The 57,671-nt window shown below is 39.4% G+C and carries 51 protein-coding genes (2 of these 51 running past the window's edge); 30 read left to right on the top strand and 21 right to left on the bottom strand.

The window, feature by feature from the left end:
• From WAE64_RS06760 to WAE64_RS06735, 6 genes are all read right to left on the bottom strand, one after another.
• Positions 1-839: the 5' portion of a nicotinate phosphoribosyltransferase gene (locus WAE64_RS06760; protein ID WP_340235490.1), read on the bottom strand. Its footprint begins 616 nt before the window's first position; 839 of the gene's 1,455 nt are visible here — the first part of the coding sequence; its start codon is at positions 837-839; the stop codon falls past the left edge of the window.
• Positions 840-856: 17 nt separating this feature from the next.
• Positions 857-1,591 (bottom strand): metallophosphoesterase, encoded by a 735-nt coding sequence (locus WAE64_RS06755; protein ID WP_340235489.1) that lies wholly within the window; start codon positions 1,589-1,591, stop codon positions 857-859.
• 128 nt (positions 1,592-1,719) lie between these two features.
• On the bottom strand, positions 1,720-2,235 hold the full coding sequence (locus WAE64_RS06750; RefSeq protein ID WP_340235488.1) for an O-acetyl-ADP-ribose deacetylase: 516 nt from the start codon (positions 2,233-2,235) through the stop codon (positions 1,720-1,722).
• Entirely contained in the window at positions 2,235-2,645 is a 411-nt protein-coding gene (locus WAE64_RS06745) for a hypothetical protein (protein ID WP_340235487.1), read from the bottom strand. Before WAE64_RS06745 ends, WAE64_RS06750 begins: the two co-directional genes overlap by 1 nt.
• Positions 2,646-2,675: 30 nt before the next feature.
• Positions 2,676-3,539, bottom strand: coding sequence for a ribose-phosphate diphosphokinase (gene prs, locus WAE64_RS06740; RefSeq protein ID WP_340235486.1), 864 nt, complete (start codon positions 3,537-3,539; stop codon positions 2,676-2,678).
• A gap of 68 nt (positions 3,540-3,607) precedes the next feature.
• Positions 3,608-4,309 carry an NUDIX hydrolase gene (locus WAE64_RS06735; RefSeq protein ID WP_340235485.1) on the bottom strand — a complete coding sequence of 234 codons (702 nt, stop codon included), beginning with the start codon at positions 4,307-4,309 and terminating at the stop codon, positions 3,608-3,610.
• Positions 4,310-4,512: 203 nt separating this feature from the next.
• Between WAE64_RS06735 and WAE64_RS06730 the strand changes: the two genes are divergently transcribed.
• From WAE64_RS06730 to WAE64_RS06720, 3 genes are all read left to right on the top strand, one after another.
• Positions 4,513-5,586 (top strand): branched-chain amino acid aminotransferase, encoded by a 1,074-nt coding sequence (locus WAE64_RS06730; protein WP_379976667.1) that lies wholly within the window; start codon positions 4,513-4,515, stop codon positions 5,584-5,586.
• Positions 5,587-5,631: 45 nt separating this feature from the next.
• Positions 5,632-6,033: a nuclear transport factor 2 family protein gene (locus WAE64_RS06725; RefSeq protein WP_340235483.1), complete on the top strand. Its 402-nt coding sequence runs from the start codon at positions 5,632-5,634 to the stop codon at positions 6,031-6,033.
• 224 nt (positions 6,034-6,257) lie between these two features.
• Positions 6,258-6,725, top strand: coding sequence for a MarR family winged helix-turn-helix transcriptional regulator (locus tag WAE64_RS06720; RefSeq protein ID WP_340235482.1), 468 nt, complete (start codon positions 6,258-6,260; stop codon positions 6,723-6,725).
• A 22-nt stretch (positions 6,726-6,747) separates the two neighbouring features.
• Here the strand turns inward: WAE64_RS06720 and WAE64_RS06715 are convergent, their stop codons facing one another.
• Together WAE64_RS06715 and WAE64_RS06710 are read right to left on the bottom strand one after the other, a co-directional pair.
• Positions 6,748-10,149 carry a DUF559 domain-containing protein gene (locus tag WAE64_RS06715; RefSeq protein ID WP_340235481.1) on the bottom strand — a complete coding sequence of 1,134 codons (3,402 nt, stop codon included), beginning with the start codon at positions 10,147-10,149 and terminating at the stop codon, positions 6,748-6,750.
• Positions 10,150-10,281: 132 nt separating this feature from the next.
• Positions 10,282-12,852, bottom strand: a complete 2,571-nt coding sequence (locus tag WAE64_RS06710; protein ID WP_340235480.1) for a T9SS type A sorting domain-containing protein — start codon at positions 12,850-12,852, stop codon at positions 10,282-10,284.
• 152 nt (positions 12,853-13,004) lie between these two features.
• Here WAE64_RS06710 and WAE64_RS06705 point away from each other — a divergent pair, with 152 nt between their 5' ends.
• From WAE64_RS06705 to WAE64_RS06690, 4 genes are all read left to right on the top strand, one after another.
• Positions 13,005-13,667 (top strand): HAD family hydrolase, encoded by a 663-nt coding sequence (locus WAE64_RS06705; RefSeq protein ID WP_340235479.1) that lies wholly within the window; start codon positions 13,005-13,007, stop codon positions 13,665-13,667.
• 94 nt (positions 13,668-13,761) lie between these two features.
• The gene (locus WAE64_RS06700; protein ID WP_340235478.1) at positions 13,762-14,919 is read left to right on the top strand and encodes an MFS transporter; all 1,158 of its coding nucleotides are present in this window, start codon (positions 13,762-13,764) and stop codon (positions 14,917-14,919) included.
• A 230-nt stretch (positions 14,920-15,149) separates the two neighbouring features.
• Positions 15,150-16,214: a hypothetical protein gene (locus tag WAE64_RS06695; RefSeq protein WP_340235477.1), complete on the top strand. Its 1,065-nt coding sequence runs from the start codon at positions 15,150-15,152 to the stop codon at positions 16,212-16,214.
• Positions 16,215-16,401: 187 nt separating this feature from the next.
• On the top strand, positions 16,402-17,085 hold the full coding sequence (locus tag WAE64_RS06690; RefSeq protein WP_340235476.1) for a head GIN domain-containing protein: 684 nt from the start codon (positions 16,402-16,404) through the stop codon (positions 17,083-17,085).
• A gap of 57 nt (positions 17,086-17,142) precedes the next feature.
• Here the strand turns inward: WAE64_RS06690 and WAE64_RS06685 are convergent, their stop codons facing one another.
• The gene (locus WAE64_RS06685; RefSeq protein WP_340235475.1) at positions 17,143-18,933 is read right to left on the bottom strand and encodes an acyl-CoA dehydrogenase; all 1,791 of its coding nucleotides are present in this window, start codon (positions 18,931-18,933) and stop codon (positions 17,143-17,145) included.
• Between the two features lie 43 nt (positions 18,934-18,976).
• Complete coding sequence (locus tag WAE64_RS06680) at positions 18,977-19,285, bottom strand: SCP2 sterol-binding domain-containing protein (RefSeq protein ID WP_340235474.1); 309 nt, start codon at positions 19,283-19,285, stop codon at positions 18,977-18,979.
• Positions 19,286-19,560: 275 nt separating this feature from the next.
• Between WAE64_RS06680 and WAE64_RS06675 the strand changes: the two genes are divergently transcribed.
• The 12 genes from WAE64_RS06675 to WAE64_RS06620 all read left to right on the top strand — a co-directional run bounded on the left by WAE64_RS06675 (position 19,561) and on the right by WAE64_RS06620 (position 31,663).
• Positions 19,561-20,163, top strand: a complete 603-nt coding sequence (locus WAE64_RS06675; RefSeq protein WP_340235473.1) for an RNA polymerase sigma factor — start codon at positions 19,561-19,563, stop codon at positions 20,161-20,163.
• A 104-nt stretch (positions 20,164-20,267) separates the two neighbouring features.
• Positions 20,268-20,462 carry a hypothetical protein gene (locus tag WAE64_RS06670; protein WP_340235472.1) on the top strand — a complete coding sequence of 65 codons (195 nt, stop codon included), beginning with the start codon at positions 20,268-20,270 and terminating at the stop codon, positions 20,460-20,462.
• Positions 20,463-20,476: 14 nt separating this feature from the next.
• Entirely contained in the window at positions 20,477-21,307 is an 831-nt protein-coding gene (locus WAE64_RS06665; RefSeq protein WP_340235471.1) for a mechanosensitive ion channel family protein, read from the top strand.
• Positions 21,308-21,524: 217 nt separating this feature from the next.
• A complete protein-coding gene (locus WAE64_RS06660; protein WP_340235470.1) occupies positions 21,525-22,469 on the top strand; it encodes a DUF3078 domain-containing protein in 945 nt (314 codons plus the stop codon).
• A 31-nt stretch (positions 22,470-22,500) separates the two neighbouring features.
• A complete protein-coding gene (mscL, locus tag WAE64_RS06655) occupies positions 22,501-22,827 on the top strand; it encodes a large conductance mechanosensitive channel protein MscL (RefSeq protein ID WP_340235469.1) in 327 nt (108 codons plus the stop codon).
• A gap of 307 nt (positions 22,828-23,134) precedes the next feature.
• A complete protein-coding gene (locus tag WAE64_RS06650; protein WP_340235468.1) occupies positions 23,135-24,313 on the top strand; it encodes an FtsW/RodA/SpoVE family cell cycle protein in 1,179 nt (392 codons plus the stop codon).
• A 42-nt stretch (positions 24,314-24,355) separates the two neighbouring features.
• Entirely contained in the window at positions 24,356-25,456 is a 1,101-nt protein-coding gene (murG, locus tag WAE64_RS06645; RefSeq protein WP_340235467.1) for an undecaprenyldiphospho-muramoylpentapeptide beta-N-acetylglucosaminyltransferase, read from the top strand.
• A gap of 17 nt (positions 25,457-25,473) precedes the next feature.
• The gene (locus WAE64_RS06640; RefSeq protein ID WP_340235466.1) at positions 25,474-26,250 is read left to right on the top strand and encodes a GNAT family N-acetyltransferase; all 777 of its coding nucleotides are present in this window, start codon (positions 25,474-25,476) and stop codon (positions 26,248-26,250) included.
• Positions 26,251-26,374: 124 nt separating this feature from the next.
• Entirely contained in the window at positions 26,375-27,142 is a 768-nt protein-coding gene (locus WAE64_RS06635; RefSeq protein WP_340235465.1) for a cell division protein FtsQ/DivIB, read from the top strand.
• Between the two features lie 78 nt (positions 27,143-27,220).
• Complete coding sequence (ftsA, locus tag WAE64_RS06630; protein ID WP_340235464.1) at positions 27,221-28,636, top strand: cell division protein FtsA; 1,416 nt, start codon at positions 27,221-27,223, stop codon at positions 28,634-28,636.
• 283 nt (positions 28,637-28,919) lie between these two features.
• Positions 28,920-30,254, top strand: a complete 1,335-nt coding sequence (ftsZ, locus tag WAE64_RS06625) for a cell division protein FtsZ (RefSeq protein ID WP_340235463.1) — start codon at positions 28,920-28,922, stop codon at positions 30,252-30,254.
• Between the two features lie 125 nt (positions 30,255-30,379).
• Positions 30,380-31,663, top strand: coding sequence for a M16 family metallopeptidase (locus WAE64_RS06620; protein ID WP_340235462.1), 1,284 nt, complete (start codon positions 30,380-30,382; stop codon positions 31,661-31,663).
• Between the two features lie 78 nt (positions 31,664-31,741).
• Here WAE64_RS06620 and WAE64_RS06615 read toward each other — a convergent pair whose 3' ends face one another.
• Complete coding sequence (locus tag WAE64_RS06615) at positions 31,742-32,743, bottom strand: SMP-30/gluconolactonase/LRE family protein (RefSeq protein WP_379976570.1); 1,002 nt, start codon at positions 32,741-32,743, stop codon at positions 31,742-31,744.
• A 216-nt stretch (positions 32,744-32,959) separates the two neighbouring features.
• On the opposite strand from WAE64_RS06615, the gene WAE64_RS06610 reads away from it, so the two are divergent.
• The 5 genes from WAE64_RS06610 (at position 32,960) to atpG (ending at position 39,126) form a co-directional block, all read left to right on the top strand.
• Entirely contained in the window at positions 32,960-34,204 is a 1,245-nt protein-coding gene (locus WAE64_RS06610) for a PQQ-dependent sugar dehydrogenase (RefSeq protein WP_340235461.1), read from the top strand.
• Positions 34,205-34,284: 80 nt separating this feature from the next.
• Positions 34,285-36,156: an asparagine synthase-related protein gene (locus tag WAE64_RS06605; protein ID WP_340235460.1), complete on the top strand. Its 1,872-nt coding sequence runs from the start codon at positions 34,285-34,287 to the stop codon at positions 36,154-36,156.
• A 38-nt stretch (positions 36,157-36,194) separates the two neighbouring features.
• Positions 36,195-36,350: a hypothetical protein gene (locus WAE64_RS06600; RefSeq protein WP_340235459.1), complete on the top strand. Its 156-nt coding sequence runs from the start codon at positions 36,195-36,197 to the stop codon at positions 36,348-36,350.
• Between the two features lie 258 nt (positions 36,351-36,608).
• Positions 36,609-38,186, top strand: a complete 1,578-nt coding sequence (atpA, locus tag WAE64_RS06595; RefSeq protein ID WP_340235458.1) for a F0F1 ATP synthase subunit alpha — start codon at positions 36,609-36,611, stop codon at positions 38,184-38,186.
• A gap of 55 nt (positions 38,187-38,241) precedes the next feature.
• Positions 38,242-39,126, top strand: coding sequence for an ATP synthase F1 subunit gamma (gene atpG / locus WAE64_RS06590; RefSeq protein ID WP_340235457.1), 885 nt, complete (start codon positions 38,242-38,244; stop codon positions 39,124-39,126).
• A gap of 74 nt (positions 39,127-39,200) precedes the next feature.
• Here atpG and WAE64_RS06585 read toward each other — a convergent pair whose 3' ends face one another.
• The 3 genes from WAE64_RS06585 to WAE64_RS06575 all read right to left on the bottom strand — a co-directional run bounded on the left by WAE64_RS06585 (position 39,201) and on the right by WAE64_RS06575 (position 42,100).
• Positions 39,201-39,986 (bottom strand): hypothetical protein, encoded by a 786-nt coding sequence (locus tag WAE64_RS06585; RefSeq protein WP_340235456.1) that lies wholly within the window; start codon positions 39,984-39,986, stop codon positions 39,201-39,203.
• A gap of 137 nt (positions 39,987-40,123) precedes the next feature.
• Positions 40,124-41,041 (bottom strand): hypothetical protein, encoded by a 918-nt coding sequence (locus tag WAE64_RS06580; protein WP_340235455.1) that lies wholly within the window; start codon positions 41,039-41,041, stop codon positions 40,124-40,126.
• A gap of 153 nt (positions 41,042-41,194) precedes the next feature.
• Complete coding sequence (locus tag WAE64_RS06575) at positions 41,195-42,100, bottom strand: DMT family transporter (RefSeq protein ID WP_340235454.1); 906 nt, start codon at positions 42,098-42,100, stop codon at positions 41,195-41,197.
• Between the two features lie 259 nt (positions 42,101-42,359).
• Between WAE64_RS06575 and WAE64_RS06570 the strand changes: the two genes are divergently transcribed.
• Positions 42,360-44,144 (top strand): glycosyltransferase family protein, encoded by a 1,785-nt coding sequence (locus tag WAE64_RS06570; RefSeq protein WP_379976665.1) that lies wholly within the window; start codon positions 42,360-42,362, stop codon positions 44,142-44,144.
• A gap of 63 nt (positions 44,145-44,207) precedes the next feature.
• On the opposite strand, the gene WAE64_RS06565 is transcribed toward WAE64_RS06570, so the two are convergent.
• From WAE64_RS06565 to WAE64_RS06555, 3 genes are read right to left on the bottom strand one after another with little or no spacing between them, the layout of a single operon-like run.
• Complete coding sequence (locus WAE64_RS06565; RefSeq protein WP_340235452.1) at positions 44,208-45,398, bottom strand: redoxin domain-containing protein; 1,191 nt, start codon at positions 45,396-45,398, stop codon at positions 44,208-44,210.
• Positions 45,399-45,442: 44 nt separating this feature from the next.
• Positions 45,443-46,888, bottom strand: coding sequence for an Asp-tRNA(Asn)/Glu-tRNA(Gln) amidotransferase subunit GatB (gene gatB, locus WAE64_RS06560; protein ID WP_340235451.1), 1,446 nt, complete (start codon positions 46,886-46,888; stop codon positions 45,443-45,445).
• Between the two features lie 11 nt (positions 46,889-46,899).
• Positions 46,900-47,679: a hypothetical protein gene (locus WAE64_RS06555; RefSeq protein WP_340235450.1), complete on the bottom strand. Its 780-nt coding sequence runs from the start codon at positions 47,677-47,679 to the stop codon at positions 46,900-46,902.
• Between the two features lie 223 nt (positions 47,680-47,902).
• Between WAE64_RS06555 and WAE64_RS06550 the strand changes: the two genes are divergently transcribed.
• The 4 genes from WAE64_RS06550 to WAE64_RS06535 all read left to right on the top strand — a co-directional run bounded on the left by WAE64_RS06550 (position 47,903) and on the right by WAE64_RS06535 (position 52,717).
• Positions 47,903-49,375 (top strand): TolC family protein, encoded by a 1,473-nt coding sequence (locus WAE64_RS06550; protein WP_340235449.1) that lies wholly within the window; start codon positions 47,903-47,905, stop codon positions 49,373-49,375.
• Between the two features lie 68 nt (positions 49,376-49,443).
• On the top strand, positions 49,444-50,841 hold the full coding sequence (locus tag WAE64_RS06545; protein ID WP_340235448.1) for an efflux RND transporter periplasmic adaptor subunit: 1,398 nt from the start codon (positions 49,444-49,446) through the stop codon (positions 50,839-50,841).
• Positions 50,842-50,962: 121 nt separating this feature from the next.
• A complete protein-coding gene (locus tag WAE64_RS06540) occupies positions 50,963-51,949 on the top strand; it encodes an NAD(P)H-dependent glycerol-3-phosphate dehydrogenase (protein ID WP_340235447.1) in 987 nt (328 codons plus the stop codon).
• Positions 51,950-52,081: 132 nt separating this feature from the next.
• Positions 52,082-52,717: a carbonic anhydrase gene (locus tag WAE64_RS06535; protein ID WP_340235446.1), complete on the top strand. Its 636-nt coding sequence runs from the start codon at positions 52,082-52,084 to the stop codon at positions 52,715-52,717.
• Positions 52,718-52,757: 40 nt separating this feature from the next.
• On the opposite strand, the gene WAE64_RS06530 is transcribed toward WAE64_RS06535, so the two are convergent.
• The 3 genes from WAE64_RS06530 to WAE64_RS06520 form a co-directional block, all read right to left on the bottom strand.
• Positions 52,758-52,946: a hypothetical protein gene (locus WAE64_RS06530; protein ID WP_340235445.1), complete on the bottom strand. Its 189-nt coding sequence runs from the start codon at positions 52,944-52,946 to the stop codon at positions 52,758-52,760.
• A gap of 104 nt (positions 52,947-53,050) precedes the next feature.
• A complete protein-coding gene (locus tag WAE64_RS06525; protein ID WP_340235444.1) occupies positions 53,051-53,440 on the bottom strand; it encodes an HIT family protein in 390 nt (129 codons plus the stop codon).
• An 81-nt stretch (positions 53,441-53,521) separates the two neighbouring features.
• Positions 53,522-54,424 (bottom strand): TIGR01777 family oxidoreductase, encoded by a 903-nt coding sequence (locus WAE64_RS06520; RefSeq protein WP_340235443.1) that lies wholly within the window; start codon positions 54,422-54,424, stop codon positions 53,522-53,524.
• Between the two features lie 179 nt (positions 54,425-54,603).
• Between WAE64_RS06520 and WAE64_RS06515 the strand changes: the two genes are divergently transcribed.
• Positions 54,604-55,485 carry a DMT family transporter gene (locus WAE64_RS06515; RefSeq protein ID WP_340235442.1) on the top strand — a complete coding sequence of 294 codons (882 nt, stop codon included), beginning with the start codon at positions 54,604-54,606 and terminating at the stop codon, positions 55,483-55,485.
• A gap of 2 nt (positions 55,486-55,487) precedes the next feature.
• On the opposite strand, the gene WAE64_RS06510 is transcribed toward WAE64_RS06515, so the two are convergent.
• Positions 55,488-57,671: the 3' portion of an outer membrane beta-barrel protein gene (locus WAE64_RS06510; protein ID WP_340235441.1), read on the bottom strand. 210 nt of this gene lie beyond the right edge of the window; 2,184 of the gene's 2,394 nt are visible here — the last part of the coding sequence; its start codon lies beyond the right edge, outside the window; its stop codon occupies positions 55,488-55,490.

Genomic DNA, 57,671 nt, shown 5'->3' with positions numbered 1-57,671 from the left:
ACTTTCCACAAATCCCAGGTGTCAGACACGATTGAAACAATACCTTTCGGATATACTTCTGTAATCAGGCGTTTAAAGGTTCCAAATTCTCCTTCATTAGTGCCCATGCACATCACAGAGTGCTCGGTTGCTGCTACAGAACCACCCACAAGTTCGGTGTCTGAATTGGCATTGTAATAGGTTTCCAGAAAATTGATTGTCGGAATTGTATCCGTTCCGGTAAAACTCAATAAATGCGCTGCACCCGAGGTAACGCTGGCTTCAATGCCTCCCATGCCTCGCATTGAGAAATCATGCGCTTGCCAATCAACAAACTCAGAGACTGATGAGGTTTCTGCAGCATATTTATCTAAAATAGTGCGGTATTGTTTAGCTATGGTAGCAGATGTACAAGGTACCCAAACTGATGTTGAAAGCAGGGTTTCAAAGTAGTTTGTGAGCCAGAAAAACTCCGGTTTGGTGTTGTACATCGTAAACATAGGCACTCTTATAGGCACGCTTACGCCCTCAGGCAAAGCCTTAAAAACCATAGGAATATAACCTAAATCATGCAAATCTTCAATATGCTTTGTGCCTACCTGGTTTTCGCCCAGATAATTGTTGATAAAACGTGCATATTGTTTCACAACAACCTCTTTGGGTTGATTGAAAAAATGCTGAGTGAAATCTTCAATGATATATTTTTTAAGAAAATATTGCAGCCCAAAAAATACTACTTCGTTGATATTTTCGATTCTGCTTTTTCTGGGAGTCCAGTTTGAATAAACTAAAGTAGTACCTGTAGGGTACTGTCGGCGATGGTCTACTTTATAACCATCGGTTAATAATAAAGGATTCATGGCTTTTGTAATTTAATTTATCTATTTCTACCTTTTTCGTTCGGATACAAACTCACCAAAGTGTCACTTTGCCAGAACTCTTTGGTATCAATATCCATTATTGTAAGGCTGCCTGTAAAGGCAGCACCGGTGTCTACATTCCATACATTGCAGCCATTCATCGGGATTGTAACATCATAATTAAGGGTAGGGGTATGGCCTATGAAGATTTCTTTGAACAACAATAACCTTTTCGGATAGAGCTTTGAATCTTTCGTGATGTGTTTATGCATCGTCAAAGCCATTTCCCAAAGTGTTCTGTCCCACTTGAAATTAGATTGGTGAAATTCCTGTGCAGGGCCATGCATAGAGGTGAAACCTGCATGAACAAAGAGCCTGTTTTGCTCATCTACATAATAGAGTCTCATTCGTTCGAAGAAATTCAGATGTAGTGCATGCTCAGCATCGTTTAATGATTCATAGCTTTTTAGGGTTGACTGCCCACCATGAAACAGCCAGGTTTTATCTAAAATATGCTCTTTTAACCAATCTTCACACCACAAGTCGTGGTTCCCTTTTATGAAGATACAAGTCTGTTTTTGCTCTAATTCAATAAGAAACTGAATTACCTGCGCCGATTCGCCCCAACCATCAACATAATCACCTAGAAAAATAAGCGTGTCTTGTGCTGTGACTTCTGCTCGTGCCAGTACTTGTTTCAATGCCTTTAAGCCTCCGTGAATATCGCCTATAACTAAGGTTCTGGGTTTCATAAGTTCTTCTCTCGTTGTCAATTCAATTTTAAAACTAATGCAGTAATTGAAAGATGCTAATAACTATGGCGGAAAAAGTGAGCGTTTTTTTATTAGCTGGCTTAGATGCCCAAATAGAACGCTATTATTTAAATTAACTTTTCATATATCTCATAATTCTCTTCATCAAAACAGATAAAACTTACTTCTTGAATAGTCTTGTTTTCTATTTCGAGAAAAGCTTGTACTGTCTGAATGGCTATTTCGGCTGCTTCCTCTTTCGGAAAATGATAAATTCCTGTACTGATATTGGGGAAAGCAATGGTAGCTACATTCAGTTCATTGGCTATTTTTAGTGAATTATGATAGCAATTGCTTAATAGTTCTCTTTCTTTTTTCTTTCCTCCGTTCCAGATAGGCCCAACAGTATGAATCACGTATCGGCAAGGTAATAAGCCACCGGAAGTGTATACTGCTTCTCCCGTTTTACAACCTCCTTGTCGGTTTCTGATTGCAATACATTCTTCTAAAATCTTTGGACCTCCTTTTCTATGAATTGCTCCATCGACACCGCCGCCACCTAATAGAGACGAGTTAGCCGCATTCACGATAGCATCTGTATCTGATACAGTAATATCACCTTTGATTAATTTTATTGTTGCCATTATTGTATACGATTTGCTACTACTCTAGTTGCTTCATCAGTCTTTGAAGCATCAAATTGTTTACTCACAAAAACTTTTATGATTTCTATATCCCCAATTATTTGATTATTAAAGGCTTCTAATTCTTCTGAAGGCACCCATAGCTCTTCATGTATTTTGGCACCGACATTCTGAACAGGATATTGTTGTAAATATGCTGTTGGTAAAGAGAAGGCTGTTACAATGCCACAATAACCCGAAAACTCATCGTTAGTATTCCATTCTAAAGCTATTTGCTCGGCGTATGCCTGATTCAAGACGGGATAAAAAATAGGTTGCCAAGTTAAACGAGGCGGGAATTTTTTGTACCCACTATCAATAATCAGTTGTAGCTCTTTTAGTCCTATGGGTCTGTATAATGTGGTTTTCATTGTTTTTTAAATTATACTTTGAGCTTATTATTATTGTGCGTTGCGTTTTTCTTCCCAATATAAAGCTCTAAATGCAATCTGCTCAACACCTTCTCCTTCAATATCCTTCACTGAATCAGTAGTGAATATCTTTGTAAAATGTGGCGTCAGATTTGCCAATCCTTTGCTAAATATCCCGTGACTGACTGCTAAGTAGAGCTTTCCTGCATTTTTCTTTTTCAACTCTTCTGCCAATCCTATAAAAGTTGCTCCACCGTCGCAGATGTCGTCTACTATCAGGCAATCTTTACCTTCTAAATCATCAGTATAAACTTTAAAGCCTGATAATTTTCCGGTTTTTACATCTCTGCTTTTAGCGCATTCTACAACCTCAACACCACCCAGATATTCAGAAACTTTATAGATTTTCTTTAAAGCACCTCCATCCGGTGAAATTAGCAAGGTATCGTTTCCGATGTTTTCTATTACCTTTTTGATAAAAGCATGGTTTGGTATTACCTCGCAGTTATTCAACACAGCTGGCGTAACCTCCGAATGTGGGTCAAAAACGCTTACTTTACTTAATTGCAAAGCATTAATAATATCGGCATATACTTTTACGCTTAGGGACTCGCCGGCAACCATTACTCTGTCTTGTCGAGCTGCCGGAAAATAGGGAATAAAAGCGTTGATTTCTTTTACACCCATGCGTTTGAGCGCATCAACTGCTACACACAAAAGCCCTAAATCGTTGAATGAGTTTAAGCGGTGGCTAATTGTTACGGGCTCTACAGTATCAAAATCAGGACGTATTTTGATGTGTGGTTCTCCGCCTGAAAAAGTGAACGCTTCAAACTTAATGCTCTCAGATTCTGGGAACGGATTAAAGTTTGTATCTAAATTAAGTGTTTTCATGGATTTGTGTAATTTTTACGCAAATATAAATACAATAAAATTTCAGTTCAAAATATTTTGTGTAAAATTTACGCAAATTTTATTTCAAAATGAAAACCTTCGTCTAAAAGCTGGTTATATTGGTCTTTATTAAACTTGAATAGGCGGGCAGGTCGGCCGCTTCCTGTGCTAGCCGATAGCGTGTTTGTTTCTTCTACTATGCCGAGGCTGAGTATTTTCTTTCTGAAATTCCGTCGGTCAATGTCTTGTTCTAAGATAACCGTATAGAGACTTTCGAGGTCAGAGAATGGAAACTCATCAGCTAGTAAATCGAAGCCGATTGGTTGGTAAGCAAGTTTATTTTTGAGCCGCTGGTGTGCTACTTTTATAATCTCGTTGTGGTCGTAGCCTAGTTTGGGTATGCGGTCAATGGCAAACCATTGTGCTTCTTCGGCATCGGTATCGTTCTGATGCACCAGCGCAAAATTGTTAGGGTTTACCAATGCAAAATAAGCTACTGATATAACCCTGAAACGTGGGTCTCGGTGAACATCGTCGCCAAAAGTGTAGAGTTGCTCCAGATAATTTACTTTTATGCCTGCTTCTTCCTGTAATTCACGAGTTACGGCTTCCTTCAGCGATTCTTCTTTTAGCACGAAACCACCCGGCAAAACCCAAGTGCCTTTCATCTGCCCAAACTTCTGCTTTACCAGCAGCACATAAAGGGTGTTTTGCTGATAACCAAAAACAATTGCATCGACGGCTACTTTAATTTCATTTGTTTCAGACATACTCACGGAGTCAATATTTACGCAAAAGTAGCGAAAATAGCAAATATCAGTATGGAAATAGCCTGTTTTTTGAACCAGAGGCATTGACGAAATTAAAAAACTTGTCTTAACAACTATTTTTGCATTTTTCCTTGACAATGTGGTATATTATTTGTTGTTTCGCAAATAAAAAAAGTTATTTGAGTTTATATTAATTATAGTTTATCATGACAGAGACATTGAACTTCGACGTTACGACGGTTACTGAAAGCAGAATTAGTCAGTTTGACCCTAATAATATTGTATTTGGCTCACTCTTTACAGACCACATGCTCGTGGCTGATTACATTGATGGGCAATGGCAAACGCCTAAAATATTGCCATTTGGTGAGATTAGCTATAACCCGGCCCTAGCTGTATTGCATTATGGACAGGCAATTTTTGAAGGAATGAAAGCTTTCAAAAACGATAACGACGAGGTGTTGATGTTCCGTCCACAAGAAAACTGGAAACGCTTTAATATTTCGGCCGAACGTATGTGTATGGCACAAATACCGGAGGAAATCTTTATTGGTGGCCTTGAAGAATTGTTGCGTTTAGATGCTGCTTGGGTGCCAAAAGGAGAAGATAATTCGTTGTATCTACGTCCATTCATGTTCTCGAGCGATGTGTATTTGGGAGTTCGCCCATCACAAAACTACCGCTTCATGATTATCATGAGCCCTGCTGGTAAATATTACTCTACACCTCCGAAAGTGAAAGTAGAAACAGAATATATCCGTGCGGCTGCGGGTGGTGTTGGTTATGCAAAATGTGCAGGTAACTATGCGGCATCGTTGTATCCGGCTAAATTGGCGCAAGAGCAAGGTTATACACAATTGTTGTGGACAGATGCCCTTGAACACAAATATTTTGAAGAATCGGGTACCATGAACGTAATGTTTATAATAGATGGTAAGTTGGTTACCCCTGCTGTAAGCAGCACTATCTTGAAAGGTATCACCCGTGACTCGTTGATACAATTGGCGAAATCGCTAGGCTTGGAGGTTGAAGAAAGAAAAGTATCGGTAGAAGAAGTAATAGCAGGTATCAGCAGCGGAAGCGTTACTGAGGTATTTGGAGCCGGAACAGCCGTAGTAGTTTCGCCGTTTGCTGCCATTGGTTATAACGGAGAAGATTATGTATTACCAGAAATTACTGAAGAATCTGTTTCATCGAAATTGAAAAAGGCTTTGAATGATGTTCGTACAGGTAAAGTTGACGATACATTCGGCTGGGTTTGGAAAGTAAACGCTTAATGTAATTTAGAGAAAATTCAGGTTAGTAGTATTTTGCAAAATTTTATGGAAGAACAACATCCAAATATTAAGCTAATCGGAGCTTTTTTTTCAGCATATGCTGAAAAAAATTATGATAAAATAGGTGAAGTCCTTGATGAAAATATAAAATGGCATATTCCTGGAACACATCCATTAAGTGGAACAAAAGTGGGAATTGAATCGGTTTTAGAATATTTTCAACAATTAGGGAAAGGGCTATTTAAGGCAGAACCGATAGTTATGGGTGTGAATGAAAATTTTGTAATCGACTGTCATAGAAATTGGAGTAATCTTGAAAATGAAGAGAATCTGAATAATATGTATTGTCTTTTGTGGAAAATTGAAAATGGTAAAATTGTCGAAGTACATAATTTTCCTGAAAATCAGCAAATAGTTGATTCATTTTTCTCAAAATTGTATAGTTAATAATGTTTTAATGAATTGAGTATAAAACAACCTCGAAACCAGACATTTTTCTGATTTTTCGGGGTTGTTTGCATATCTACAGACTTATATATAATCCGTTTTCTTTCAATGAGATAAGCCTCTATAAGATCAGCCTCATGTTATTCTCAAAATAATTTTTGCAACAGTATGCCTGCATACTGATTTTTTTCTACATTTGTGGTTACCCGAAGCAAAAAATATAAATGAGGAAGGAAAAAACAATAGATTTTTACATAAAATGGGCTTGGCATGCTATTTCACGTATGTACAATGCCTATGCAAGCCAATATGATATTACGATGGCCATTGGCTATGTATTGCTAAACATTGATTCAGAGAAAGGGACACCTGCCACAAAAATAGGCCCTTCGATAGGTATGGAACCCCGAAGCCTGACCCGTATGCTGAAAACGCTGGAAGAAAAAGGCTGGATTTACCGTGAGACCGATGCCGACGATAAACGCTTTGTAAAGGTGTATCTGACAGAAGAAGGCAAAAAGAAAAGAAACTTTGCCCGGGAAGGTGTAATTATATTCAATAAAAAGATTCAAGAGACAATACCTGCCGAAAAACTAGCTGTTTTTTTTGAGGTAATCAAAGAAATAAATAGCATGGTAGATGAAGAGAACAGCAAAGTAAAAGAGAATATTATATTTGAAATAATGCCATAAAAATAAAACTCTGACCTTCTGGTCAGAGTTTTATTTTTTCTTTCAGAAAATCTGCAGTATAATTATTTTCTATTTTTACCATTTCTTCGGGTGTTCCTTCAAATGTCAGATACCCGCCTTTTTCGCCACCCTCAGGGCCCAAATCAATAATCCAGTCGGCCGATTTAATAACTTCCATGTTGTGCTCAATAATAATCACCGAGTCACCCTGGTCAACTAAAGCGTTGATGGCTTTCAGTAACTTCTTGATGTCGTGGAAATGCAAACCTGTTGTCGGTTCGTCAAATACAAACAAGGTTTTTCCTTTATCTGCATTGCCTTTGCTCAAAAAGAAGGCCAGCTTAACCCGCTGTGCTTCTCCACCCGATAGCGTACTTGACGATTGACCCAAACCAATATAGCCCAAGCCTACATCTTGCAGCGGTTGCAGTTTTTCGGCCAGTTTAGGGTCGCTTGCTCTAAAGAAATCCAAGGCTTCATCGACCGTCATGGCAAGAATATCAGAAATATCCTTCTCATTATATTTTACTTCCAGAATTTCTTGCTTGAAGCGTTTTCCATGACAACTTTCGCATTTCAGACGCACATCGGCCATAAATTGCATCTCGATGGTTTGCTCACCTTCACCCTGACACGCCTCACAACGCCCACCGTCAACATTGAATGAGAAAAAGGCTGGTTTATAATCACGTGCTTTTGAGAGAGGCTGGTCGGCCATCATCTGTCTGATGTAATCATAAGCCTTGATATAGGTAACCGGATTAGAACGTGATGATTTACCGATAGGGTTCTGGTCAACCATTTCTACCTGAGTAATTCTATCTAGTGAGCCTGTTAAATCGGTGTATTTCCCTGCCTCTTCGCTGTATTCGCCTTTCAGTCGGGCTATGGCGGGGAATAAGATTTTTCGTACCAATGTCGATTTCCCCGAGCCACTCACGCCTGTTACAACCGTAAGCGTTCCTATCGGGAATTTTACGTCTAATTCTTTCAGGTTATTTTCTCTAGCACCTTTTATTTCAATAAAGTCGGTAGGTTTTCTTCTTTGAGCAGGCACTACTATCTGGTCTTCGCCCGTAAGGAAGCGGATGGTGTGGCTAATAACCCCACCCCGACCCTCCCCAACAGTGGGGAGGGAGTTAGCGGTAGAAATGTCTTCTTTTATAGAGACTGTCTCAAAATCAGGAATTTCTTTTAGTTTCTTTTTGATTTCCTCTATTACAGTTTGTGTGTTTTCAAGCACTTCTTTATTTGAAAACCTTACTACCGTAAATCCACTAGTATTTAAGAATTTTGTTCTGGCTTTGTCATATTCTTCAAAGTTTTCATGTATATCGCCATCTACTTCAATAACCAGATTCTTTTCAAGACACACAAAATCCGCAATGAATGTTTCTATAGTATGTTGTCGTCTGAATTTATAACCTAGTTTTTCTTTTCTTAGATTTTCCCAAAGCAGTTTTTCTGCTTCTGTCTGGTTTTTGCGATTTTCTTTGGCGAAATTTTTAAGAATTTCCCAGTCTTTAGGATTGGTATGATAATAAGGCTCTGCATAAATATGGCTGCCTCTGTTGACTGCCTCACCATCAGATTTAATAAAAGTAACTGCGTCAGCAGTATTAACTCCCTCCCCACTGTTGGGGAGGGTTAGGGGTGGGGTTACTTTTTCTTTCAACCGCTTAATATCCTCCCAATTACCCTGAAAAATCAGATTGCCGCCTTGTGTTCCGGCATCGGGGCCGATGTCAACAATTTCGTCGGCAGCCATCATTACTTCTTCTTCATGCTCTACAACTACTACGCTATTGCCTAAATCTCTTAACGATTCTAATACACCAACCAGTAAACGGGTATCTCTTGGGTGTAAACCAATACTTGGTTCATCAAGAATGTACATAGAGCCAACCAAGGCACTGCCCAGCGAAGTGGCCAGTTTGATTCGCTGAAACTCTCCGCCCGATAAGCTGGACGTAAGTCGGTTTAAAGTAAGGTAGCCTAAACCAACACGCTCCATAAAATCGAGGCGACTTTTAATTTCAATCAAAATTCTTTTAGACACACCATGCTGATAGTCAGGTAGCTCCAGTTTTTTGAAAAACTGTACTACATCAGAAATTGGCATCAGCACTATATCTGTAATAGAAACTCCGCCGATTTTTACATAGGCTGCATCTTTGCGCAAACGAGAACCCCGACAATCAGGGCAATCGGTGCGGCCTCTGTAGCGAGAAAGCATTACTCTATACTGAACCTTATGTACCTGGCTTTCAATATCAGCAAAGAATGCATTTAAACCTTGAAAATATGAGTTGCCCGTCCAGAGCAAATCTTTTTGCTCTTGTGTCAGGTCTCTGTAAGCTCTATGAATCGGGAAGTCGAAGCGGATACCGTTTCTAAGCAAAGGCGCTACCCATTCGCTCATGCGTTCGGTTCTCCAAGGGGCAATGGCACCTTCAAAAATCGAAAGGTTTTTGTCTGGAATTACCAAATCTGGGTCTATGCCGAGTATCTTGCCAAAACCTTCACAGCGTTTACATGCACCATAAGGGTTGTTGAATGTAAAAAGGTTTACGCTAGGCTCTTCAAAACTTAGCCCGTCTAATTCAAATTTATCAGAGAAAGTACGTTTTTCTTTACCTATTACATCTATAATACATTCGCCTTCTCCTTCAAAAAAAGCTGTTTGAACCGAATCTGAAAAACGGAATTGGGTATCTTCATCGTCATGTTTTACAGTATTCCTGTCAATCAGAATTTCTATTTTATGCTTTTGCTCATCAATTTCCAACTCACCCTCAAGTATCTCTTCAATCTGTTTTATTTCTCCATCAACCAACACACGGGTATAGCCCTTGTGTAGTAGCAGGTCGAGCTCTTTCTTAATGTTTCGGTCTTCTTTAATTTTTAATGGTGTAAGCACCATTACTCTTGTGCCTTCTTCGTGCCAGAGTATAAAATTAACTACGTCTGTAACCGTATCTTTTTTTACTTCCCGGCCCGTAACTGGCGAGTAGGTGATACCGATGCGAGCAAATAAGAGTTTGAGGTAATCGTATATTTCGGTAGTAGTACCAACCGTTGAGCGAGGGTTTTTAGTAGCTACTTTTTGTTCGATGGCAATAGCTGGCGATACCCCCTTGATGTATTCAACATCAGGCTTCTCCATACGGCCTAAAAACTGGCGGGCATACGAACTAAGACTCTCTACATACATACGTTGCCCCTCTGCAAAAAGTGTATCAAAAGCTAATGACGATTTCCCACTGCCTGATAAGCCCGTAACAACTACTAATTTGTTTCGTGGAATAGCAACATCAACATTTTTTAGGTTATTTACTTTGGCTCCTTTAATGATAATGAATTGCTTGGGGTCAAGCCCATCCACATCAGGATATTTTATAAAACTACTTGAAGAATTTTCCATGCAGAAAAAGCCTGTTCTTCTGTAGAAGAGTGCAGGAATTGATAATTGGATTTATATAAATATCGTAATCAAAACTATATAAACGAGGCAAAACCTCATCTATTGTAACCAAATATTGGCCGATATAGTTCTTTATTTCTGAGTAATAATTATCCGGTCGGTTTTCTCAAAATCGGCGTGTTTTATTTTTACTATATAGCTGCCATTCTGCATTTTTCTTATGTCAATTCCCTTACGCTCGGTTGTGTCATCCATCTTATGCACATAAATCAATTTGCCGGAATAATTGTAGAAACTCAGTTCTATGTTTTTCAGGTTTGCTTTGGTTTCAAGGTATAAGAAATCGTATGCAGGATTCGGGTAAAGCGTAACTTCGTCTTCAACTAATTTTAAAGATAAAGCAAAAGATTTTGAAGGGGCCGACTCACAGGTAATTGTCTGATTATTACCCAATTGGTAAGTTCTAAGCACAGAAACCTGATAGTTGCCATCATCTTGTATTTTGAGAGATGGTACTCTGCTTGTAGTAAATTTGTTGTTTTCTTTTATCCATTGAAATTGCTCCGATTCGCCGATATTTACATTTAATGCACGCAAGGTGTAAATGCCAAGTCTGTCTATATCAGGCGATGGCGGTGTTTGTTTGATGCTTGTTTTCTGAATGTCTGACTCCCGAACACAGCCAAAAGACGTAATGGCTTTGACGCTAAAAGTATAATCTCCAACCGAATCAACCGAAATTTCACGTACAGTGCTGTTATTATTCCAGAGAATGCTTTCGTTGGTATCGGTACTAAGTTTAATCGAAACACCTTTGCAGACCACAGTATCGGGCGATACGACAATTCGGGGTTTAACAGGGAGCGGGTTGATTCTTACGCCTACACTATCAGACACCTCATTACAGCCAAAAGAATTTGTTGCGGTTACGCTGAAATTATATACCCCAACCGAATCTATTACAAATGCATTGTTGGTGATATTATTTGTCCAGAGCAAGGTTTCATCACTATCAACACTTAGCCTGATAGTTGTCCCCTCACAAACCGATGCATTAGGCGAAATAGCAATTTGTGGTTTAACAGGAGCAGGTTTTATATTCACCGCAACAGTATCAGAAATAGCCGAGGCACAACCAAACTGATTATAGCCTGTTACAGTATATTGTCCGCTGTTGTCAGCCGCTATCTGTGGCGAATCAGCACCAGTGCTCCAACGAAAATTGTTAAACTCAGGCCCCGTAGCTGTAAGATTAATGCTTGTTTGCTTGTTTACACAAAACTCTAAATCTCCCTGATAAGTAATTTGCGGTTTTTCGACCGGATACATAAAGTTTGTGTTAACACTAGGCACCAGTAATTGATTACCTTGATAATCTCGTACATTAACCGAATACGTACCCTTATCGACCGTTATCTGATTGCCCGATTCTCCGTTCGACCACCGATAAGCAGCCAGATAATCGGGTAAAGTAAGTGTAGCCTGATTATTGGGGTTACAGGCAACGTTTATATCAACAATAAAGCGAGATAATACGGGGCGGGAATTCCGGAAAAAATTGTCGTCTAAATAGGCATCCCAATTTGCAGCCAATACACTAAGCCCATAGCTTCCCGGTACATTTTTAAAATGCACTTGGTCGGGTCTTGGTATTTGTAAGTCGTCGGTATAAGGGCCCGGAAAAACATTATTACCGGGGCGGTCGATAACCCTATTTTGCCCTCCTATAATCTGCGGGTTTGATGGCTGCTGATAGGTAAGAGAGGTACGGGCAACCACCCAACTTAAATCTCCGCTGAACTGGCTACGGGTAATATCAATTAATGTCTGCAGATTGGAAGAATATTCTTCAGCCGAAAGCCTGTAAGGATAGTTATCTGTTTCTCCCTGTAGCCACAGTAGGGAGCGCACTCCAAGTAGTGCTCCATAATAGTGTAAGGTATTGCGCAGATTGGTGTAGGGTAAGCCTTTGGGCATTACTTGACCAAATATATTGGTTGTAGGTATGCCTTGGGCACTTTCACGCCAGTTAATTACCGAAACGCTTAATTCGCCGGCATTAAAAAACATGATGGGTACATTCAGTTTTTTAGCTAATCTATCACCCAATTCGCCATAGCACCAAGCTGTATTTCCGGCAGGGGCTATGTCAACTTCAGCTTCTAAATGAACAAAATTGAGATTTTTAGGTAGCGGATCTAAAACAGCCTTATTGCTGAAATTAATAGCATTTACTCTGTCATCAGTTGCTCTCAAAACATTGTTGCCAGGTAGTTCTGATAGGGGAAGACCCGACGCATTCGATTGCCCCAAGGCTATAAAAACTTCACCAATACCCACTCGGTCGACAGTAATGGTTTGGAGTACATTATTATCTTTTATTGCTCGTAACTCCATTGTGTACCAGCCACCAAAACCTGTGAGCCTACCCGAAAAATAGCCTGCCCTGGGATTATCTTGTATAGTTGTCCAGTCAACGGCTACACCTTGACCTTCTGAAACGGGTATCAACCTCGCCTCGATTTTATCGACAGGTTGAGAGTAATTACCTAAAATATTAATGAAGCCTATATTATCGTTGTTTCGTTGAAATACGATTCTATTGGTGGGAAATGAAAGAGAAATCTGTGCAAAAGAGTGTATTGTAAAGAGAAAGCCACAAAAAGTTAAAAGGTGTTTTCTTTTAACAACTTTTAGAGTCATAAAAAGCATGGTCAATAGTTTTAGCAGGTTGAATGCAAAAATAAGATTTTTGCCCGACATATTGTCAATCGGGTATCATTAATAGTAAATAAATGAGTAGTAAACACGAGGTAAATGCCCTAATTTTGCAAAAAATAATGAATTATTAAGTATTGGAAACATCGTTCGCAGTAATTTTTGATATGGATGGTGTCATTTGTGACACTAACCCTCACCACTCGCTTGCCTGGAAGGCTTTTCTGAAAAAGTTTGAGATTGACGCTACCGAAGAGGAGTTCATTGCTCACATGTATGGCAAAAGCAATAGTTATATTCTGAAATATTTTCTTAAAAGAGACGTGATAGGGGAAGAGTTTGCTTCGATGGAATTTGAAAAAGAAGCGCTTTTCAGACAATTGTATGAGCCGGAAGTAGTACCTATTGATGGCCTGTTGGCATTTATTGATGATTTAAAAGCCAATGGCGTAAAAACCGGAATTGCTACCTCTGCTCCTGTCGAAAACCTTGAGTTGATTTTAAGCAAACTGCCATTGGCCGATAAAATGCAATCATTATTATCAAGTGCCGATGTGATTCATCATAAGCCCAACCCCGAAGTATATCTGAAATCAGCGGCCAATTTAGGCATCCAGCCTGAGAATTGTATCATATTTGAAGATTCTCACGCAGGCGTGTCGGCCGGAAAAGCAGCAGGTGCAAAAGTAGTAGGGGTTTTGAGTACCTATAAAATAGAAGAACTCCCTGTCTGTAACGATTACATCAGAGATTACAAAGAGATGACCTATCAACGGGTAAAAGCCCTGGTAGAGGCATAAGCCTAATTGCCCAAAAATTATTTTACCAAAAGAGTGTATTATTAGTAGGCATACAAGTATTGTATATAGTATGTCTATTTGTTAGGTTTATTGTATGTTTAAGCACTTATCCACTTTTTTCTTTCATCGTCAGAGTTTAGCTGTAGCAATGGTTTTTACAGCTATGGGTATATTATTTGGTAGCTGGGCTACACTTATTCCGTTTATTAAGCAAAAATATGCATTAGACGACGCCCAACTAGGTTTGTTGCTGCTCTTTATGCCTCTAGGCTCGGCCGGTATGAACCCGTTTACGACTATCCTGATTAAGCGCTTTGGTATGCGCAACACTACCCTTGCCGGGCTGGTTTTTATGGCAGTAGTATATGCCATGCCCGTAAGTTTAGACTACCTGCCTTTGGTAGCTTTTAGCTTGTTTTTGGTGGGGCTTAGTATTTCTACTACCAATGTGGCCATGAATACCTGTGTTACAAGCCTTGAACATCAGTATGGAATTAACATCATGTCGACCTGCCACGGTATGTTTAGTGCGGGGCTTATGTTGGGGTCTATTCTGGCTAGTTTTACACAAGGCATGAAAATCGCTCCGGCGTATCATATGTGGTTGTTGGCCTTTAGCTTTATTTGTCTGGCTTTTTTCATCAGGCCGACGGTCATGAGTATCCATGAAGAAAAAATAGAGGATGGTGGTGGAGCAAAATTCGTGTTCCCAAAAGGTGCTTTGCTGTTAATGATATTGATAAGCCTTTGTACCAATATCACCGAAGGAACAATGGCCGACTGGACGGCGGTGTACATGAGAGACGTAGTACAAACCCAAGACTATTTTATTGGCTGGGGCTTGGCCGGATACTCGCTTTGTATGTCGGTGGGGCGCTTTGCAGGCGATGCTCTGATTCCTCGTTATGGTGGAAATTCTGTTTTAAAAATAGGAGGAGTTATAGCCGCTTGCGGTATTGTTATCGCAATACTTTTGCCTTACACAGCTACGGCAATTATAGGTTTTGCTATGGTAGGAGCAGGGGTATCATGCGGAGCACCAATTTTGTATGGCAGCTCGGCACGTGTGCCCGGCATGGCAAAAGGGGCTGGTTTAGCCACCATGAATACCTTTAGCATGGCTGGTTTTCTGGCCGGTCCGGTTATGATAGGCTTTGTATCTAAAAGCATAAGCTTACCATTTGCCTTTGGTTTAATAGCAATTTTAGCCTTTGTATGGGTGTTTTTGGTGAATAAAGTGAAGTTATATTAAGAAATACCTGTTTTTTTAAGGTTTGCCAAACTTAATGGAATGATATTTGTTTGGTAATTACAAGAGCAAAAGATAATCAGATAATCGATTGCCCGGAATACACACAAACGTCAACCTGCTTCATTTTGTATAATTACCATTAAATAAAATTTAGAGAAAAAGTTTTTTGTTCTAGTTTACACTCATTAATTTTATAATCGGAAAACAGAAAATATTAAAGCAGGATTTATATGAAAAAAATTATCTACTCTCTTGGTGTATGCCTTGTTGCCACTCAACTGCAAGCACAGGTATTTAACGGCACTGACTTCTACGTGAGTGAAGGAGCTGTTGTGAGTTTCAATACAGATGTAGTAAATGAAGGGAAACTTACAAACAACGGTAAAATACACTTCCAAAAGAATTTCGAAAACCTTAGCTCTGTAAAATCATCAGGTGTTGTTGTTTTTGATGGTAGCGCACCTCAAGTATTAAGAAGCTCAAAAGAGCTGGCTTTGGGTCAATTGTTCTTAGATAATGACTTGAAATTAGAAACTTCACTCCGTATCGACGAGTCGCTTTCTTTCCGCAGAGGTGTTATTGAGTCGTCGTCGCAAAACCCATTAGTATTTGGCGAAAACGGTAAATATAATGGTGCTTCAGACTTCTCACATGTAAAAGGTGTAGTAACTAAAGAAGGAACCGAGTCTTTCGAATTTCCACTTGGCGATGGTACTAATTTCCGCTCGTTCAGGGTAGCAAGAAGCAACGAAAGCCAAAAACTTACAGCTTCTTACTCATTCAGAAGCCCATTAAACGTTTCAGAACAAGTTTCAGAAGGTGTTGATGCACTTAACCAAAGCGAGTTCTGGTCGTTAAGATCAGAGTTGGCAAGAGGTGCTGCGCAGGTTTCTGTAAATGGTTCATCAGACCTAGACGGAATCGCTTTCTTAGATAAAGGTACTTGGTCAATGACCGAAGACGCTAATCTTTCGGCAGCAACAAACCTTAAAGATGGTACGCTTTTCACTTTAGCAAGAAGCCGTAACATTCAAGCAAACATTGGTGTATATCCAAACCCAACAGAAGGTGAGTTCTTCTTGAAACTTGCAGGTATGAACGAAAACGAAATGATTACTGTAGATATCACTAATCAGGACGGTTCTAAAATTATGCACAAAGAAGGTTTTGTAAGAGACCTACGCAAAGCATATACATTGCCTGAAAACCTACCTGCTACTGAGTTAACAGTTAGAGTAGTTAGAGAAGGTTCTTCTAAAAAAGCTTTATACCAAAAAATGATTTTGAATAAATAATCATTATTTGACAATATACAATCTTTCAGAACAGCCACCTTTTTAAAAGGTGGCTGTTCTGTTTTGGTGTGTATGTTATACAGGTGCAGAAGGATAAAAATATTTTACGAGAAATAATTGAGCCTGTATGCAACGTTTTTAAATTTTTATCATCTTATATTTAATTACAAAATAACTGTACAAAATCATGAAAAAACTATTCATTTTACTTACCCTTTTATCTACAGCAGTTTTTGCACAAGAATCTAAACGCTCATTCGATGTATCTAATTTCGAAAAATTAGATATGGGCAGTGCGTTTGTTATTACAGTTACCAAAGCCAATACTTATAAAGTAGAAGCCGCAGGCCGTGAACAAGACGTGAAAGATTTGGTTGTGAAGGTATCGAACGGTAAATTAAGCATTGGGTATCCGAATAACTGGGGTGGCTGGAAAAACCGTAAAGAAGTATATATCACCGTTACAATGCCCAAATTAGTAGGTGTTGATTTTTCAGGCGCAAGTAAATCTAAAGTTTCTGGTTTTTCGAGCGAGAGATTCAGCATCAATTTATCAGGGGCATCTCAGGGTAATTTCGATATAGATGCAAAAGAATTGGCACTAGATTGCTCTGGTGCATCAGGAATCACAATTACTGGCGACGGGAAAAGTCTGAATGCAGATGTATCGGGTGCATCGAGCGTAAACGCTTTTGATTTTAAAGTAGATGTAGCCAATGTTGATGCATCAGGTGCTAGCGGTGCAAAAGTATATGTAACAAGCAAAATTGTAGCCGAAGCCAGTGGCGCAAGTAATGTTCGTTATAAAGGTGGTGCTACTTCGGTGGTAGCCAATACCTCAGGCGCAGGTTCGGTGAAATCAGCTAATTGATAGTATTACAAGATATTGATATAACAGAAGAGGGGAGTTTTAGCTCCCCTCTCTTGTTTACATTACAAACTCTTTGTCGGTCATTATTGTCAATACTTCTGTATCTGTCAATCGGGTTGCTAATCCCTGCGTTTTAGGTAATTCATAATGGAAGAAATACTTCATGGTATGAATTTTACTCTCGTAGAAATCAGCATCATTGTTTGCTGCCTGTAATTTTTCTTGTGCTACAACAGCTTGTTTCAGCCATTGCCATGCTACTACATTCAGGCTGAATAATTCCATATAAAGCGTAGCATCAGACAAGAATCGCTCCACGTCTCCGGTACCTGCAATGCCAAGCAGATGCATGGTTACTTCTTGTAAACGTTGGCTACTATCTTTCAGTAATAAGGCATATTTTTTCAAGGCCTCATATTCTGTTGCTTGTTTAATGGTTTTACCAACTTGCTCCGCAAGCAATTTCATGGCTTTTCCACCACCTAATGTAACTTTTCGGCCTAGTAAATCCTGCGATTGGATTCCCGTAGTACCTTCATAGATTGGCGTAATGCGTATATCTCTGTAATACTGCTCAACCGGAAAATCTTCTGTAAAACCATAACCACCAAAGCACTGAACTGCATCGTTGATTGATTTTACGCCATACTCGCAAGGAAAAGTCTTGGCAATTGGCGTAAGCAATTCTACCAGCAAATGCGCATTCTCTTTTTCTTCGGGGTCATCGCTTGCCTCTGCTAAATCAAAATACTTAGAGGTTTCAAGCAACAAAGACAAACTCCCCTCAACTACTGATTTCTGAAACAAAAGCATTCGTTTCACATCAGGGTGCTGAATAATAGGGATTTGTGGCGTTTCCAGTGCACTTTTGGCGTTTAATCTACGGCTTTGCGGGCGTTCTTTGGCATATTCTAAGGCGGCATAATAAGCTGCCGACGTGATAGAAACCCCAGTAAGGCCAACGCCAATGCGGGCTTCGTTCATCATCTGGAACATGTAAGATAAGCCCTTGTTAGGTTCGCCAACCAGATAACCCACGCAATCATCATTTTTATCACCAAAGCCCAAGTGCATGGCAGGTACGCCTTTTTGCCCCAGCTTATGGTAAATACCCATTGACGTAACATCATTATCAGTACCATCGAGCCTGTATTTAGGTACTACAAATAAGGAAATACCTTTAGTACCTTTAGGCGCACCTTTGATACGGGCTAAAAACAGATGGATAACGTTATCGGTTGCATCGTGGTCGCCGGCTGAAATAAATACTTTCTGGCCTCTTATTTTATAAGTACCATCTTCCTGAGGCTCGGCCGAAGAGGTAATATCAGAAAGTGAACTTCCGGCTTGTGGTTCAGTAAGGCACATAGTGCCCTGCCATTTGCCCGAAATCATGTTTTCGATATATGCTTTCTTTAGGTCGTCTGAACCAAAGTTGGCAATCAGCCTTGCACCGCCTGATGTTAAACCAATATACATCATACCGTTATTGGCCGACATCAATATATAGCCTACTGCACTTGTAATACTCACAGGTATTTGAGCACCTCCGTTTTCATAATCAAAATCGGCACCAATAATGCCTGACTCACCAACTGCTTTCAGGTAGTTTTTGATAGATGGGTGAACCTTCACCTTGCCATCTTTTAATTCCGGTTGGTTTTTGTCGACATCTTTCACAAAAGGAAACATCAGGTTTTCGGCAATCTGAATAGCCGTATCGATAGTCATATCGAATGTTTCTTTGTTATGGTCAGCGAAATAGCTATGCTGTGTCAGTGATTCTACATCATGCACTTCATAGAGTAGAAAATTCACATTTCTTTTACTGAAAAAATTCTTTGCCATAATACTATTCCTGAATTATAGGGTTGAATAATAGCACCGGGGTTTACATTAACCCTAGCATTTTGGCGTATTTCATCATAGCGGCCGGGTTCGAAAGTTTCAGTTTACCCATCATCATGGCCATCATAGGGTTCATATCGCCTGTTGCAATCTTTACAAAATCATCGTCACTGGCTTTAATCACACATTCGGCATCACCTACCAAGCCTTCTTTCAATTCTGCTTTGCCGTCGGCTACTTGCATAGTGTAAGCACTAGCACCAAAATCAAAATGTAGTATAGTATTTACATCGTCAATTTCTGTTTCAGAAAGTTTTGCGGCGGTATTTTCTAGATATTCTTTTGCAGACATAGTTTTATTAAGATTTATGAAAATAAATGAAAGGCAATTATAAGAAAAATAAGATTAATATTATGCAAGCATACTAATTTTTTGTAAAAAATTTGCCATTCTTATTAAAAAAATAAATATTTGCTATTAAAATACTACGTATTTCGTAAAACTTTTATAAATTATTTTAAAAGCGAAGTAGTCTAGAAGAAAGAAAGATTTTTGCGTGCATACATAAACCCAGAATTAAAAAATCCTTACCGTTTAGTTACTTTTCCCTAATCATACTGTCAAAATTGAAAAACAAGGCTTTTAAAGTAGTTGCAGATGAAGAGTTGGTTCGTTTGTATGTAGAAACCCAACGCAACGTTTATTTTGAAGAACTTTATGATCGCTATGTCGATAAGGTATACCGCAAGTGCTTGTCTTTTGTAAAGAACGAAGCTCAGGCAGAAGACTTTACGCACGATATTTTCTTGCGGGTTGTCTTAAAAGTCGGAAGTTTCAAAGAACACGCTAAGTTTTCGACCTGGTTATACTCTATCACGTATAATTATTGTATGGATCAGGTACGGCAGGTAAAAAAACAAGCAGAGGTTGCCTTCGATGAAAACTTTGACCTGGAAGATGATACAGAAGATTTGGAGTTGGTAGAAATGCAGACACAGGGTCTTAAAAAAGCTTTACAGAAGATTGACCCCGACGAGAAAGCCATCTTGTTGATGAAGTATCAGGATAATTTTAGTATCAAGGAGATTTCGGAAACCTTTAAAATAACCGAGAGTGCAGTAAAAATGCGCCTGATGCGTACAAAAGAAAAATTAAAGAAGATATATACCGAGAATATTATTTTCTTCCTTATTATAATAATTAAAGTTATCTGGTTCTGGCGGAAGTAGTTCAGAAACTGATGCTTTTATTCTAAGATATTTAACTGTTGAAAGATATAATTAGAAAGGAGATTCCTGAAATGTTGAATACGATTTTCTAAAAGATATTTGTTATGACCGACGATACATTTCAGGACTTTGAAGATGACGCTCAGGCCCCCGCACACCTGAAAGGGATGATTACGGCGGAGATTGATGTTATTCGTGATATAATGCAAGTAGTACAAATGTTTTTGGGTGAATCGATGGTCTCGGGGGTTGTACTCTTACAAGAACTTGAGCTTAAAGAAAAAAAAGAAGAAAATTGAAATTTTGAAAGTATATGGATAGAAGAGTACCTAGTTTTGTGGAGACCCTTATGGAGACTTTTAATAGCCTTATTAAAAGTTTTATGGGTTTTATATATAATCTGATTGGCGCATTAGCCATACTCATAATCGGATGGTTGGTTGCAAAGGCAGTGGCCGCTATTACAAAAAGAATGCTCCAACAGGTAGGTGCAGATAAAGTCGGAGAAAAACTCAATCAGATTGAGCCAATCAGAAGCATGAAACTAGAGATAAAGATCAGCTCAATTATCTCTAAGATTCTTTACTATTTCATACTGATTTTTATTTTGCGTCCGGCAGCAGATACACTAGGTGTGCCTGCAATATCAGACATGGTGAAACTATTAGTTGAGTTTATTCCTAAAATGATTTCGGCAGGTATTATGTTATTTGTGGGTATCTGGCTGGCCGATACGCTCCGTAATTTTGTAGTATCGCTCTGTAAATCGTTCAACATTGCCGCCGGAAAACTAATAGGTACGGCCGTGTTTTTCTTTTTGCTTATCATCTTCGTAATTCAGTCGGTAGCCCAGGTGGGCATCAATACCAGCTTGCTCGAATCAAGTTTTAATCTTTTTATTGGCGGAATCATTTTTGCCTTTGCTATTGGCTATGGTTTTGCCTCTAAAGAAATATTGCTTAATATTATATCTTCGTTTTACAGCAAAAACAAGTATAGAGAAGGGCAGGTAGTTGAAATAGACGGTGTAAAAGGCGAAATTATTGCAATGGATAATACATCTATCACACTACAAACCGAAGAATCGAGAACTGTGTTTCCATTGCAAGTGCTTCAATCGAAGAAAATTGTAATTTTTGAGTAATACAACATCAATTGAGTTTTGTTGAATAATTGGCTGATTGCGGGCCTTTACTCATACTCATTACCGATATTCTGTTATGCTGATGATATGTCTTTAGCATAACAGAATGCTTCTTAAATAATCAAACTGACATTAAAACCTGAACTGCACTAATCATAATTATTATGCTTAGTTACATTTCGTTTTTACCAAGCATGTCTAACCCAAACACAATCCAATGAGAAAATTACTTATCAGCGTAGCAATTACTTTATCGGCTACAAGCTTGTGGGCACAAAAAAGCGATACACTTAGTTTAAAGAATGCCAAAACGCTTGACGATTCTTTAAAAATAGGCTTCTGGAAACCTCGTAATACACAACTTGGAATCAATTTCAGTCAGGCAGCTTTTAACAACTGGCAAGGTGGTGGCGTAAACAACTGGTCGATAGGAGCTTTGTTTAACAACAGAGCCGAATTTTACAAAAACAAAGGGTCTTTTATAAGCAATGTTCAGTTTCAGCTTGGGAGTATTAATAATAAAGGCCAAAAATCTGCTAAAAGTATAGACCGATTATTTCTGGAAGCTAAATATGCGCATAAGATAAACCCTAGAATAAACTGGTTTGCCGGAGTTAATTTCTTAACACAATTTGCACCCGGAGTAGTTTACCAAGATGAAGGCCTACCTACGCAGCGCAAGCGCACAATCTCAAGCTTTTTTGCACCGGGGTATCTGGCCGAAGGATTAGGTATTGAGTACAAACCTGTTTCATATTTTGTGTTACAACTAGGCGGTGCTACCTTACGCCAGACCTTCGTGTTGAACGATAAAGTTTTTACCGATTTTACAGAATATAACCAGCAAGACGATGCCTACGGTATAGCCAAAGGCAAAAAAGTATTGTTCGAAACGGGTTTTCAGTTGGTAGGTGCTTTTGATAAAGATATTGCCAAAAATGTAAACCTGAAATGCCGTTATCAGGGTTTTCTGGCTTACACGCCAAAAAGAGTGGCGCCTGATAAAAACGCTATCGACCATAACATTAACCTGATTGCCACTGCAAAAGTGAATAAATACCTGAACATGAACTTTACATTTTTAGGCGTTTATGACCGTGACCAGATTGATAAATTTCAGTTCAGCCAGGGTTTTGCCGCAGGATTTTTGCTTACACTATAAATTTTATCACCCTTTAAATGCCTGAAAATCAATGTTAAAAGAATTCAGAACCTTTATTGCGAAAGGCAATGTCCTTGACCTGGCCATTGGTGTGGTCATTGGTGCCGCATTTGGTAAAATCACTACCTCTTTGGTAGAAGACATTATCATGCCTGTTGTTAATGTTTTTACAGGTGGCGGAATCACCGGCGGTATTATATTGAAAGAAGCTACCGTTGATGCTGCAGGTAAAGCCGTGCCTGCTATTGCAATTAACTATGGTAATTTTCTGAGTGTAGTGCTCAATTTCTTTATTATTGCCTGGATTCTCTTTTTAATTGTGAAAGGAGCTAACAAGTTGAAGCTGACAGAGAATTAAGCAGCTAAGCGTATATTTTAAACCTCTTGCATATATCATAAACGTGCAAGAGGTTTTTTTGTCGGTACAAAAGAAAAGGAGGTAGGGCTAGCCAAACAAAATTTGGTCTGCTTAAGAAAAACGCAAAAAACCGTTTAATAAAATCGCCAATAAACCCAGAATAAATTTTATGGTTTTTCTTTTTCTTTCAATCATAAATAATTTACATTTGTTTTTATGTTTAATTTAGGGCATATAAATGCCTGACGTTAACACATAACGTGCTTATATCCTATAATCTTTTTGCGGTTTACCGCTACAATAAGTCATGGAAACGTGGTTAAAAGACAAACTGCGTGGCGACTGGCAAATCTGGTTTATTATCGCCGTGCTTTCATTATTCAGTATACTGGTAGTTTATAGTGCCAGTTCTGCGCTCGCTTACAAAAGAGCCGGTGGTAACACCGAAAGCTACCTTCTCTCACATACTGTTCACTTATTACTAGGGTTGGGAGTAATCTGGTGTATGCATCGCATTAATTATACTAATTTCGCAGGTATTTCAAGACTTTTACTTTGGGTTACGCCTGTTATTTTGTTATATACCTATTTTTTTGGTACAACTGTTGGAGGCACTAAACGCTGGATAAATATCTTTGGTATATCGTTTCAGTCTTCCGATTTGGTGCGTTTGGTACTTATCACCAATCTGGCAGCTATGTTGGCTCGCAGACAAAATGTAGAATATAACCCCAAAACATTAGCAGGGCTTATATTCTGGTGTGGTTTGCTTTGTGGTATGTTGGCAGTAACCAATTTCTCTACGGCTATTATTCTGGGGCTCACCTGTTTTATTATTATGTGGGTTGGGCGTGTGCCTGCCCGCTATCTGTTTCGTATGGCAGGTTTTGTGGTAGGAGCAATCGTAATAGTACTCGGTATTAGTATTTTTCTTTATACAAAAGGTGTTGATTTTGGCCGTGGGCAAGTAGTGCTTGAGCGTATAGAGGCTTTTGCTAAAGTTGACCTCAACAGAGATAAAGTAGTTGGTAACCCCGATAGAGATGATAGTTACCAGAGAGACCAGGCCATGATAGCCATCGCCCGTGGTGGCACTATCGGTATTGGGCCGGGTAAAAGCTTTCAGCGCAATTATCTGCCAGAAGCTTTCTCTGACTATATCTATGCCATTATTGTAGAAGAATATGGCATGATAGGGGCAATTCTGGTGATGTTTATGTACCTTTGGTTACTCTACCGAGGCTTAAAAAATGTAGAGAATACCAATAGGGCATTCGGAGGGTTGCTCTGTGTAGGGCTTACCTTTAGTATTGTTTTTCAGGCGTTTGTCCATATGTTTATCAATGTAGGTTTAGGGCCTGTAACAGGGCAAACTCTGCCATTGATGAGTATGGGAGGAACCTCCATCTTGTTTACCTCAGTAGCCATTGGCATTGTGCTGAGTGTAACCAAAGGAGAGCACGACGAAGGCAAGGTAATAGCTTAATTAAAAACAGGTCAAATAAAGTATTTTTTCTATAATATCTGAATGAGTAAAGGCGCTAAAATAATTATTTCGGGTGGAGGAACAGGAGGGCATATTTACCCTGCTGTGGCTATTGCTAATGAACTAAAAGTTAAAGACCCAAGTATAGAGATTTTATTTGTTGGTGCCGAAGGGAAAATGGAAATGGAAAAAGTACCGAAAGCAGGCTATAAAATTATAGGTTTGCCTATTGCAGGTATCAACCGTTCTAATATGTTGGCCAATATAGGGCTACCTTTTAAGCTTATCAGAAGTCTCTGGAAAACCTATAGTGTTATTAAAAGCTTTAAGCCCGATGTGGCCATTGGTGTTGGCGGTTATGCCAGTGGGCCTACGCTCATTATGGCTAATTTTCTGAAAGTGCCTACGCTGATTCAGGAGCAGAACTCATTTGCAGGAGTTACCAATAAAAATCTGGCCAAGAAGGCTCGCAAAATATGCGTGGCGTATCCGGGAATGGAGCGTTTTTTTCCGGCAGATAAAATTGTTCTTACCGGTAATCCGGTAAGAAAAGATATACTCGAAACATCGTCTAAGCGTGAGCAGGCATTGAAGCATTTCGGGTTGAGCGATGACCGCAAAATCTTGTTGATTATTGGCGGAAGTCAAGGTGCCAGAACGATTAATGAGTCAATAAGAGCAGGCTTGAATGATTTGATTTCAAACGATTTACAGATTATCTGGCAAACAGGTAAATTGTTTATTGAGCAGGCAAAGGCGGCAATAGATGCCTTGCAGACAAATCGGGTATATGTATCAGACTTTATCTATGAAATGGATTTGGCCTATGCCGCTGCCGATTTGGTGGTTTCAAGAGCAGGAGCTTTGTCAGTGTCAGAGTTATGTCTGGCTGCCAAGCCTTCTATTTTGGTGCCTTTTCCGGCTGCTGCCGAAGACCACCAAACACAGAATGCTCTGAGTCTGGTTAATGAAAATGCCGCATGGCTCGTAAAAGACGCCGAAGCCAGAGAAAAACTCGTTGACAAGGCAATTGAGTTGGCTGATAACCAGCAAACAATGAACGAGCTAAGCAAAAACATAAAAACGCTTGGTAAACCAAATGCAGGCCGAGAAATTGCCGAAGAAGTTTTACGTTTAATATAGTACACCTGACACCCTTTATGAAGATTTTCTTTTCTGAAAACAGAGTTGATTATTCAAATTATACCTTCGATTATGCGATTTACTGTTTAAAAGAATCGCAAGAAGAATTGCCGGAAATTTACGCAAAGGGTTTTTTACCCTACACAGGCGATTTGGGCATAGAGGGCGATATTTTTTATCTGGCCAGAAGTTTAAGAGTAGACCTTGAGAATTTTGATGATACCTCTGAAAACAGAAGAGTGAATCGTTTGGTTGAGCCCTTGAAAATTGAACTGGAGGTGATCAGAAAAGAAGATTTTGATTTGAACGACCCGGCCTTTGTAGATTTTTGCCAAGGATATATTTCGCAGCGCATCGGCGACGACAATATGAGTATGGAGCGTTGGCAATATATTCTGTCAAGAGAAATAGGAACTCATATTTTTCGTTTTTCATCAGAGGGTAAATTTTTAGGATTTATCCTTACAGCTTTAGACAAAGATATATTACACTATTGGTTTGCGTTCTTTGATACCGAATATATGCGTACGCACTCGCTGGGCAAGTGGATGATGTGGCGGGCTATACGCTGGGCAAAAGACAACGGCTTGCAATACGTGTACTTGGGTACAGCCTATAAACCGGGTGCATTATACAAAATCAGAGACCATAAAGGACTAGCATACTTTAATGGTTATGAATGGAGCAAAGATGTAGAGAAATTGAAAGAACTTTGCAAAACAGATTTAGAGCCTAAAGCAGCCGACCACTTTAAGTTACTGGCTGACAAAAACGCATTTTTGAAGAAACTTTAGATATTGAGCAATTGAGTGAATGAGCGATTTAGTGGTTGAGTGATTGTTTTAGCATAAACTCGGTATTACAATCACTCATTCACTAAATCACACAATCACTCAATAAAAAATACGTGTTACTTGAATGGAAAAGAATTTTAATTTTAAGAAAATCGGTAAGTGGATCATGGCAGGAAGTGCCCTGATAGCGGTTGTCGTGCTTATTGTTTTTTCGAGTAATACTTTTTCGACCGACCGTTGCAAAAAAATTGAGATAAAAATAAAAAATGCCAACGAACAGTTTTTTATAGACAAAGAAGAAATTGAAAAACTTGCCACTAAACAGGGACGAGACCAACTCACAGGGCGCTTGTTTGAAAAAATAGATTTGCGTGAAATTGAAAAAAGAGTACTGAAGAACAAACAAATTAAGACCTGTCAGGTTTTCAGAGGTATAGAGGGGAATCTTAATATAGACATCGAACAGCACATACCTGTAGCCCGAATTCTGATGTCTGACGGCCGAGATGACGTATATGTTGATAGCGAAGGGTACTTTTTTCCACTATCTGAAAGATATTCCGCAAGAATTGTATTGCTTTCGGGCGAATATTTCCGAAATTTGCCGAGTTTAAAGCAAAAACGTCAGGAAAAATTATTAAATTTCATCAATTTAATAAACAACGATAATTTCCTGCGAGCTCAGTTTACTCAACTGGATATTAACCCGGCGGGAAATATCACAATTGTTCCTCTTTTAGGGAAGCATACAGTTGAGTTTGGAGCACCCGAAAATATTCAGAATCGATTGAGTCGCTTAAAAATATTTTATAGGCAAATATTACCTGTGCAGGGTTGGGATACATTTACTCATGTGAGTGTAAAATATGATGGTCAGGTAGTTTGCAAATAAAACAGAGGTTGGCATTTATAAATTTATGAAACCCTCCATAAATAAATAGTCAGGATAAATGCCCTAAAAACTAAGGAAATGAGTAAAGGCGTAATAGTAGGTATTGACATTGGCAGCACAAAAATTTGTGCCGTTGCTGGCATAATGGACGAGGTCGGGAAGGTGAAAATTCTTGACATCGTGGAAGAGCCTACCCAGAGAGGTCGGGTATCTAATGGTACCGTAGTTAATTTAGAGTTTACGGCCAAAGACATTGACCGTATTCTGAATATACTTTCTGATAAGGCCGACATCAACATCCATAATGTGATTGTCAATATTTCAGGTGAGAATGTAGAGGGGAAAGCGCATCAGAGTTTTCTGACCAGAGACGATAGCCGTAGCACTATCCGCAAAGAAGAGATAGAAAGATTAGCTGTTGACATCCGTAAATCGTTTCGTCCAACGGCAGGGAATATTATTATTCACACTTTCCCGCAAGAGTTTATTGTTGACAGGGCACATGTGCCCGATAACCCGGTAGGTCGTTTTGGTATTACACTAGGTGGTAATTTCTTTTTGATTTCGACACCTAACGACCCACACCTGGCTTTGCGCCGAACCATTGAAAGCGTAGGCGTAAAGGTACAGCACAACCACAGATTTGTGCCGCTTAAGATTGTTCATACTTTGTTTACGCCACTGGCTGATGCCATGGCGGTGTTGAGCGAAGTAGATAAGAAGCTAGGTGTTGCCGTTGTAAATATCGGTGGCGATACTACCGAAATAGCCATTTTTCAGGAAAGTGGCTTGCGCCATATTTCGGTGATTCCGTTTGCTGGTAAAAGCATTACCAACGATCTGGTGAAGGCGTTTCAGATATTACCTGATAATGCCGAAAAACTGAAACTGATTATGGGAGCCATTCCACCTGATGAAGTCGGCAAAAACGACATCATCAAGATTCCGGGAGTAGATGGCTTGCCTGACAAGGAGATTGTAGCACAAAACGTAAGTATCATTATAGAAGAACGCATGAAAGAGATTGCCTCTATGGTGATGGCCGAAATCATGCATTCGGGCTATGATGGGCAGTTGATAAGCGGTGTTGTGCTAACTGGCGGTACGGCCAATATTGCCATGATAAAAGAAGTATTTACCAAAGTAACCAACGGTATGAATATCCGTTTAGGTAATACTGTCAGAAACATTGGCGAAACAGCCGTGAGCAAAATCGTTGACCTTAAATACTCAACAGTAGTAGGGCTTGTTTTATCAGGCTTTTTACCACTTGATGAGCGTGTACCTGAAGAGGTAATCTGGGGTGAAGTGCCTGAAAGCCAGGTGTCAATAGGTAACTATAACAACGGCTTTGATACTCCGAATAGCAAAATTAACGGCAAGAAAGAAGAGCCACCGCAAGAAGAAGAGCCAAATAGTGGCGGGATATTCGGCTGGTTTAAAAAGAAAGTCGGGAAAATTGATATGGGAGATGATAAAGGTTATACAAATTAAAAGAGTATATTTAGATTCTGTAATTCTGACCAAAAAGTAAAATTTTAAAACATACTCACAAGATGCGTGCTAAGAGAGTATATATTTATCTAAACAATTTTACGTTTTTTTAAGTATATATTATAAAATAAGTGAATAAACGTATTTGCTGCTAAACGATAATGCCAAACCTTATAAGAAGAGCCATGTTCCTCACAGGAGTAATACATTGCGTTTACCCCAGATATTTTTGTTGACTGCAAAAACAAAAATGCTTTCCTAATCTACATAAATTCATACTGAAATGTCTCCAGAACCAGAATTCGAAATTGTTTCGAGCAAAAACAAATTTAAAAACATCATCAAGGTAATTGGTGTTGGTGGTGCAGGTTGTAATGCTGTAAAGCATATGCATCATTTGGGTGTTCGCGATATTGGTTTAGTTATTTGTAATACCGACCAGCAAGCTTTGGAGTCTGCACCGACAGATATCCGCCGTTTGCAGATAGGTATTGAACTAACCAAGGGTTTAGGTGCAGGAACAGAAGCAAGCATGGGTAAAAAAGCCGCCGAAGAAAGCGAAAAAGCGATTCGGGAAGTGCTTAAAGAACCTACCGAAATGGTGTTTATTACGGCAGGTATGGGTGGTGGTACCGGTACAGGTGCTGCGCCGGTAATTGCACGCATAGCCAAAGAAATGGAACGCTTAACGGTAGCAGTAGTAACCGACCCTTTTACGTTTGAAGGAGAAGACAAGATTCTTCAGGCAAGAGCGGGTATTGAAGAGTTAAAAAAATATAGCGATACTGTACTCATTATCAAGAACGAGCGTCTTGAATTACAGTATGGTGATATGGATATCGATGAGGCGTATGCCAAAGCTGACGATGTATTGGCCAATGGTGTAAAGAGTATAGCCGAGCTTATTACACGTCCTGGAATTATCAACCTTGACTTTGCCGATGTAAAGAAGGTATTAGGCAATGCCGGACAAGCCGTAATGGGTACAGCCGAGGCCGAGGGCGACAAAAGAGCAGAAGATGCTATCAGAGCGGCACTTTCGTCTCCTCTGTTAGAAAGTAATGGTATTAGCGGTGCACAACGTGTATTGGTAAGTATTGCGTATAGCCCTGAGCATAAAATCAAGTTATCAGACCAAACATTGGTCACTAAGTTTATTGAAAGCCAGATTCAGGCTAAAGCCCGATTGTTTAAACACGGCTTTGCCGTTGACGAGCACCTGGGCAAAAAAGTAAGGGTTACTATTGTTGCAGCAGGCTTTGACCTATTGCCCGAGCATGAAGAAGTAAAAGAGGCTGAGTTTGAGGTGCTTGAAGAAACTGCTGAAACAGCAGTGAGAGGCGAAAAAGAAACGGCAAAGAAAGAGCAAGTACAACATTCTAAGCAAACACAGCAAGTTGCCATGGCGCCTGAGCCTGCAAAGAAAGACGATACTGACCAAATCAAAACCATGATTCAGCGGTTTATGAGAGAGGGCTACAGAAATCCGGCTTTAAACAGCCCTGCTTATGCCCGTAATGGTGTTGAGCTACAAGATATCCGAAAATTAAAGCAAGGTGGAAAAGTATTGGAATACGAATTGGATTATTTGCTTAATATGATGGAATCTGCCCGCTAGTTTTTTTGTTCTAAGTAGATAAAACATCTGTTGAAGTAAAATGAATAATGAACTTTTATAGAATTGTTCATTATTCATTTTACTTTTTCTGTATAATATATATTAGATTTTAATTAAACCTATCTATGACATTAGACCGCACAATAGCACCTCCATCGCAAATAATAGAGCAGGTAAGTATACCAAAAGCAGAAGAAGTATTGCTTGGCAACCAAGTACCCGTGTATATGGTTAAGGCAGGAGAGCAGCCGGTAGTGCGTTTAGAACTGATTTTTGAGGCAGGTAGCCGCTACGAAAACCATGTTGGCGAATCTTATTTTACCTCAAAAATGCTTTCGGAAGGAACTTCAAACTATTCAGCTACGCAAATCAGTGAGCAATTCGACCAGTACGGTGCTTTTTTAGAGATTAGCCAATCGGTTGAGCGATTAGGTATAACTGTTCACGGGCTTACCAAACATCTGCCAAAACTGCTGCCTTTATTACAGGAAATGATTGCCGATTCGGTAATTCCTGAAAACGAATTGCAGGTTCAGAAGAATATTACTTCACAAAACCTCAAAATCAGCTTAGAGAAAAGTTCGTATGTAGCGGGGCAGATTTTCAGAGAGCAGATTTATGGCACAGACCACCCTTACGGAAAAACCTTAACATTGGCCCTAATTGAAAACATTAGCCGAGATGCTGTAAAAGACTTTTATGAGAAGAATGTAAAAGGGAAAACTTTCAGGGTTTTTATTTCAGGTCAGTTTGGTGATACTGAGATACAGGCACTCAATCAACATTTGGGACAAACACCATTAGAAACTCCTGCACACGATAGTATTGTTGATAATGCTGATGAAATAAAGCGTCCTGAGAGTGTATTGCTTGAGCGTTTAGATAACGTACAATCATCAATTCGCTTAGGTAAAAGGTTATTTGGCCGTACACATCCCGATTTCTTCAAGTTTATTGTTACCAATACTATTTTTGGTGGATACTTCGGCAGCCGTCTCATGAAAAATATCCGTGAAGAGAAAGGCTTTACTTACGGTATTTCGTCAGGCTTGATTCCCCAGCGTTATGGTGGGTATCTGGTAATGGGTACCGATGTAAAAAAAGAATTTACCCAACAAACGCTTGATGAAATAGTTAAGGAAATAAGAAGACTACAAACTGAACCTGTGGACGAAGATGAAATGGAAACAGCCAAAAACTACATGATTGGTTCTTTGGTAGGTTCGTTGAATACGCCTTTTGAAGTAGCTGACCGCCAAAAAATTATACTTTTAGATGAATTACCTGCTGATTTTTATGATAATTACATTCAGAAAATCAGGGCAATTACGCCAATAGATGTAATCGAAATGGCTAACACCTACTTTAAACCCGAAGATTTGTGTGAGGTAGTTGTAGGTGGTAAATAATATAATTTTACTACAAAAGACCCTTTCCTGAATAAAAAGAAAGGGTCTTTTTATATTTTATGATTCATAGAAACAGCACTAAAATCCTACACCAACAGTTTTGGTCTGGATCCGTAACAGGTACATATCTGCCGTAATGTAGAGCGTTGAGCCATCATTACCCCACGCACAATTAGCCGTAGGCACGCCTGTTTCTATTCTTCCTAATAATTTACCTGCTGGCGTGAGTATCAATATTCCTCCTGGGCCTGTAGTAAAAATGTTTCCTTTTTTATCAATTTTCAATCCATCAGGCAAGCCTTGCAGACCTTCTTTTACCATTGGCGTGGCATCGAACAGAATTTTGCCTTTGCCTACTTTACCATCTGCCAGCACCGGATACGACATAATATAGGCCTTGTCAGGGTCTGACTGCGCCACATACAGCGTTTTTTCATCAGGCGAAAACGCTAAACCGTTTGGGCGGCTCAAGTCTTTTACAATCAAGGTTACGGTGCCATTTGTGGCTCTGCGATAAACCCCAAAGAGTTCGGTTTCTCTGGTAGGGTCTTGGTCTTTTTTCATTAAGCCATAAGGCGGGTCGGTAAAATAATAATCACCGTTCGACTTCTGTACTATATCATTGGGGCTATTGAAACGCTTGCCTGCATAATTATCGGCAAGGGTTCGTTTGCCACCAACTGTGAGAGGCATTACCGAAATACGGCGGTCGCCATGTTCGCACGAAACAAGCATGCCATCTTTGTTTATTATCAAACCATTACTGCCGGGTTCGTCGCTATATACCCCAATACCTGTATAGCCCGAGGGTTTCAGAAAAGGCTTTGTGTCTTCGCCTTCTTTCCAGCGGTAAACAGTATTGGCGGGTACATCAGAAAACAACAGATAGTTGCCGTCTTTTACCCACGCAGGGCCTTCTGCCCAGTCGTATCCTTCGCTCAGAATTTCAATTTTAGCATCTTTATCTATCAGATTATCAAGGGCGGCATCAAGGCGATTTACCTTGCCAAGGGTCTTTTGTTGGGCTGTTGCAGTATAGCTCATAGTAATTATAAAGGCGAATAATAATGATGTTTTCATAAATAGGCTTTTAATAGGTTGAGTAGCGAAATTAAAGCAATTTTTATGAAAATCACATATACAAGAGTATAGAAAGCAAATAATTATACCCGATAAAAGATATTTCAGAAGTCTTTGCCAACGAATCATTCAAAACTCTTTATACTTTCTTTATCTTTGCTAGCAAGTGGCGTAAGCTGCTTCTCTATTTTCAACCATAATTTATAAATACTACTCATGCGAACATTTCCTCAGATGCGCTACCTGCTTCTTGCTTTAGTGGGTGTGCCTCTAGTTTCTGCTTACAATTATGACGAGACTCCCGCTGCTGCCATTAAAGTTCCGGCCGGATTCACAACCACTATTATCGGCACCGACCTCGGAGCTACCAGACACATTGCCGTAAATAGCAAAGGTGGCGTTTATGCTAAATTATCGAAGCTAAAAGACGGTAAAGGCTTGGTTTATCTTTATGATTCTGATGGTGACGGTAAAATAGACGCACAGAAAAACCTGCTAGACTACAAAGGGACCGGAATCGTGATTAAAGGCAATACACTTTATTCATCGTCGAACACAGGGGTATATCGTTACCAACTTGATGCCAATGGCGAGATTGCAAACATTGATAATCCTGAACTGATAGTAACCGGACTGGTTGCCAAAGGACGTGACGAGTCAAAATCTATTACGCTCGATAACAACGACAATATCTATGTAACAGTAGGCTCGTATGACGAAGTCTGTAAAGAAAAAGGAACCAACAAAGGTATTTCGCCTTGTGCTTTGCTTGATTCGGTAGGGGGTGTGTGGCGCTTTAAAACCAATAAACTAAGCCAATCGTACGCTGAAGGCTCACGGTATTCAACCGGATTGAAAAATATTGTAGGAATGGATTGGAACACAAAATCGAACAAGTTATTTGTGATGATGCATGGCCGAGGTCAGTTTCATGAATCTTTCCCTAATTTGTATACGCCAGAGCAGAGTACTAAATTACCTGCTGAAACCATGTACGAACTGCACGAGGGTGCAGATGCAGGCTGGCCTTATGTGTACTACGACCATTTTCAGAAAAAGAAAATTCTATGCCCTGAATACGGTGGAGATGGCAAAAAAACAGGTGGCGAAAAAGCCATTAATCCTGCGGCGGCATTCCCTGCTCACTTAGGGCCAAATGGATTGTTGTTTTACACAGGTACTATGTTTCCGGCTAAATACCGCAATGGTGCTTTCATTGCTTTCCACGGGCAATCGCCTGAGTTGAAGAAAGGTTATATGGTGGCTTTTGTGCCTTTTAAAAACGGTAAACCATCAGGCAACTGGGAGATTTTTGCTGATAATTTCGCAGGAATTGACCTGGCAAAACCAACTGGTCCGGTGCAACATCGCCCTTGTGGCTTAGCTCAAGGCCCTGATGGCTCGCTCTACGTTTCTGACGATTTGGGCGGCACAATCTACAAGATTAGCTATCAAAAATAAAAGTTTCGATCTCATAGAGATTTACAACTCTTAAGTCTCTATGAGATTTTTTTATTTAATTCTCGACAATTCAAGCATTAATGAGCGCTATTTTTGGCATTATTTATACTTCTGAGGCAAAGCCGGATACTGATTCTAAAGCACTGCAGGCTATACTACGCCACCGTGCAACAGATGGGGCTAAAGTTTATGAAGATACCCACGTTGTAATTGGCAATTTTCAGTTAATTACCTCTGTTTATCAGCGAAATGAGTCATTTCTATTTGAGAAATATAATTGTATAATTACTTCTGACAGCCGTCTGGATAATAGAAATGACCTTATTAATCGGTTGCTATTGAATAACAAAAAAGAATACATAGGAGATTCCGAGTTAATATTAGAAGCGTATAAAAAATGGGATAATCTATGCACCGATTATCTGGAAGGTGAATTTGCTTTTGTTATCTGGAACAAAGAAACCAGAAAATTGTTTGCGGCAACCGATCATATTGGATTTCGCTCTTTCTATTACTATTCTTCAGCAGATACTTTTATTTTTTCGAGTGAAATAAAAGGTATTCTTGCTTTAAAGAAAAAACCTCATAACCTTAATAAAGGTGTATTAATAGATTTTCTAAAAAACAACTTTGATGGCTCAACTTTTGATACGGATATTTACCAATTAAAAGGAGCTTCACAATTATCGTATAAAAATAAATATGGTTCTAAGCCTATTGTTACTCAATACTGGACCTTGAAAAAACAAGGTAAATATCAATTCATAAAAGATGCTGATTGGGCAGAATGCTTAACAGATTTACTTATACAATCAGTAAGAAACAGGCTGCATACTGATAAACCGGTTGGCTTGGCTCTTAGTGGGGGTCTTGACTCTTCTTTTCTTGCAGGTATATTAGCCAAAGAGCTTGCCAGAAAAAACCAACCGTTGTATACTTTTTCGCATGTTGTGGCTGAAAAGTATAAGGGGTCTATTGCCGACGAAAGATATTATATAGAATTGACTGGTAAAAAATATCCAAATATTGTTCAGGAATTTGTGCAGTTGCCCGAAGAGATTGGCCCATTTGATGACTTAGAAGATACTTGCGAGCGAACAGAAGCACTGTGTTATCCCTTTATTTATGTTGATAAAGCCTTGTACTCTGCCGCCCAAAAGTACGGTACAGGACTTTTTTTTACAGGCTTTGGAGGTGATTTTGCTATTTCAAATAAGGGATCAGGTATGATTTATGAGATGCTGAGAGAGCGTCAATATCAAAAAGCATGGGATTATTTTTTAGTTCTTAAAAAATATGATAAGCTATCACTTTTAACGGCTATCAGTCAATTGATTATTGAACCTGCTATTCCAGATCGCTTTTATATGCTGTTCAGAAAGTATCTCAGACCAGATTCGATAAGACTAAACGATACTCTGCTTACCGCTACCAATAAAAAAAGAATATTCGGAGTTGGAGGGGCCGTAAAGAACCGTTTTGCACGCATTATTGATGGTGGTATTATTGGAGGGTTATTGTTTAATACACAAAAAAAATTAAGTGCTTCCTATGGTTTAGAATGTACTGTTCCAATGCTTGATAAAAGTATTTGCGAGTTTTTTATGGACACCCCTCCTGAACAGTTTCTTCTGAATAACAGCAAAAGAAGCCTTATGCGAAGGGCAATGCAAGATTTTGTGCCACAGGAAATTCAATGGCGTAAAGATAAGTCGGCATTTTCACCAAATTTTACAGAAAAATTCATAGAGTCAAAGACATATATCACTCATGTTTTAACGGACGATTCCTATAGAAATGCCCGAAAATATATTAACGTAACTGCTTTAAAATCTGATTGTGATAGACTATTTTTGGGACAGGGTAATTCATCAGAACATAGGGAAGCCGCTTTTGTTATTATGTTGATTACATTTTTATCCTGGCTCGAAAACAAAAACTATGCTATCTAACATTTAAGTATTGTATTAACTTTTAATCTTTTTCAGTTATGGAAAACAACTTTAGTATTGACACAATCTCTGTAGACTTGCCAAATGAAAAAAAAGTTTGGTCAACTCCTGAATTAGTTATTTTGTCTGATGATATCATTAAAGGTTCCGCTTCTCCAGGTGATGACGGCCTTGGAATATTCACTGCTTCTTAAGGATTAGCTTCTTTAATAAGCACGCATTATCCAAAAAGTCTTTAATTTTTGGATAATGCGTATATCTAAATCTAATTGAATGGGCAAGTATTTTTTTGTCCATTTTTTTGCGCCTTTCTAAAAATAGTCCTACTTTTTCATATCTTTTTTTGCTAAAATATCGGAATTATGAAAAATGTATCGTACTTTTGCACCCGAAAAATCAAGGTATAAAGCCCGTTTTTCAAATCTACATTTAAAAACTCATCAAAATATAATATGGCATCAGTCAGACCAGATGAAGTTTCGGCTATTCTACGTGAACAACTAGCAGGTTCAAAAACCGAAGCGGAACTCGAAGAAGTAGGTACTGTGCTACAAATCGGCGACGGTGTAGCACGTATATATGGATTATCAAAAGTACAGGCCGGTGAATTGCTGGCTTTTGAAAACGGCTTAAAAGCACTTGCCCTGAACCTTGAAGAAGACAACGTAGGTGCGGTACTTTTAGGAGATTCAACAGGTATCAAAGAAGGTGCAACCGTAAAACGTACTGGCGAAATCGCTTCTGTGAAAGTAGGTGATGGTATTGTAGGGCGTGTTGTAAACACACTAGCAGAGCCAATCGATGGTAATGGCCCGATTCAAGGCGAAACTTTTGAAATGCCTGTAGAACGTAAAGCGCCGGGGGTTATCTTCCGTCAGCCTGTAACAGAGCCACTTCAAACAGGTATCAAAGCTATTGATGCCATGATTCCGATTGGTCGTGGACAACGTGAGTTAGTAATCGGTGACCGTCAAACCGGAAAAACTGCGGTTTGTATTGACGCCATTATTAACCAAAAAGAATTTTACGATAAAGGCGAGCCTGTATTCTGTATTTATGTAGCTTGTGGTCAGAAAGCCTCTACCATCAAAGCTGTTGAGCAAACATTGCGTAAATACGGTGCTATGGATTATACAGTAATCGTAGCAGCAGGTGCATCAGACCCATCTCCGATGCAGTTCTTTGCGCCATTTACAGGTGCTGCCATTGGTGAGTACTTCCGTGATACTGGTCGTCCGGCATTGGTTGTTTATGATGACTTGTCGAAACAAGCGGTTGCTTACCGTGAGGTATCATTGTTACTTCGTCGTCCTCCAGGACGTGAGGCTTACCCAGGAGACGTATTCTATCTACATAGCCGTTTGTTGGAGCGTGCCGCTAAAATTACTGCCAATGACGAGATTGCGCAAAACATGAATGACCTACCTCCTTCATTGAAAGGAAAAGTAAAAGGTGGTGGTTCATTAACAGCCCTTCCGATCATTGAAACACAAGCGGGTGACGTTTCGGCTTATATCCCGACTAACGTAATCTCGATTACTGATGGTCAGATTTTCCTTGAGTCAAACCTATTCAACGCAGGTATCCGTCCGGCTATCAACGTAGGTATCTCGGTATCACGCGTGGGTGGTAATGCTCAGATTAAATCAATGAAAAAAGTAGCTGGTACTTTGAAACTAGACCAGGCGCAGTTCCGTGAGTTGGAAGCTTTCGCTAAGTTTGGTTCAGACCTTGATGCCGCTACTAAATTAACTATCGAGCGTGGTCGTCGTAACCAGGAGATTCTGAAACAAGCGCAGTTCTCTCCATCGCCGGTTGCTGAGCAGGTAGCTATTATCTATGCTTCAATTAATGGTGTGTTAGACAAAGTTCCGGTAAACAGAGTAAAAGAATACGAATCGGAATTTGTAACATTATTGAATGCGCAACACCCAGATGCATTGAAAAGCCTTGCCGCTGGTAAATTAGATGATGCAGTAACTGACACCATCAAGAAAATTGGCAAAGAGTTATCTCAAAAATATGCTTAATACTATAGAATGAAGAGCGTGTAACAACGCTCTTCATTCTTAATTTTATAGAAAAATGCCTTCATTAAAAGAAGTTAGAAATAGAATTGTCTCGGTAAACTCAACGACACAGATCACAAAAGCCATGAAAATGGTATCTGCGGCGAAGTTGCGTAGAGCACAAGACGCTATTCTTCAGATGCGTCCGTATGCTACCAAACTAAATGAGCTTATTGCTACCGTATCGGCAAATACTGAAGTAGGTGCTAACAGCCCTTATACAAGTGTGCGCTCGGTAGAGAAAGTTCTGGTAGTAGTGGTTACATCAGACCGTGGACTTTGCGGTGCGTTCAATTCAAATATCATTAAAGCGGCTGTAGCTGCAATTAATGAGAAGTACCCTTCGCAGGCAGCTAAAGGCAATGTAGAGATATTGGCATTAGGAAAGAAAGGTGGAGAGGCTCTACAACGCCGTAATTTCAAAGTAAACGATACTTACATGGGTATTTTTCAGAATCTGAACTTTGCTCATGCTCGTTCGGCTGCTGAAACAATCATGACTGCCTTTACTGAAGGTAAATACGATGTAGTTGAATTAGTTTACAACGAGTTTAAAAACGTTGCAACGCAGATTCTTCGTGTTGACCAGATGTTACCGTTGGTAGATAAGAAAAGCGATTCTTCAAAAGCCAGCAAAATTGATTACATTTTTGAACCTTCGGAAGAGGAGATTGTATTGGAGTTGATACCGAAAGCCATCAAAATGCAATTGTTTAAAGCTGTATTGGAATCAAACGCTTCTGAACATGGTGCTCGTATGACAGCCATGGACAAAGCAACCGACAATGCTAACGAATTGCTTCGTTCATTGAAAATTGAGTACAACCGTAGTCGTCAGGCTGCAATTACCAAAGAGATTTTGGAGATTGTAGGTGGCGCCGAAGCTTTGAAAGGAAACTAATCTCTGAGATAGTTTATAAAGAAAATGGTGAGTCGTTAGGCTCACCATTTTTATTTTATAGCTAGGCTATCTTGTTAGTTTTCTGTTACGGTCATTACCCCCAAAGTTTCAAAGAGTTTTTGCCAGTAGTGTGTTACTGTCGGGTTATTTTCTTTCGTTGAACTCGTAGGCTCAAAAGGCAGAATCATCGAAATTTCAGGATTATTCAATGTGTAGTTTTTCAACTTTTCGGCATCGGCTTGTGCCCATTCTTCTGCCTGAGCATCATCTTTAGGTGGGCGTATCTGAAAATCTCTTCCATTTTTTACACTTTCAACCATATCGCTCAGGTAATAAACCTTTGTGTCGCCTGGCATTTCTGTCAATCGGGCAATTACCGGAATACTCGCTGTGATATTGGTTTCAAGGTTAGAGGCATTGTCGTTCTGCGTTTGAAGGCGGTTTAATGCTTGTTTAATAACGAAGTTTCTTTCTTTACGGATCGATAAATCGTAATTGGTTTTAATAGCCTCCAAATCGGTAGCATTTACGCCTTCAGTGTCTTCCATTTCGGTACGGCAACTTAGCGAGAGTGTACGAGCCTTTGAGGTATTTTCATGAATATAATAGATTTCGAAGGTATCGCCTGCTTTTCTGAAATTCTGCTCTATAATAGAGGTAAGCGCTTGTTGGTACTTTTGTGCAACAAAAGGTTTTTGCACATCAACGCTAGCGGTTTTATCAATAAAAATCAAAGTATGAATACTCGGACTATTGGCTTGGGTATCAGTTTTTTTGTTTTCTTTGTCTCCGCACGACGTAAAAACCAAAGAAAGAAAAAAGGAAGTAGCTATTAAAAAAACAAAATTGCTCTTTTTCATTAAAATTGAGTTATGTTCTTAGATATGAACCAAATACAGAACCTTCAACGTAAAATCCGAAACAAAATTATATAATATAGCTTCGCCACGCAAAGGTATTTCTTTGGCCTGAAAAACAACATTTAAATATACTCAAATCAGAACTTCAAATTTAGCTTTTTTCTATAAATGGTATCAGCAGGCATATTATTCTGCCAATAAGGATTTCGAATGGTAGCCTTCAGTACAGCTCTTGAAGTAAGTAATTTCTTCTGGTCGTAGTAGCTCTCTTCCCAACCAACAATTGTATGCGGAAAATTCTTCTCAAAAATGATTCTCAGGCTTCTTTTACTTTCTATATAATTTACCTTGTAGTCAAACAAAGAGTCGCCTCTGAAAGTAGAATCTCCTTTGTAGGGCTCTAGTGTAACATCGGCAATGGCAGGGGCTGCTTTTTGGCGTCTTAAACGCAACGAACCAAGGCTCGGTATCAGAATTACCTTGCCAACGGGTAGTTCTTTGCACGGCACCAAACGAATGCGTGTCCAGAGTTCATCTTCCATAACGGCTTTATCGATATGATAATCGTCTTCTATTTCTTCTTCAAAATAAGATTTCCCCAATACCTGATAACCATTCTGGCGGAAATTCAATTGTAGGAATGTTTGCCCACTCCAATCCTGATTGGTATTAGAAACCTTTAAGGTAGACGGAAAGTCTTGTGCTTGCACTGGTGTAAAAACGGAAGTATAAATAGAAAAATCATGCACACCTGTAACAAAGCGTTTGATGAAGTTGAGTTTCAACACTTTTATAGCCTTATCCTTAGCATCTGACTCCAGTTTTACATGTTTATCTTTGCGGAAGTCTTCAGTATTGAAAACCATAATCGCTTCCCCCTCATTCAGGTGGCCAAATTGGGCTTGTTGTAAACTATAGCTGCTGATTTCGGCGTTTTGGGTATTCCAGTATTTTTTGAAGTTCTCGTCGTCACAAAGTTGTAATTGTCGGTTGGTATTTTTGTTGTTGCAAGAAGTCAGAATTACGACTCCTAAAAGGAAGTACACGTATTTCATAAATATCGGTTTCGTAAAATAACGTTCAAATTTAGTCAATAAAATCTCTTTGATGAATTAAATCTCATATTTGAGAAGTAATTGAGGTAAAAAGGCCATCATTCCGGTACAAATAAGCATATCTTAACTGCGTATCGGATGAGCAGCCTTGTATTATTTTTTGCTTTTCCAGCTTACCAGAAATACTCCTGTTAATACCAAAATCGTGCCTACTATTTGTTCTGCCCAAATAGGTTCATGCAAAAATAAGCTTGCCAGCACAATAGTGAAAATAGGCCCGATACTTGCAATGATTGAAGCGTTTCCGGAGCCCACCCGCTTGATACCCTCTGAAAACATGAAGGTTGGCAGAACAGTAGAAAAAATGGCCATTGCTAAAGCAATAACGTAAACTTGAGCCGGAAATTGAAAAATATCTAATCTATTAAAGAAAAAAGAATGGATAAGCGTTGGCACCAATGCCGATAGCATAGCCCACGAAGTAAAACGGGTAGTACCTATTTTGGAAACGAGTTTATCGCTACCAACCAGATAAAACGAATAAGTAAAACCACTCAGAATAACCAGAAAAGCCCCTAGAGCAATATTTTTTTGCTGATGCGCCTCAAAATGTCTTAAAAATGCCACAAATATCCCTGCATAGGTTATCAAAAGTGCCAGCCATTGTAAGCGGCTTACTTTTTTCTTTACCAAGAATGCATTGATTAACAAAACAAAAGTTGGATAGATGAATAACAAGATGCGCTCAAGGTTGGCTGAGATGTACTCAAGCCCCAGAAAATTGACGTAGGCCGATACATAATAGCCTATAAAACCAATAAAAGCTACTTGTAGCCATACTTTGCCCGAGATAACCGGAGTAGCATCTTCTTTTAATCTTTTGCGAAAAATAATAAACAGATAAAAAGGGGCAGAAAACAAGAATCTTAGCGATAAGAGAGAAATGGAATCAATGCCGTATTGAAAAGCAGACTTAATAAAAATACCTTTTAAGGCAAAACCAAAAGCCGCTCCAAATACCAGAAATGCCCCAACCAAGTACTTTGTGCGGTCTGTCATAAAAAATAACTTACCTTATGGTTTTCAAAAAGGTAAAAATGATAGCTTTGTTTTTATTTTTTACATTGCACCTCGGCTTTTAGTTCACGAATATTTGAAAAGTTAAATTTTTCATTGTTATTGTTAAAAATTATTGCATAATTCACTCATTCGGAATAGATTAAATTAATTAACCCACATGGTAACGTCCAAAAAACTTAGAAAAGAATCAGAAGAAACTGTTAGTATTCAACCCCGTGAGCAAAAAAAGCCTTTATTGATGGAAATAGCTTGGGAAGTATGTAACCAAGTTGGTGGAATTTATACGGTTATCCGTTCTAAGGTGCCTTCGATGGTTGAAGAATGGGGAGATAATTATTGCCTGATAGGCCCATATTTTCATAATACTGCTGTTGTAGAGTTTGAGCCTATTGAAGACCTAGATGAATCATATTTTGGTAAAACTGTTAAACGCATGCGTGAAATGGGATTCGATGCTCATTATGGCCGCTGGCTCGTAACCGGAAAACCCAGAATAGTTTTACTTGATTTTAAAAACCTTTTATATAAAAGCAACGACTTTAAGCACAATTTGTGGAATCGCCACCAGATTTCGACTTTAAATGCAGAACCATTGGTTGACCAGGTGATTGTATTAGGCGAAATGATAAGAGTGTTTCTTACAGAGTTTGGCGAAACCTATGGGCATAAGAATGATATAGTAGCGCATTTTCATGAGTGGATGGTGGCAACAGCTTTGATTGATATTCGTACAGATAATGTGCCTATCTCTACTGTATTTACTACGCATGCTACCATGCTTGGCCGCTACATAGCCGGAAACGAGCCCGATTTCTACGAAAAACTACCATACTATAACTGGGAACACGAGGCTCGACACTATGGTGTAGAAGCACAAGCTAAAATTGAGCGTTTTGCGGCGCAGAAAAGCCACGTGCTTACAACAGTAAGTGATGTAACAGCCAAAGAGTGTGAAGTGTTCTTTGGCCGTAATTGTGATTTAATATTACCAAACGGATTGAATGTAACACGCTTTGCTGCAACGCACGAGTTCCAGAATCTGCATTTGAAATATAAAGAGAAAATCCACCAGTTTGTGATGGGGAATTTCTTTCAGAGTTACTCTTGGGATTTAGATAATACACTTTATTTCTTTACATCAGGCCGTTATGAGTTCAGAAACAAAGGCTATGACCTGACGCTTGAAGCTCTGAAAAGGCTAAACTTCAAGATTGTACAGGCCGGGCTTGATACTACCATTGTGATGTTTATAATCACTAAAAATCCGGTGTATTCTATTAACCCTGAGGTGTTACAGTCGAGAGCCGTAATGGAAGAAATAAGAGAAACCTGCGAAGCCATTGAGAAGCAAGTAGGGGAGCACTTATTCCATGCATCGGCGGCTGATGAAAACCCAAATCTGCCAGATTTGAACGAGTTTGTTGATGAATACTGGCGATTAAGATTGCGCCGCACTATTCAGACCTGGAAAACCAAGAAATTACCTCATACTGTAACACACTTGCTTAAACAGGAAGATGATATTACAAACTATCTGAGATATACAAACCTGCAAAATCATCAGCAAGACCGGGTGAAATTTGTTTACCACCCTGATTTTATATCGCCCACAAATCCGCTCTTTGGTATGGAGTACAGCCAGTTTGTGAGAGGTTGCCACCTGGGTATTTTTCCGAGCTATTATGAGCCTTGGGGTTATACACCGCTTGAATGTGTAGTGAGGGGGATTCCGACCGTAACAAGTGATTTATCGGGCTTTGGTGATTTTATGATTCAATTAATGAAAGATTATGATAGTGTAGGTGTATATGTGGTGAATCGTAAAACGAAGAGCTATGATGAAGCTGCCGACCAATTGGCCGACATCTTGTTTAACTTCGTAACAATGAACCGCCGTGACCGCATTATGCAGCGTAATAGGGTAGAGAACATTTCGGAGATATTCGACTGGACAAACCTACGCTCGTACTACGATACAGCCCATGATCTGGCACTAAAACGCAAAGGCGTAACCAGATTATAAGCCATCAAAAAAGGGAAGATTTTCGAAATCTTCCCTTTTTTGATATATCACAAATACCGCTCGTTACTTCACGGCTTCGTCAATCCACTTCGTCATTTCTTGTACTATCAGGTCGTTAGAGCCCATATAACCAGTACTTTTAAACTTGATTTTCCCTTCTTTGTCAATACAGAATTTAGCAGGAATTCCATTTACACCATAGTTTCCGGCTACTTCGCCACCAATGTCAAAAATGATAGGGAAAGTATTGAAACCTCTCTGATTCACAAAGTTGTTAACAGTTGTTTTCCATTGGCTTTGCTCAACTCTTTCGTAAGTGTTCACAAACAAGAACTGTACCTTTGGGTTATCTTTATATTTTTCCATAGCCTGTTTCATACCCGGAAACGACATGATACACGGCCCGCACCAAGTAGCCCAGAAATCAAGAATAACTACTTTGCCTTTCAGTTCTGAAAGTTTCACGGTTTTACCAGCTAAGTCAACCAGTGAGAAATCAGGTGCTTCTGAACCTACTGAGCCTGCGCTTCTGCGTTTTACATCTTGTATAAACAATTTAGCAAAGAAGTGATTCTGCCCTTCTTTTTCGAGCTGAGCGGCTGTTTTTGCAAAAATATCATAATCACGCTCAGGGTTCAGAAAATTGTTGGTAGCAATTAAACCAGCCAATGAGGTGCCCAAGTCGGCTATGATGGGCTTAATTGTGTTATAATAGCTCTCTTCGGCTGCCATGTATTGCGTTTGCAATTCTTTTTTCTTCTTGTCGTCTTTTTTAATGGCGTCAAATTGCTCTTGCAGACTTGTCTGGGTTTGGCGGAACTTCTGTGCTTCGGTTACTACCTGATTGAATTTCGCCATAGTAGGAGAACCATCTACGCTAAAAGTAGCGGCTTTGTCGGGCGTACTTACACCATCGGCTACTACGTTAAGGTTTTCGCCGCCATCCATTATCAGGCCAATAACCTGTTGGTTGGCAATGTTTACCTGATAAATGCCAGGCTCGGCAATAGTACCCTTAAAAGAGAAGGTTTTATCGGCAGCTACATCAACCGAGTCTATTTTCAACGGAATGTTTCTATCGTTCATTCTTTCAAGATAAACCTTACCCGAAACCGAGTTGTTTAGCTTGCCTTTTATCGTAAAAGCCTTTCCAGTAGTGGTGCCAGGTGTTGCCTGCGCACTTTTGTCTTGTGGTTGAGACTGACACGCCAAACCAAAAGCCAGAAAGCATATTGCAAAAATTGATTGTTTCATAAATATGCGTTTATTCAAATTTCTATTATAAATAGCAGTAAATCTTACTTTAAGGCTTCCATCAACAGCTGATTGGTAAGTTTGGGGTCGGCAGAGCCCTTCGATTTTTTCATTACCTCACCAACAAACATGCCAAGTAAGCCTTTCTTTCCGTTCTTAAATTCTTTTACCTTATCGGGGTAAGCAGACAGAACCTCGTTGATTAACGTTTGCAAGGTATCAGTATTGCTTTGTTGAATCAAATTGTTCGATTCGGCCAACGATAGAGCCGTTTCGCCAGGATTCTCTATCAACAACGGGAAAAGCTTTTGCGCAGCAGTAGAGCTGCTTATCTTGTTGTCGTCAACCAATGTGATTAACTCTGCCAATTGGCTTGGCTTTAAGCTTAATTCACCGATTTCGATACTTTTTTCGTTCAGATAACCCTTTATTGTAGAGGTTAGCCAGTTGGCAATTGCTCTATGATTTTTTGTAAACTGTGCTGTTTCTAAGAAATAGCCTGCTATATCTTTACTATCGGTAAGTACTACAGCGTGTTCGTCCAGAATACCATATTCTTGCGTAAACTGCGTAAACAACTGATGTGGTAAAGCTGGCATTTGGGCTTCAATACCTTGCAACCATTCTTCCGAAATTCTGATAGGTGCTAAATCGGGTTCAGGGAAATAACGATAATCGTTCATGGTTTCTTTTACACGCATGCCATAAGTTTCGCCGGTATCGGCATCAAACATCCGAGTTTCCTGAATAATCGTTTCTCCGGTTTCCAGCATTCGCACCTGGCGTTTAAACTCAAATTCTACCGCTCTTTGCAGGTTACGGATAGAGTTCATGTTTTTTACCTCTACTTTTGTGCCGAGTTTTTCGGTACCTACTGGGCGGATAGAAATATTCAAGTCGGCTCTCATTGAACCTTCTTCCATGTTTCCATCGCATATATCAAGGTAACGCACAATCTTCCGAATCTCGGTCAGGTAAGCACCTGCTTCTTCGGCACTGCGCATACAAGGTTCTGATACTATTTCAATCAGTGGTGTACCTGCTCTGTTGTAGTCAAGGCGTGTGTAGGCACTTTCGCCTTCATGAACCGATTTGCCGGCATCTTCTTCCAGATGTATGTGGTGTAATTCGAGGAATCTCTCTTTAAATTGTTTGCCTTCTTTTAGACGCACAGTTACACCACCGCCTACACAAATAGGGTATTTATCCTGCGATACCTGATAGCCCTTAGGTAGGTCGGGATAGAAATAGTTCTTACGGTCAAAATAATTATTTCTGCTTATTTCGCAGCCACAAGCCAGCCCCATTCTGATAGCATACTCTACGGCTTTTTTGTTAAGTTTTGGTAAAACACCAGGATGCCCCAGTGTAATAACACTAATGTTGGTATTTGGCTCACTGCCAAATTTGTTAGAATCTGAAGCGAAAATTTTACTTTCAGTCGAAAGCTGGCAATGCACTTCTAGTCCTATAACGATTTCGTATTGCATGAAACGATTTTTTATTTGTCTAAGCCCGGTCTTACAAATTTACGAGCATCAGGGAAATCTTTTTCTATTTGTGCACGTAGTTTTTCGAGTTGAAACAAGATTTCAGTTACCTTGTTTACCTTTTCCGGAAAATGCACCTGCAAAACCAACCAGGCTGCTATACTTTTGTCTATACTGATAAGCGTTAGCTTGGCTTTACCTGTATAATAATCTATCATGAAATCACTCAGATTTTGTTCAAAAAATAGCTGGCAGGCATTCCGGATTTTAATATAGATAAGGCTTTGATACCAGTTTATCACCTCAAAAGCATCTTCTATTTGTGACAATGCTACCTCGGCTTCCTCTACCGAAATCACACCTTTATTCAAGTCATTCTGAAACTCCACCGCCTTGCTTTTCATAAAGCCCTGTTCTTTTTTCAGAAACGAGCCATATAGATTTGTGTACTCTCGTGCTGCTTTTACATTCTGGTGTTTGTCGGCTTCTTTGTGTGGGTCTACGGTTGGGGGTTCGCTATCTGCCTGGCTCAAAACATCTTCCCAGCTCATGCCTTTATCTTCAATTAGCTGCTTAATCAAATCAGTAGTTTGCTGAAAAACCTCTGTCAGACTATCCTCTATACTTGCTTCTCCATTCTGGTCTTCTTTGTATTTCCGCATGGCAAAATTCATACATTTGCCAGTAAATGCACAGCGCTCACACCAACTATCGCAGTAGTTGTAAATTCCATCAATAAAGTCCGGATTGTTCAAAAAATTCAGAAAATCCTTTGGCATTTGATTGCTCATTTTCAAAGCTTTATTTAGCAACGAATGAAATTTACTTCAAACTTAAAGTATTTTTCAGGAAGTTCAAACCTTAAAGTGTTAAGTCTAAACTTCAATAAAACCGTTTATCCATTTCTTGTGGCAGGCATACAAGATTGTTTCGTAAGATTGTCTTATCAAAACTCGTATAAAGCCTTATAAGTTTCATCTAATTGGGTCATCGTAATGAAAAAATATTTTCCTCATGAAATTTGCTAAAATCTTATTACCTACGCTATTACTTGTAAATGTTTTTGTTCAGGCACAGCAAGCTGCCGCCGTTACAACAAGTGCCAATAAAACTACGGCCGATAGAATAGGCTTGCAAGAGGCTGTTGATGTAGCGCTGAAAAACAACCTTTCAATCAAACAAAGCAATTTAACTGTTGAGGGCAGCCTGAATACGCTTGACCAATCTAAATGGGCCAGATACCCAAACCTTAACGGAACGGCTAATCTGAACCTGTTTTCGGGTCGTAACATTAACCCTTATACCAATGGTATCATTACCAATACGGTAGGTTCTAATGGTTTCGGTCTTTCGTCAGGGGTAACTATTTTTGACGGTTTTCAGACCCGAAACAACATAGAGTTAAACAAGACTAACCTTGAGGTTGCAAAGCTAGACTTGCAGGCAATGAAAAACACAATTACACTCAATGTGGTAGTGGGTTATCTGAATGTGCTTTCGCAAGAAGATTTACTGGCTATTGCACAACGCCAGGTTGAGGTTTCGAAAATACAATTAGAGCGTACACAGAAGATGGTAAGTGCCGGGTCGGTTCCTGAAACCAATCTGTTTGATTTACAGGCACAGCTAGCCAACGACGAGGTACAGGTAGTAAATGCCGAAAATGCCATTACAACAGCTAAATTAACTTTGAAGCAATTGTTAAACATAGCTGCCGACCGTGACCTTGATGTGATAAGAATTGAAGTACCTAATCCGAATATTCAGGCGTATCCTAATTCGTCGGCTGAGGTATATGAAGTAGCGCAGAGTTTTCTAGCTGATGTACAAGCTGCTGATATGCGCGTGAAAGCCGCTCAGAAGGGAGTAGACATTGCCAAAGGCTTAAGAGCTCCGGTTGTAACGGCCTTTGCAAACGCAAACACATCAACTACTACTGCGGCCGAACAAGTATTAGTAAAACAGCAAATAATTGAGCAAGAAGCAGGCTACGTTAATGTGGGTGGGATACGTTATCCGGTTATTGCGGTTTTACCCACCACTACAACAAGTACCGAAAAAATTGGCTATTTCCGCCAGTTGAAAGGTAATATCAATACATCGCTTGGGGTAAGTGTAAGAATCCCGATTTTTAACGGATACAATGCTAAATTCCGTACTACGGGTGCTACAATTCAGCAAAAACAGGCTGAGGTACAAGCCGAAAACGTACGTTTACGTTTACGCCAGGATATCGAACAAGCTTATGTAAACATGAGTAACTCGGCTAAAAAATATTCAGCTTTAGGCAATCAGGTTCGTGCTTTGGAAGAATCGTTCAGAGCGTCAGAGTCAAGATATAACGTTGGTTCTTTGAACTCGCTTGATTACAGCATTTCAAAAACTAACCTTGACCGTGCAAGAGCCAACCAGATTCAGGCAAAATATGATTATATTTTCAGAATCAAGATTTTAGATTATTATCAAAACAAACCACTTAATTTCTAAGCGTTTTACCTTTTAGGGCTTAGATTTAAACTTACCTTATTACTAATTGTACGCAAATTTACTTTTCAATGAAAAAATCAAATAGAATCTGGTGGATTTTGGGCGGTGTAGTAGCCCTACTTGTAATATTTCTGGTCGTTGCCAAGTCGGCCGGGTGGATAGGTAAAGAAAAACCTACCGAGGTTGAATTTGTGAAAGTAGGAAAAACAGATATTATTGAAACAGTTTCGGCATCGGGTAAAATACAGCCTGAGGTTGAAGTAAAAATAACACCTGATGTACCGGGCGAGATTATTGGCTTGTACATAAAAGAAGGAGATTCTGTAAAGAAAGGACAACTTTTGCTGAAAGTTCAACCTGAAAACTACATTTCGATTACTCAACGTGCCGAAGCCGTAGTAAACCAGTCTAAAGCTAGTGCAGAGCAGGCTAAGTCGGCTATTTCACAATCAGAAGCTCGTTTGATAAGAGCGCAGGCCGAATATGACCGCCAGAAGAAACTATTTGATGATAAGGTAATTTCGAAGTCTGACCTTGAGATTGCCGAAACCAACCTGAAAGTTGCCAAACAAGATGTAGCCGCCGCAAAAGCTAACCTTGAAGCGTCTACTTACAATATCAGAAGTGCAGAAGCAGGGTTGAAAGATGCCTCAGAAAACTTACGTAAAACAAGCATCTATGCGCCTATGAATGGTATTGTGTCGAAACTGGCCGTAGAGCTTGGCGAAAGGGTTGTGGGTACTTCACAAATGGCAGGTACTGAAATGCTTCGCATTGCCAACCTGAATAACATGGAGGTGAGAATCAACGTAAACGAAAACGATATTGTAAGAGTGAGCCTGGGTGATACTGCCAATATTGATGTCGATTCGTACTCGCTTACAGGCAAGAAATTTAAAGGTGTAGTAACACAAATTGCTAATACTGCCAATGGTACTGGCGGAGCCCTTGCGGCAACATCAAGTGCTACTGATGCTGTAACGGAGTTTGAAGTGAGAATCAGAATATTGCCTGAGTCTTACAGCGACCTGATTGACAGGAAAGCAAAAAGAGTATATCCATTCAAACCAGGTATGACCGCCACGGTTGATATTATTACTGAGAAAAAAGAAAGAGTACTAAGTGTACCGATTGCAGCTGTAACCACACGTGACGGTAGCACCGAAGAGAAAAAAGACCAGGGCTCATCGAACGACGGACAAAGCTCTGGCGAGCCGGCAAAGCCTAAGAAAAAAGACCTTCCGAAAGAAGTAGTATTTGTTGCCGATAAAGATAGTAAAGTGAAATTGCGTGAGGTAAAAACAGGTATTACCGATACTGCTGCCGGAACAATTGAAGTACTAAGTGGCTTGAAAGAAGGTGAAGAGATAGTGTCAGGGCCATTTATTGCGGTGTCGAAAAAACTAAAAGATGGTGATTTAGTTTCTAAGAAAGGAGCGCAGACCGATAAAGGCAAGAAAAAATAGTAATAGAAATATCGTTTATATTATTTACACAAAAGGCTGCTACTGGGCAGTCTTTTGTTTTTTCAGGGCTTTTGGTTTATTTAGCATCATGAACTTAAATCAGCAACAATAGAACTAAGAAATGAAAATAACGATTATAGGCGGTGGAAGTTGGGCAACAGCAATTGTTAAGATTCTGAGCGAGGGTAATGTGTATATAAAATGGTGGATGCGAAGCAGCGAAGATGCAGACCACATAAAGCGGCTGCACCATAACAAAAACTATTTGAGTAGCGTAGAGATTCACCCCTCAAAGGTTAAGCCTTATACAAACTTGAAAGAAGCCCTACGAGATACCGAATGGGTAGTATTGGCTGTTCCGGCGGCTTTTCTTACAGATGCCTTAAAGAGCATTAACAAAAGCCATCTGCAAGGCAAAAAAGTTATATCGGCTATTAAAGGTATGATTCCGACTACCAACCAACTGGTAACCGATTGGATAGAAGAGACCTATGATGTGCCGGCGCATAATATAGGCGTTATTGCCGGGCCATGCCATGCCGAAGAAGTAGCACTTGAAAAACATTCTTACCTTACCATAGCGTCGCCTAATCTTACATTAGCAAATGATTTTGCCGATTTGCTGCGCTGTAGGTTTGTGAGTACCTCGGCATTGGCCGATTTGTATGGGGTTGAGTATGCCGCAGTAATGAAAAACATTGTGGCGCTGGCTTGTGGTATTACACACGGGCTTGGCGGTGGCGATAACTTTCAGGCCGTGATGGTAGCCAATGCCATGCAGGAAATTTGCCGTGTAGTTGATGTAATAGACCCAATGAAAAGAGATTTAAGCGCCTCGGCGTATCTCGGCGACTTATTGGTAACCTCATACTCTCAGTTCAGCCGCAACCGAACGTTTGGCAACATGATAGGGCGGGGGTATAGCGTAATGGCTGCGCAACTGGAAATGAACATGGTAGCCGAAGGATACTATGCCGTAAAAAGTATCTACGAAATGCTGAGCCAATATGAAATAAACATACCTATCACTAATTTTACCTATCAGATTCTTTATCATAATTCGCCCATGAAAAAAGAGTTTGAAGATTTGAAAGCAAAGCTAAAGTAGATTTTTGCGGTTTGTTTAATTTAATTCTGATTTGTGTACTATTTTGAGTGGTGTAATACATTACCGTAAAACTTAAATACTACAATTGTAATACCCGATTTTTATATAAATAACCTTTGAATTTCATAACTTATGCCTACGTACGAACAAGTATTTGAAAACAACCTTGCCTGGTTGAATGAAAAAAAAGGCACTGACGAGTCTTTTTTTGAAAATCTTGCTAAATCACAAAGTCCTGAATACCTATATATTGGGTGCAGCGATAGCCGTGTTACTGCCGAAGAATTAATGGGCGCAGGCCCCGGCGAAGTTTTTGTGCACCGAAACATTGCCAATCTGGTAAATGCCACCGATTTGAACGTAATGTCGGTTATAAACTATGCTGTTCGCTATTTAGGCGTGAAGCACGTTATTGTATGCGGGCACTACAATTGCGGTGGTGTAAAAGCTGCCATGCAACCTGTTGACATGGGGATTCTGAACCCGTGGCTAAGAAATATCAGAGATGTTTACAGATTACATAAAGATGAACTGAATGCTATTGAAGATGAAAGCAAACGGTATGATCGCCTGGTTGAGCTAAATGTGCAAGAGCAATGTTTCAATGTAATTAAACTAGCTAGTGTGCAACAGGAATATCAGAAAAAGGGCTACCCTACCGTGCATGGATGGGTATTTGATATCAGAACTGGTAAATTAATTGATTTGAAACTTGATTTTGATACCTTATTGAAAGGAATACAGGAGATTTATTACCTGGGCGAGTAAAAAAATAAGCAGGTGGCTGAGAGGCTACCTGCTATAATATCTATTTTATTTTACCTAAAAAGTTTGTAACTAAAAAGACTATCCCCGACATAATGCCCTGTACTGTGGTAAGCACGCCCATGCTCATATTCGATTTTTGGCCACTGCTGATGTTCATGAAATGATGCACGCTTACGCTGATAGAGACAATGATGATTCCGACAAGAACAGCCGTTATGAGGCTTTTCATAAAACCCGAAATCTTAGTATTTCGTCTTAATAAATAGATGCATCGGCCTGTTAAAAAAAGCGGTAGAATACATATAATAATTGCAAAGGCTATTTCCATAATACTTATAAAAAACTTCTGATTTTAGCTGCTATCTCGGCTAGTTCTTCTTGCGAAATTTTTAGTTTATTATTAAAATTCATATCGCTCATGCTGTTCATTGGTATCAGGTGCACATGTGCATGAGGTACTTCTAGGCCAACCACAGCTATACCAATGCGCTTGCACGGAATGGCTTTTCTGATAGCAGGCTCTATTTGCTTGGCAAATTGCATAAGGCCGGTGTATAATTCATCATCTAAATCGAAAATATAATCTATTTCCTTTTTCGGAATTACGAGTGTATGACCAACCGCACACGGAAAAACATCAAGAAATGCCAGATACTGGTCAGTTTCAGCAATTTTATGAGATGGAATTTCTCCGGCTACTATTTTTGAAAAGATAGAAGACATGGTATGAAATATAATTTTGAGCGCAAGGTAATAAATTTTGTAGTTTGCTTCTGAGAAAAAAGAAAAAATACAAACATAAAACTAGGCGTACAAATTCTCAAGGGCTTCTTTAAGTCTAGGAAACTCATAAGAAAAAGATACCTCTTCGCTTACTCGCTTATTTTTTACATAATTGCCTCCTAGAACAGTAATAGCTAGCTCGCCAAACAGCAGTTTTATAGCAAACGATGGAATATTAGGTAACCAGAGCGGGCGTTTTAGAACTTCTGCTACTGTTTTGGTCATTTCTTCGTTCCTGATAGGCTCAGGAGCTACTGCATTATAAGGGCCATGCATTTTTTTGTCTTCAATAGCTTGTAGATACAATTGGCACATATCATCAATATGTATCCACGACATCCATTGTTTTCCGCTACCTAACGGAGAGCCTACGCCTAATTTAATAGGCTGTGCAAGTTTAGGTAATGCACCTCCGGCTTCGCTTAATACAATGCCCGTACGAAGGCTTACGGTTCTTTCAGCTTGTGTAAAGTTTTTTGTTTCGGTTTCCCATATTTTGGTGCAGGTAGCCAGAAAATCATTCCCTGCATTACTGTTTTCATCGAGCCTTGTTTCTCCGGTATCACCACCATAAAAACCAATAGCTGAAGCAGATACAAAAGCTTTTAGTTTTATTTTATGTGTCTGTAAATGTTTATTAAGTAACTGTATTGGTTTTATCCGAGAGTCTATAATTTCTTGCTTACGTTTATCTGTCCATCGCTTATCGGCAATTCCAGCGCCTGCCAAATGCACAATGTAATCAACATTTGTCAAGGCATCAGCCTCTATCTGGCCTTTTTCTATATTCCATTGATACACTTTTACATTTGGTATTTGTTCCTTTTTGCGGCTCAAAAAAGATACCTTGTAGCCTTTGCTTAGCAAAAGCTTTGTCAGGTGCTTGCCAACAAGCCCGGTGCCTCCGGTAATTAAAATATTCACGTTGTTTAGTGTTTTTTTGTAGTTTTTAAACATTGAAATCATCCGAAATGTTTAGGCTTTGCTTCCTTGTCCACTTATTCAATGCAATTTTTTCTTCTACGCCTACAATTCATTACCTTTGGCTGTTTGTATATGGTTTCAACAAACCGTTACATTACACTCCCTAAGCTAATAATAAAATGACCAAAGCATCACCGCAAGATTACCTTAAACTTCATCTGATTGTTGTTATTCTGGGCTTTACGGCCATTTTGGGTCGGCTGACCGATGTATCTGCTTTGGGAGTAGTATTTTACCGTACCTTGCTTGCCTCGCTGGGTATGTATGTAGTAGCACGTATCCAGAAAAGAAATATTCTTATCCCATTCCGTGATAGCTTACCCTTGTTAGGTGTTGGGGCTATTATAGCATTACATTGGATGTGTTTCTTTGGCTCGGCAAGAGTTTCTACCATTGCTATTAGCCTGGTTACTTTTTCGGTTACTTCGTTTTTTACGAGTATCCTGGAGCCTATCGTTAAAAAAACAAAAATCAGTTGGATAGAGGTTTTGTTAGGCGTGCTTGTAGTAGCCGGAATGTACTTTGTGTTTAAATTTGAATACAAATACCTAACAGGTATTATAATTGGAATTATAGCTGCTTTGCTGGCTACAATATTTTCGGTATTAAATGCACAGTTTGCCCAAAAATACGAAGCCCAAACCATTACGTTTTACGAAATGGCTGGGGCGTTTGTGGCTTCGTGGGTGCTTATTCCGATAATTATCTATGCTGCACCTGATACTAATTTTCAGTTGATACCAAGCCCGACAGACTGGATTTGGATAGCTGTGCTGGGCTTGGTATGTACGGTGTATCCTTATAACGAAATGATAAAACTGCTGAAAAAAATATCGGCATTTACGCTTAATCTTTCTATCAACATGGAGCCTATTTATGGCATTCTGCTAGCTTATTTCATCTTTGGCGAAAAAGAGCGTATGACTACCGGTTTTTATATAGGTGGTGTACTGATATTGTTATCAGTTGTTTTGCATCCGTTTTTAAAGCCATCAAAGTAAAATTAATTACTTACCCTACTTTCTTCCTCGTTTCGGGTACTTTGTCGGGTTTTATAGTTTGATTTCCCGAAACTATAAGTTATAGAGAATACTACTTTCTGATTGCCGTACCAATGCGATAATTCATTATCGATAATACTTTTTTCTCTGAAAATCAGTTGGAGGTAGTTAGTATTAAAAATATCCTGCACGTTAAGCTTAGTATTCAGTCTTCCAGTCAGCCAGGTTTTCTGTAAGCCTAAGTCTAGGTAATAAATGGGCTTAAAAATATAGAGCCCACTTCCTCTTTGGGCTACATAGTAGTAGTAAATATCAAGTGTAAAATCTTTTGCAAGGGTAAATATCTGGCTGCCATTTATCATATAATGTTTAATCGGAATCTGGTAAACTACGCCATGATACGGTGTCTGGTCTTTTTTATAATACAAACCAAGATTATGGTTCATTCGCCACCATTTTTTTATTGTAACAGGTATGCTGGCTTCTAGCGTAGCAAATTGGTTATAAGGTAGATTTGTACCCAGATACTCCAATACATTTGTAACGCGGTTATACTCAGGGTAACGGGTCATTGGGTCATTTTCCTTGCCTATATTAAGCAACAAATAGTAATTCTTTCGGGTATAAGATATACTCAATTGCTGGGTTGTAGAAGCTAAGAGATACGGATTACCAACCCAATAGTTTAGAGGGCTGAGGTAAAACCGAAACGGATTCAGGGCTTCAAAGCCGGGGCGTGTCATGCGATGTGTATAAGCGGCTGTAAGCTGTTGCTCATTGGCAAGAGGATAAGTGAGGTTAATACTTGGCAACCATTTTAGGTAATTACGCTCTGTAATTTTGTTGTTAGTAATGGCATTGGCGATGGTATGGGTATTTTCGACACGTAGACCTATTTTGTAACTAAGCTTACCCCATTTATTGCCATAGGCAGCATAGGCGGCTGAAATGTATTCGTTGTAATGAAAATTATTGGTTCGGCCGAGGTCGAGTACAAAAGTGTTGTCTTTGTTCAAGGTATCATACACCAAATTATTCTTTGTGCTTATTGTAGCAAACTTGATACCTGCCTCCAATTTACCTTTTTGGATACCAGTGTTGAAATCTGCCTGCGCTGAGCGGATAGAGATATTATTTTCAAGATTTGTCTTCCAATAATTGAGTAAATTTCCGTTAAGCGTTTGTGTATTCTGAATGTCTTCGGTCAGATGATTATTAATATCTGAAGCTATGCCAAGCAGTTGCAACTTACTTTTACCAAATTGAGCATCATAGCTCAGGTTAATGCCATAATTATGTTGTTTTGGTGTGTTTTTATTAATGCTGTTAATGTTTGAGAGCACCAATTCATCGGTCGCATTAGTAAAATGCAATGTATTGTCTGCTACGGCTTTTCTATTAAGTTGATTGGTACGTAGTATTATACCGATATTCTGATTCTTTTTGATATGATACTCTGCTTCAAGTTGTAGGTTCAGGTTATTATTATTGGTTTTTAGCCATGTATCGGTGCGCATAATATTAGTATTAGCTTGGTGTTGCAAAGCTCTGTATCGGTATGGCGTAGCACCTGTCAAATAGCCTATTCGTGCTGTATAAGCTATCTGAAGAGTATTGTAAGTTAATGTGAGGTTATTATTCGCTAGAGTGTAATCATTTTGTTGCAGGTTGTTCGTATAATTACCTTTCCAGCCCAAGGTTTTATCAGTTTCCAGTCTGATGTCGATAATTGCTTTAAATTCGGCATCGTACCTGCCTGATGGATTTGAGATGAGTTCTATTGACTCAATCATTTCGGGTGTAAGGCTGTTCAAGTAATTCTGTAATTGTTCGGCACTCATGGGCATAGGCTTGCCATTGATAAATATGGTAGGAACTATACCGCCTGACATCGATAAACTTCCATCATTATTAAGCTGTACGCCAGGTATTTTCTTTAGTATATCATACCCATTAATAGAGGTAGTAAAGAGCTTATTCCCAGCAATACTTACCTTCAATTTTTCATCTGACTGTTGAAGTTGTATTTTATCAGCTTGTACGTTTACTTCATTAAGCAATTGATTGGCAGTAGTGAGCAACACGTCTGACATCTGAAAAACAGGTTGTGTAGTATTTTCTAATGAGATACGCTGATAAAGCTTTTGATGTTCGACTGACGAAAAGAGTAAAATGTAATTAGCTCT

This window comes from Emticicia soli (genome assembly GCF_037860775.1).
Classification (GTDB): Bacteria; Bacteroidota; Bacteroidia; order Cytophagales; family Spirosomataceae; genus Emticicia; species Emticicia soli.
This window is presented reverse-complemented; position numbering and strand designations above follow the sequence as displayed.

Bases quoted from the DNA above. Each gene is read 5' to 3' on its own strand.
- WAE64_RS06735 (WP_340235485.1), bottom strand. From the start codon at position 4,309: ATGTCTGAAACAAATGAAATTAAAGTAGCCGTCGATGCAATTGTTTTT.
- WAE64_RS06580 (WP_340235455.1), bottom strand. From the start codon at position 41,041: ATGAAATACGTGTACTTCCTTTTAGGAGTCGTAATTCTGACTTCTTGC.
- WAE64_RS06535 (WP_340235446.1), top strand. From the start codon at position 52,082: ATGCCTACGTACGAACAAGTATTTGAAAACAACCTTGCCTGGTTGAAT.
- WAE64_RS06710 (WP_340235480.1), bottom strand. From the start codon at position 12,852: ATGACTCTAAAAGTTGTTAAAAGAAAACACCTTTTAACTTTTTGTGGC.
- WAE64_RS06555 (WP_340235450.1), bottom strand. From the start codon at position 47,679: ATGAGCAATCAAATGCCAAAGGATTTTCTGAATTTTTTGAACAATCCG.
- WAE64_RS06665 (WP_340235471.1), top strand. From the start codon at position 20,477: ATGGATAGAAGAGTACCTAGTTTTGTGGAGACCCTTATGGAGACTTTT.
- WAE64_RS06700 (WP_340235478.1), top strand. From the start codon at position 13,762: ATGTTTAAGCACTTATCCACTTTTTTCTTTCATCGTCAGAGTTTAGCT.
- WAE64_RS06640 (WP_340235466.1), top strand. From the start codon at position 25,474: ATGAAGATTTTCTTTTCTGAAAACAGAGTTGATTATTCAAATTATACC.
- WAE64_RS06610 (WP_340235461.1), top strand. From the start codon at position 32,960: ATGCGAACATTTCCTCAGATGCGCTACCTGCTTCTTGCTTTAGTGGGT.
- WAE64_RS06720 (WP_340235482.1), top strand. From the start codon at position 6,258: ATGAGGAAGGAAAAAACAATAGATTTTTACATAAAATGGGCTTGGCAT.
- atpG (WP_340235457.1), top strand. From the start codon at position 38,242: ATGCCTTCATTAAAAGAAGTTAGAAATAGAATTGTCTCGGTAAACTCA.
- ftsA (WP_340235464.1), top strand. From the start codon at position 27,221: ATGAGTAAAGGCGTAATAGTAGGTATTGACATTGGCAGCACAAAAATT.
- WAE64_RS06585 (WP_340235456.1), bottom strand. From the start codon at position 39,986: ATGAAAAAGAGCAATTTTGTTTTTTTAATAGCTACTTCCTTTTTTCTT.
- WAE64_RS06525 (WP_340235444.1), bottom strand. From the start codon at position 53,440: ATGTCTTCTATCTTTTCAAAAATAGTAGCCGGAGAAATTCCATCTCAT.
- WAE64_RS06530 (WP_340235445.1), bottom strand. From the start codon at position 52,946: ATGAAAAGCCTCATAACGGCTGTTCTTGTCGGAATCATCATTGTCTCT.
- WAE64_RS06695 (WP_340235477.1), top strand. From the start codon at position 15,150: ATGAAAAAAATTATCTACTCTCTTGGTGTATGCCTTGTTGCCACTCAA.
- WAE64_RS06660 (WP_340235470.1), top strand. From the start codon at position 21,525: ATGAGAAAATTACTTATCAGCGTAGCAATTACTTTATCGGCTACAAGC.
- WAE64_RS06575 (WP_340235454.1), bottom strand. From the start codon at position 42,100: ATGACAGACCGCACAAAGTACTTGGTTGGGGCATTTCTGGTATTTGGA.
- gatB (WP_340235451.1), bottom strand. From the start codon at position 46,888: ATGCAATACGAAATCGTTATAGGACTAGAAGTGCATTGCCAGCTTTCG.
- WAE64_RS06755 (WP_340235489.1), bottom strand. From the start codon at position 1,591: ATGAAACCCAGAACCTTAGTTATAGGCGATATTCACGGAGGCTTAAAG.
- WAE64_RS06570 (WP_379976665.1), top strand. From the start codon at position 42,360: ATGGAAATAGCTTGGGAAGTATGTAACCAAGTTGGTGGAATTTATACG.
- atpA (WP_340235458.1), top strand. From the start codon at position 36,609: ATGGCATCAGTCAGACCAGATGAAGTTTCGGCTATTCTACGTGAACAA.
- WAE64_RS06515 (WP_340235442.1), top strand. From the start codon at position 54,604: ATGACCAAAGCATCACCGCAAGATTACCTTAAACTTCATCTGATTGTT.
- WAE64_RS06650 (WP_340235468.1), top strand. From the start codon at position 23,135: ATGGAAACGTGGTTAAAAGACAAACTGCGTGGCGACTGGCAAATCTGG.
- WAE64_RS06725 (WP_340235483.1), top strand. From the start codon at position 5,632: ATGGAAGAACAACATCCAAATATTAAGCTAATCGGAGCTTTTTTTTCA.
- WAE64_RS06745 (WP_340235487.1), bottom strand. From the start codon at position 2,645: ATGAAAACCACATTATACAGACCCATAGGACTAAAAGAGCTACAACTG.
- ftsZ (WP_340235463.1), top strand. From the start codon at position 28,920: ATGTCTCCAGAACCAGAATTCGAAATTGTTTCGAGCAAAAACAAATTT.
- WAE64_RS06715 (WP_340235481.1), bottom strand. From the start codon at position 10,149: ATGGAAAATTCTTCAAGTAGTTTTATAAAATATCCTGATGTGGATGGG.
- WAE64_RS06750 (WP_340235488.1), bottom strand. From the start codon at position 2,235: ATGGCAACAATAAAATTAATCAAAGGTGATATTACTGTATCAGATACA.
- WAE64_RS06690 (WP_340235476.1), top strand. From the start codon at position 16,402: ATGAAAAAACTATTCATTTTACTTACCCTTTTATCTACAGCAGTTTTT.
- WAE64_RS06615 (WP_379976570.1), bottom strand. From the start codon at position 32,743: ATGAAAACATCATTATTATTCGCCTTTATAATTACTATGAGCTATACT.
- WAE64_RS06605 (WP_340235460.1), top strand. From the start codon at position 34,285: ATGAGCGCTATTTTTGGCATTATTTATACTTCTGAGGCAAAGCCGGAT.
- WAE64_RS06670 (WP_340235472.1), top strand. From the start codon at position 20,268: ATGACCGACGATACATTTCAGGACTTTGAAGATGACGCTCAGGCCCCC.
- prs (WP_340235486.1), bottom strand. From the start codon at position 3,539: ATGAAAACACTTAATTTAGATACAAACTTTAATCCGTTCCCAGAATCT.
- WAE64_RS06565 (WP_340235452.1), bottom strand. From the start codon at position 45,398: ATGAAACAATCAATTTTTGCAATATGCTTTCTGGCTTTTGGTTTGGCG.
- WAE64_RS06540 (WP_340235447.1), top strand. From the start codon at position 50,963: ATGAAAATAACGATTATAGGCGGTGGAAGTTGGGCAACAGCAATTGTT.
- WAE64_RS06550 (WP_340235449.1), top strand. From the start codon at position 47,903: ATGAAATTTGCTAAAATCTTATTACCTACGCTATTACTTGTAAATGTT.
- WAE64_RS06545 (WP_340235448.1), top strand. From the start codon at position 49,444: ATGAAAAAATCAAATAGAATCTGGTGGATTTTGGGCGGTGTAGTAGCC.
- mscL (WP_340235469.1), top strand. From the start codon at position 22,501: ATGTTAAAAGAATTCAGAACCTTTATTGCGAAAGGCAATGTCCTTGAC.
- WAE64_RS06680 (WP_340235474.1), bottom strand. From the start codon at position 19,285: ATGTCTGCAAAAGAATATCTAGAAAATACCGCCGCAAAACTTTCTGAA.
- WAE64_RS06600 (WP_340235459.1), top strand. From the start codon at position 36,195: ATGGAAAACAACTTTAGTATTGACACAATCTCTGTAGACTTGCCAAAT.
- WAE64_RS06635 (WP_340235465.1), top strand. From the start codon at position 26,375: ATGGAAAAGAATTTTAATTTTAAGAAAATCGGTAAGTGGATCATGGCA.
- WAE64_RS06620 (WP_340235462.1), top strand. From the start codon at position 30,380: ATGACATTAGACCGCACAATAGCACCTCCATCGCAAATAATAGAGCAG.
- WAE64_RS06685 (WP_340235475.1), bottom strand. From the start codon at position 18,933: ATGGCAAAGAATTTTTTCAGTAAAAGAAATGTGAATTTTCTACTCTAT.
- murG (WP_340235467.1), top strand. From the start codon at position 24,356: ATGAGTAAAGGCGCTAAAATAATTATTTCGGGTGGAGGAACAGGAGGG.